Source organism: Sinorhizobium sp. 7-81, assembly GCF_030124405.1.
Lineage (GTDB): Bacteria > Pseudomonadota > Alphaproteobacteria > Rhizobiales > Rhizobiaceae > Sinorhizobium > Sinorhizobium psoraleae.
In genome coordinates this window covers 221,335-279,005 of sequence record NZ_JASKLT010000003.1, presented here as the reverse complement: position 1 = coordinate 279,005, position 57,671 = coordinate 221,335, and the positions used below count along the sequence as shown (strand labels likewise).

Genomic DNA, 57,671 nt, shown 5'->3' with positions numbered 1-57,671 from the left:
CTCGACATGCACAACCGAATGAAGGAGGCGCTTGTCGTCCTCGGCCGTTGGGACGAAGCCTATGTCCGTCCTCCGCTGGTCAAGCCGACCGCGGCCGAAATCGAGAAGATCGGACGTTGCATCGCGCAGGCGGGTCTGACATCTGAAACGGTCTACAAGAAGGTGGCCTGACCCATGACCGCACTCGTGCTGAGAGACAGTCCGTCGCCAGGTGTGATGCACCTGACGCTTAATCGTCCGGAGAAGCTCAACGCATTGTCGAAGGAGCTCCTCGCGGAACTTGTCGACCTGCTGCGCGAAGCCGCTGCGGACGACAGTGTCGGATGCGTGATCCTGACCGGGAGCGGACGGGCCTTTTCTGCGGGTGCGGACATCTCCGACATGCTGGAGCGCGGGGTCGCGTCTTACGCCGACTCCGACAGGCTCGCGCGCTGGCGTGGGATCGAGAATTTCCCTAAGCCGATCATCGCGGCCGTCAACGGCTTCGCATTGGGAGGAGGCCTGGAGTTGGCTCTGGTCTGCGACATCATCCTCGCTTCGGAGACCGCCAAGTTCGCCGCGCCGGAGATCAAGATCGGTTCGTTCCCCGGCGACGGGGGCACCCAGCGCCTTCCGAGGCTCGTCGGACGCTCGTTCGCCATGCAGATGGTGTTGACCGGGGACATGGTCGATGCCGGGCTGGCCGAACGCAAGGGCCTTGTCAGCGAGGTCCTGCCAGCTGACAGGTTACAGGAGCGAGCCGTCGAACTCGCCACCAACATCGCTCGGAAATCGGTCGCGATAACGCCATATGCCAAAAGGGCCGTCAAGGCGGCCGACGAGCATCCGCTAGAGACAGGCCTCGAAGTCGAGCGCCAGCTGACGATCGAAGCATTCGCAACTGAAGACAGGATGGAAGGTCTCCGGGCCTTTGCCGAAAAACGCGAGCCCATGTTCAAGGGGCGATAGGCGCTTCGGCGACCCGGTGACTGGGAGGATAGGATCATGGAAAACTACGACTACATCGTAACGGGCGCAGGTTCTGCTGGATGCGTGATCGCCAATCGCTTGACGGAGGACCCGTCCGTCAAAGTCTTGCTGCTGGAGGCCGGGTCGCGCGATTGGAACCCGATGATCCACATTCCCGGCGGCCTCGGTAAACTGTTCGGACCCGGCGTTAACTGGCGATTTTACACAGTCCCGCAGAAGAATCTCGACAACCGTTCTATTTGGTATCCGCAGGGCAAAACCCTGGGCGGCTCCAGCTCCATCAACGCCATGATCTACATCCGCGGCCAAAAGGAGGACTATGACAACTGGGCTGCGCTTGGGAACGAAGGGTGGTCGTACGAGGACGTCTTGCCGTATTTCCGGATGTCCGAAGACAACGAGCGGATCGCAAACCGATACCATGGACAGGGAGGCCCCCTCTGGGTTTCCGACCAGGTCAGTCCCCACAAACTCTCAAAGGCATTCGTTCGCGCCTGTCAGTCATGGGGACTTCCCTACAATCCGGACTTCAATGGCGAAACCCAGTATGGAGCGGGGCTTTATCAGGTGACCTGCCGCGATGGTCGACGCCGTAGCTCGGCGGTGTCCTACCTACGACCGATCAAATCCAGGCAGAACCTGACCGTCCTCACTGGATCGCGGGCGATCCGCATCGTGCTGGAAGGTGATCGGGCCGTTGGGGTCGAGGTCGCCGAAGGTAAAAACCTGAGAACTATCCGGTGTAGCAGGGAAGTCGTCGTGACGAGCGGTGCGATCAACTCGCCGCGGCTGTTGATGCTCTCAGGCATTGGCGATGCTGACGAACTCAAGAAGGTCGGCATCGCTCCGAAGATCGACCTCAAGGGGGTTGGCAAGAACCTCCAGGACCACCTTTGCTCGAACGTGCATGTCAGCTTGAAGGACCCGATCAGCTATGACGGTCAGGATCGCTTCCCTCATTCGCTCAAGCACGGGCTCCATTGGCTGCTCTATCGCGGTGGTCCTGCGGCATCCGTCATCGTCGAGGGCGGCGGCTTCGCGTCAAGCGAAGGTAATGGCCGTCCCGACATGCAAATCCACATCGCGCCCGCGATGGTCGTCCGCGGCGGCCAGACGCGGTTGGACGGTCACGGCTTTACCGTCAACACAACCTTCCTGCGGCCGCGCAGCATTGGCTCCGTTTCCCTCAAGTCGTCCGATCCTGCAGACATGCCGCTCATAGACCCGAATTACCACGGTGAACAATACGACCGCGACATGTCGTTAAAGTCGATCCAGGCCACGCGCGAAATTCTTGCTCAGCCTGAGATCGCGAAGTACATCAAGGTGGAGCGCCTACCGGGCCCGGACGCCAAAACCAAAGAGGACATCATGGCTTACGTGCGCCAGTATGCCTGCTGCGATTATCACCCGGTTGGAACCTGCAAGATGGGTATCGACGAGGAGGCAGTCGTCGATCCGAAGCTTTCTGTGCGAGGCGTTCGAGGGCTCCGGGTCGCAGACTCTTCGATTATGCCCGTTCTCTTGAGCGGGAATACGAATGGTCCTTCGATGATGATCGGCGAGAAGGCAGCGGATTTGATAAAGGCTGCGTGAATGCGGCCAAGGCAAAATCACTTCTAGGCAACGATGTCTCCTATTGGCGCACAGTTGCCATTGCTTTCATGGCCGCTGGTCTTTGAAATTGAACCCGGCACTTGCGCCAAGGTGTGATCGAAACACCGCTTACAGGCATTCATACCCACGTATAAATGAGTCCACGAGGCGAGGGCGCTAAAGTCCGGAGCATGGTCACTTCCCCGGAGGGTTTCATGCTCGGGCAATCGCTTGCATCTACGTTCGGAATGCGCGCTTGGGGACGGTACACAAGAGAGCGCGTCGTTCACAGCACCCTCACGGAGGAGGGTCATTCTGTTGCGGCCATTCACCAGGCTGTGAGGGACGACGTAAAGGGTCCAACGCGACACCTGGAGCAGAGCGAGGATGCATATCTAATAACCAGCCATCTGGTCTCCAAACCCGCGTATCAACTTTGGGACGGGTGCCGTCTCGTGAAGCAGGAGCCGGTCAGAGAGGCCAGCATCGCCGTACTTGATCTCCGCGACTGCGAACGCGAATATCTCCCGACAGCGCCTGAGGGGGTTCATTTCTACCTGTCACGTCCCCGTCTCCGCGAATTGCTGGAGGTAGAAGGCGATAGCGGCGAATTTGATCTCGACGTATCGACAGGCAGGGACGATGCGGAACTCCATGGACTGGCGTTGCTGTTCCTTCCAATGCTGAACGGGCAGGTCCCAGCGGAGGCGATCTACCTCGGCCATCTTGCAATGGCAGTCTCCTGGCATGTGCTTACGAGATACGCCGGGAAGCAGACGGTGGCCCGCGTGAATGCGGAACGGCTCAGTCCGACGCGCACGAGAAGGGCGAAGGAACTGCTTTCGATGATGCCGGCGAACGGCTTTACCATTGAAGCCATCGCGGCGGAATGCGGCCTCCCGCCCGCCCGGTTTGCAAAAGCGTTCGAGCGGACAAGCGGCATGCATCCGATGAAGTGGGCTCGTTCACAGCGTATCGAGCTCTCCAAGAATCGCCTCTTCACGACGAAGCTGTCGCTCACGGAAGTCGCTTTCGAATGCGGCTTTGCAGATCAGAGTCATTTCACCCGATCTTTCGCGGCTGCAACAGGCGTAACGCCCGCCGCTTGGCGTCAGGCACGACGCGGGCTTTAACATCGATCACAGCACAGCTTGCCCCGTTGTCAAAACTCCGCCGTGTCGGGGCCGGGGCCAAGACGGCCCGCTGGATCGTCCAATGAGCGAATTCTGCGCATAGCGAGCTGCTCGAAGCCAAGGCGTCGCATGCTTGCATCGAATGCCGACAACGTCGTCGAGTAGCCATGGTTCGTGTTCCACACCTTGGTCGTCAGGAAGTACTCCTCCCGCCTGAGCCCGGACCGCCTGAGGGCGTTCCCGACCCCTTCCTCATTGAAATAAGCCTCGACGGTATCGAATGATATCCGGAGGAAATCGCGGCCGCTACGGCGCGTTCGGTCGCGTCGGGCTCGATTTGCCAAACACCGAAACCGAGCGCCGGGATCGATCTGCCATCCCGCAACGTGTGCACAGCTACTTCCTGCATGGTTCTTTCCCTTTGTCACTGCGACCCTCGATGTTCCTCGGGTAAAGAGAGCCACCGCACTTCACCGACACCCTCGCGGCTAAACCATGCAAAACATCGCGGCGAGGGCACATAGGAACAGTCCCAGTGACGCCCCGATGTGGTGCGCGGGTCGTTTTCTCAATTCGACTTGGCGTCTCACGTGCTGATCGTATTCGAGGGTGGAAGGCTGTCGGCAATCGAGTTTCATCATAGGCTCCATGTTGCCTACGATTTGGCTGTGGTCCGTCGCGGGCACAAGCAGCGTTGCCTTGAGCACATTGTTCATCTTGCGTGAACAGTCGCTCGCGGAAAACAGGCGCTTCGGAAGGCGTGGTGGATCACACGCCGCTACGACCGCTTTCGAACAGGAACCAGATTCGACCCTCCGTCTCGTCGAGCCAGTTTTCCAGAAGGCTCGCCGTCGCGAGGTCGCCATGCTCGTCGCACAAGGTGTGGAGTTGCTTCATGCGCTGTGCCAACTCGCCATTGTCCTCGCGGAGTTCGGCAAGCATGTCATCGGGCGTGACGAAATGGGCGTCATTATCCGTCACGCGCTGGAGGCGACTGATTTCACCGATCGAGTGAACGGTGATGCCGCCGAGTTTGCGGACGCGCTCTGCAATGACGTCGGTCATCCCGATAAGCTGCCCAGCCTGGTCATCCAGCATCAGGTGGAGATCGCGGAAGTTGGGGCCGAACAAATGCCAGTGGAAGTTCTTCGTCTTGAGGTAGATGGCGAAAACGTCCGCCAGGAGAGCGTTGAGCGCGGCGGACAGGTCGATCGTTGCATTCGAGAGCAGATGGGTGGGGGTGCGAAGCGGCGACGTGCGGCGGGTTTCCAGGTCGAGGCGATCCATTTTGTTTGTCTTTCCAATTGTGGTTAGTAGCTACATTGCAAACTCGCGCGATCGCGAGGGACTTTCTTGGAGAAAGCAGCGAAACGTTGAACGCTATTTAGTCGCCGCCTCCGCGGCGACGTCGGTCAGCAGATGACGCATCAGAGCGGCGGCACGGCGAGCTTCGACACCCAGGCCGTGTCGTTCGGCTATGACGACAGGATCGATGTACGTAATCCGAACCTCGCCGCGGCTGGTCTGATAGACGAGCATTTTCAGGGGCAGATCGAGTGCGGTGGTTTGGTCATCCTGCAAGAGGCGAGTGCCTATCGCCGGGTTCCCGAACATGATCATGGTGGTCGGCCGCAGTTCCATATCGGCACCCCAGGCATCGGCCGCGAAGTCGATCATGGCGAAAACCTTGAGATGACGCCTTCCGATCGCCTGACGGAGCCGTGCCAGGGTTTGCTCGAACGAAAGGTGGCTAATCTTCGAGTTTGCAGGCCTGGCCGGCAGCATTGGCATCCTCCGTCCTGTCAGAGCCTGCAGGTATGCCAACGGCGCGCATTTCCACGTCTGCCATGCTTAGCGCCAGGTCACTCGGTTGGAGAATGCCTTTAGCCAGCAGAACGTCTGAGACGCCAGATATGCAGCGCTCGTAAGGGCCAAGCTTTCCAAACCTCGCCGTGGCGACGCGCTCGGTTAGCTCTTCGGTCGTCACGATCCGATACCGGTCGAGGAGACCTATTAAAGCTCGGCATCGCGTTTCCCACGGCGTCAGAGTGAGAATCGTGTTGCTCCTACCATCAGCGACCGCTTCCGGTGCAGCTATCAGCGCAATCTCAGCCTTGGCTGCGACTGGGACGCTGACGACTTTGTTCGCCAGTAATTCGCGAACGGCTGTCTCCATCACCTCGTAGAAACATGGAAAGTGGATAGCTGACGCTGATGCGGTCGAACGATGCATTGGAAGTCCTTACGGGCCGACGGGCAATGTGGAGACAAGGCAACCCAAGAAGCTCGGAACTTCCCGAGCATCCCGTCGCGTGTCCCACACTACCTTCCGTTCCAAACTCGCTATTGAACGGCCGTCGCTCTCTTTGAACGGGCTGTCCTGCCATGTCCGGGTAGCGATTTACGTGGCAATCAACGGATGACTGCGGTGTGCAATCCCCCGCGGCTTCAACGGCGTAGATGAAGCTGGCGGCGGAATCCCTCCCGGACAAGCCGCGGCGACCGGCGGGAAAATCGACCATCCCAGTAATCACCGGTGCAGCCCACGTCTTCCGGGAGACCTTACGCCAACGACCGACGGATCGAGGAAGGACCTACTGATGCTCGACAAACTTGAGACAATCGCCGGAATCCGCATTCCGGACAGCCAAATGGCGCGCGACGCGACAGCTCTCGTGCGCGATACGGAGACTGACCTGCTTTATCATCACTCAAGGCGCGTGTTCCTGTTCGGAGCGTTGACCGGCGAACGACGAGGACTGAAGTACGATCCGGAACTGCTCTATATCGGCGCGATGTTCCATGACATGGGACTGATCGACTCCTATGCCAGCGAAAGCGAGCGTTTCGAGGTGGACGGCGCGAACGCCGCGAAGAACTTCCTGCATTCCTACGACGTATCCGAGCGGGACATCGACGATGTATGGGACTCCATTGCGTTGCATACCACCCCCGGCATCCCTCAACACAAACGGCCCGTCGTCGCCTTAGTCACGGCAGGCGTCGAGATGGACGTCCTTGGCATCGCCTACGACGATTTTACCGGCGAGCAGCGGCAGGAGGTGTGCGCCTGCCATCCGCGCGGGCTGAAGTTCAAACACGGCATTCTCTCCGCGTTCTGCTACGGCACGATCCGCAAGCCGCATACCACCGCCGGAAACGTGAAGGCTGACGTCCTCGAAGCGATGGACCCGACGTTCGAGCGTTGGAATTTCGTCGATACGATCCTCAATTCGAAATGGGAAAGTTGATCGGTTCGATAAGCTGGCCCGGCCAGGTGATCTGTTCGGGCTCGAACCTGCGCGCGTAAGCGCTTGGCATGCGAATTGCATCGATCGAGCTGCAGGGCTCATTTGCCTCGACGTCGCAAACGTTGGTGGAGAAAACGATGCAATTGCCAATCGTGCTGGAGCGAGGGTGTTCTACGTCACTGCAGACGCAGCTAATAAATCAACTTCGCGAATTTATAACACTCGATCGACTGAAACCAGGCTCCAAACTTCCGGGTACTCGAGCGCTCAGCGACCAATTGCGAATATCCCGAAACACAGTTCTCATAGCGTATGACAGCCTTGAAGTTGAAGGATACCTGAAAACCTTAGAGAATATCGGAACCTTCGTTGTGGGGAAGGGGCCTGATCTTGCGCTGAAGGTGCCAGACGTTTCCAACTTTGAAAGACCTCTCCCCTCAGCAGTACGAGACGCAGCCGGCAGGTCTATTCTCAACACAACGCTCACTAATCGACCGGAGATTTGCTATGATTTTGAGCTGGAAAGCTCTGATCCGGACCTTTTCCCCGCTGCGGCCTGGCGTCGCCTGATGAACCGTCATATGCGTGCCTCGCGGTTCAGTCTAACGGCTGACGCAAGCCCGTTGGGTTATGGGCCGCTGCGCTCGGTGATCTGTGACTTTCTCGCCGCATCCCGAGCGATGAGGATTTCGCCCGAGCAGGTGATCGTCGTTACCGGCATTCAGCAGGCGCTCAGCATCATTGGACACGTCTTCGTAAGCGAGCAAACGCCTGTCGTTATAGAAGCACCTGGCTGTGCGGCCACGGGGAGCCTGTTCAGGGGGTACGGCGCGAAGACATTCTCGGTACCAATCGATCGAGATGGACTACTCGTGCGTTCCATGCCGGATGTGCGTAACGCAGTCGTGTTTACTACGCCTGCCCGACAGTTTCCGCTTGGCGCTTCGTTGAAGGAACACCGGCGTACGGAGCTTCTAACGTGGGCGGAAGAAACATCGTCGTTAATCATCGAAGCGGACTACGATAGCGATTTCTCCTACGATGGATCGCCGGCTCCCGCGCTCCACGCCTTAGATCAATCTGAGGCGGTCATTCATGCTGGCTCTTTCGCTACATCCTTGGGTTCCGGCCTCCGTGTCGGGTATATGGTCGTCCCAACGAGACTGATCGATGCCGTTGGGAAAGCAGCAACGTTGTTCAACCACGGCTTTCCCTGTCACGGGGCGGCATGGATCGAGCAGTCTATCTTGGCCGAGTTCATCGCGTCGGGTGCCTTCGATAAACACCTGAGGATGGTGAGGAAAGCGTATTTGGAGCGTCGAGACACCTTAATCTCTGAGCTTGCGCGTCACTTCGGCGTGCTGGACTTGGCAGGCATTTCATCAGGAACCCACGTTGTGTGGCGCGTTCCGCATGCGTTGGGCAACGCAGAAGCAATAAGGCGGGCAGGGCTTTCCGGCGGAGTCGCTGTCCACACCCTTGACGATGAGACAATCGCCGGGGCGGAAACGTTGCCTGACTGGCAGCGATATCTCCTCCTCGGGTATGCGGCAATAAAACCGCCAAAGATTACGGCTGCCGTAGAATTACTGGCCGCTCGGCTTCTTGCGCCGGCACCATCACAATCTGCGGTGCCGGCACTCTAAGTCTCCTGCATAGAGGTCTAGCCTTCTGGACGTGTCCGCATGGCATGAGCTTGTGCGGACGGCTTCGTACCTAGAGGAGAGAATCGTGACTGCACTGAACATCGGCGACTACGACGCGATTATTTCAACGATCGGGCATTACCTTGAGGGCGCTCGAACCGGAAGGGGGGAGCTCATGCGTCCGGCCTTTCACGACGACGCGACAATCTTCGGCTATGTTGGGGCCGACTTCTGGGCGGGTCCGATACAGTCCCTCTATGACTGGAATGACAAAAACGGCCCTGCTGCGGAGATAGTCTCGAAGGTCGTCTCCGTGGATATCGCCGAGACGATCGCAGTTGCAAGAGTAGAGTCGGACAATTGGACGGGTCTTCGCTTCAGCGACTTTTTTACGCTGATGAAGGTGGGCGGCCAATGGAAGATCATGAACAAGGTCTTCCATCTACATGCATAGTGCCTAAAGGCCTGCCCACAGGCAGGCCTAATTTCCAGGGAGGGTCGTGGCTGGCGGAGCTAGGGCCTGTCGATCGCAGCTAGCATTTCATGGATGCGAGTAAATTTCTGCCGCGGCTTCCCGAGCTTGCGGCCAGCCATCTGCTCCAAGTGATCCAATGTGTTCCAATCGGCGTAGCTCGAAGGACGAGCCGAACGCCTCTCGAGGATTTCTGCAACCCCAGCCGAACCGCGACTGTTACGTCGCGGCATGGTTTTCATGTCGTTGAGGAGCCGCTCAACCGTAGCCAGGCTACATGCCCTGTTGGTGCCGATGATTCCGGTAGGCCCTCGTTTGATCCAGCCCGCTACATACAAAGGTGCTGAGATGCCGATGACGCGCCCCTGTTCGTTGGGTATGGTTCCAGTAGCGTCGTCGAAAGGCAAGCCGTCTACGACCTCACCTCGATACCCAACGCTTCGTATGACCAGGCCAGCTTCGATCTTAATAGGTTTGCAGTTGTCCCTGCTGGCAAACGTCATCCCCGTGAGGCGTTGTCGTCCATCAAATCCCTCCGGTGTCGAATGAAACCTAAAGCTACAGGTCTTCTCGGCGGCCCCGTTTGAATGGGGAATTCTACGCAGGATTTCGATGTTCTTTGCGGAAACCGATCCCGGAACAACCGATTCTACATCATCGAAATCACGCAAATTCACATGGGTGACGATGCCGGGCAACTCCGTGATCTCGCGTAACTCCTTCGGCGAGAACTTCGCGTCCGCAGGTCCGCCTCGCCCGACGAGAACGACCTCCTTGATCTTGCTTTCCGCCAGCGCGTCGAGCGCATGCTCAGCGATGTCTGTGCAACGCAACTCGCCGACGGATTTCAGCAAGATGCGGCAGACATCGAGGGCCACGTTTCCGAGGCCGACCACGACTGCGCGGTTGTGGCTGAAATCGAACGAAATATCACGGTAGTCGGGGTGACCGTTGTACCATCCGACGAACTCGCTCGCTGAGTGGACGCCTTTTAGTTCCTCGCCGCGAATACCGAGCTTGCGGTCGGCAGAAGCTCCGATCGCGATTAAGACCGCGTCGTAGTGCTCGGCCAGCTCGTTGACGTGAATGTCCCGGCCAAGCTGGATATTCCCAAAAAACGTCAATTTTGGCGTCTGCGCGATCTTCTCAAACACATCAGAAACCGATTTGAGTCGTGGGTGATCTGGCGCAACACCATGACGCACGAGACCAAAGGGAACGGGAAGCCGCTCGTAGAGGTCGACTTCAATGTCCTGACCGGCAGACAGCAAAGCCTCAACAGCGTAGAACCCGCTGGGGCCACTTCCGACGACTGCGACTTTCATCGTGATGCCTTTCGCTATTGGTCAAAATCCCAACTGGACTCTGCGCTCTACGGCGGTTGCCAGTGGCAACTGCTTTCCGACGATCAAAGGTGTAACTTCAGCTCTCTCGGCGTTGATAGACACCCAGATTTGCTGATCTTCGGTCAACTCGCCTGCTTCCGAGATGGCGGACACCGGACATGCGGGCACACACGCGCCGCAATCGACGCACGCGTCCGGGTCGATATAGATTCTTGTGTCATCGCCGTGAAAGCAGGAGACGGGGCAGACGGTAACGCAGTCAGTAAAACGACAGGCGTCGCAGTTTTCCGTGACGACATGCGGCATGCTCAAACCCCCTTTTGAATTATCCTCCGGTCGCCGCCATTATGCGATCGAGGGCCGTCGGTCTTGTGTTGAATTCGTGTCTCTCCGGTTTCAGCTCCATGGCCAGGTCAAGGGCTTTTTCGAGCTCTGCGTCGGAGCAACCGGCTCGAAGGTGAGGGCGAAAATCGACTTTGTCGTTTTGGCCGAGGCAAAGGTACATGGTACCGTCCACCGCCAACCTCACGCGATTGCAGGTCGAGCAGAAATGATTGGATATAGGTGTAATGAACCCGACCGTGGTCGAGCCGTCGGCAGAGGTCAGATATCGGGCCGGACCAGCACCCGTCGGGGAGCGAGTTTCACTCAGCTGCCTTGAGCGCTTCAACGTGTCTCTAACCACGCTGAGGTCGACTTTTCCCGCCGAACGTCCGGTTGTGCCCATGGGCATAGCCTCGATGAGACGAAGAACGAACCCGTGGTCGACGCAGAAGTCGACCATTTCTTCTATCGCCGCCATGTCGGTGTCGGCCAGGACAACCATGTTTATCTTGATTAACTCGAAGCCAGCGGCTTTGGCCGCCGCAAGGCCCCTCAGCACTTCTTCGAGCACGTTCCGACCAGTGATATCCGCTGCCCTGTCCCCGTTGAGAGAATCGAGGCTTACATTCAGCCGTGTAAGGCCGGCCAGGCGGAGCTCCCGTGCATAGGCGGCAAGTCGCGTGCCGTTGGTGCTCATCGAAATGTCGTCGAGACCCAGTGCACTGAGCTTTTTGACGAGAGCAGGAAGGTCTTTTCGGGTAAGGGGTTCTCCGCCAGTAAGACGAAGATGCCTCAGCCCCCTTCGTTGCATCACCGTGACCAAACGCGTGATTTCGTCGAAGGTCAGCCAGGTCGGCGGCTCGGAAAAACCGCGAAAGCCCTTGGGAATGCAATAGCTGCATCGAAGGTCGCACCTGTCGGTAACCGAAAGCCGGAGATAGTCTATCCGTCGTCCGAACCGATCGATCATTACCTTGTCACGAGCTGCGGCAATGTCCTTATTCAAAGGCTGCATGGTGGCGGAACCCGATCAACTTTGAGCTACAGTCAGGCAACCTTTTCATAGATGCGAAAGCGATGAAGTGCCGCTTGGCGAAAAAACGATGGAACCGGTCCAGTCCGGTACCAGCAAATAGACATTGACCGGTACTCGACTTTGCAGGCTCCTGGGCACTTCCTTCCAAGCTCACGCGAGAAAGGAAGCGCCATGACTTTGCAGGACGGGGAAAAGAGAGTCTTGTTCGGCGGTTGCCCGCACGACTGCCCGGATACGTGCGCCATGCTGTACACGGTCGACGGGGATAAGCTCACAAATGTTCGCGGCAATCCAGCCCATCCCATAACCCGCGGCGGGCTTTGCGTTAAACTGAATGACTTCGCGGAACACCATTACAATCCCGATCGCGTACTGTATCCGCTAAAACGGATCGGCCGTAAGGGCTCGGGTTCATTTGAGCGGATCAGTTGGGATGATGCCCTCAGTGAAATCAGGGAACACTGGGAGGGGATCATCAATGACTACGGTCCCGAGGCGATCATGCCCGTAAGCTACCTCGGCAACGAGGGTCTGGTGCAGGGACTGAATGTCGGAGACGCGTTTTTCAATCGTATGGGCGCGACGGTCTGTGAGCGCACCTACTGCGCGTCGGGCTCGCTCACCGCGTGGTTCCTCACAGTCGGTCCTACCAATGGACTTGATCCCGAGAGCTTCGCCCAGTCCGGATACATCATCATCTGGGGCTGCAACACCCTCAGCACAAATTTGCATCACTGGCCTTTCGTTACTAAGGCCAGGCAGAACGGCGCTAAGCTGGTCGTTATTGACCCCTATAAATCGCGGACCGCAAAACAGGCGGACTGGCATATCGCGCCGAAACCGGGAACGGATGGAGCGCTCGCGATGGCGATGATCCATACCATTATCAATTCCGGTTTGGTCGATCAGGACTATGTCGACAACTACGTCCTCGGCTACCCTGAGCTTCGCGCGCATGCCGAGAGTTGCACGTCGGAGTGGGCAGAGGCAATCACCGGGGTGCCTGCGCAGGATATCGAAAAACTTGCCCGCGAATACGCGAGCGCCCGTAACGCGTCGATCCGCATCGGGGTTGCCCTGGAAAGGACGGCGGGAGGTGCGCAGGCCATCAGGGCGATCATTGCGATCCCCGCACTGACCGGTGCATGGCGGGAAGTTGCAGGCGGGATTTATCAAGCACCCCTATGGGAATTCCCGGTGAATTTTCCCGCAATCTGCCGACCGGACTGGATTCCAGAAGGTACGCGCGTCGTAAATATCCTCAAGTTGGGCGAGGCGCTTACCGGCGAAATCGGTCTTACGCCGCCTCTAAAATCGATAATGGTCTACAACACAAATCCAGTTACCCAGGCGATGGATGTCGACAGGATCGTTGAGGGGCTGAAACGCGAGGACCTTTTTACGGTGGTAGCCGATCACTTTATCAGCGATACCGCTGCCTACGCAGACATCATCCTTCCCGCGACGATGGCAGCCGAGCATGACGACCTCATGTTTTCCTGGGGCCACTACTACCTAACCCTCAACCAGAAGGCCATCGAACCGCCGGGAGAGGCGTGCTCAAACGCGGAGATATTCCGGCGATTGGCTGCTGTCATGGGATACACCGAGCCCGAATTCTTGCGAAGCGATCTGGAACTTGTCGAAAATGCGATCGATTGGTCAGCTCCCGAAGTTGCCGGCATTTCCGTTCGCCGGCTTCGAGAAGAGGGTTTTGCAAAACTCAATCTTGGCCCGGCTGAGAGCCGCACCCCGCACGCTGAAGGGAATTTCAAGACCCCGTCCGGCAAATGTGAAATCCTGCTGGAGGACGTTACGAACTTTGTCGCCCCGCCATTCCGCCAGCTTTATGAAGCTATGCAGGGAAACGAACCCATCGAGCGCCTCCCTGGCTATGCCCCTCCTTATGAAAGCCCAGCCTCAACACCCGAACTCGCGCAGAAATATCCCCTCAACATCGTCGCGCCGAAAAGCCACGCATTCTTAAACACCAACTATGCAAACGAGGCGAAAAAGCAAAGGATGCAAGGCGATCAGTTCGTGCTGATCAATCCCGGTGATGCGGCATCTCGCGGCATTTCGAATGGCCAGCAAGTCAAGGTATACAACGCCACCGGGGCGTTCCTTGGAGTGGCGAACGTCACGGATGATGTGCCTGCGGGAGTGGTCGTCGCGACCGTCGGTTATTGGCGATCCGCGAACCCGGAAGGTACGGTCAACAGCGTTGCAGCAGCCCGGTTCGGAGGCATGGGACATTGCCCGACGTTTTCGGACAACCTCGTAGAGGTTTTGCCCTATGCTGCCCGCGAAGACTTGGTCGCGGCCGAATGATCGATGATCGAATCGAGGCATTGGCGGATAAACCCCCAAATCAGATGATCGGCGGGCAATTCCGCAAATGCACGTTCGGTTCCTGACGGTTTCAGAATGGATAGCGGGGCCATCGGCCCCGTTTCACTTTCCAACGCTTAGATCGGCGCAACCTGGTCACTCAGTTCCTGTTCTGGCTAGCCGACGCACTAACGCCCGTCTTTTCCCAGTAATCAAGAACCGGAAGCCCGCCGACGCCCCAATCCTCGAATTCGACCTCGTCGATAACCACCCAGGTGGCAGCCGGCGCTTTGTCGATGACATCTCGCAGGACGTTGGTCATTCCTTCGATGATTTTTGCCTTTTGCTCAGGGGTCGCGCTGCCCTTGGTGAATTTGACGTTGATGTACGGCATCGACGTTCCCCCTCACCAGTGCCCGGCATGTTGACCGCCGTCGACATGAAGGGTCTCGCCGGTTACGAACGAGGCATCCTCGAGGTAAAGGACTGCCTGAACGATTTCCTCGATTTCGCCCATCCGACCGACCGGATGCAGCCCAGCCAGCATCTCGTGGGTCTCCGGCGCGTGGAGTGGCGTCTTGATGATGCCAGGGGAGACGGCGTTCACGCGGATGCCGGCGGACGCGTATTCGATCGCGAGGCCCCGGGTCGCGGAATCGATGCCGCCTTTCGTCAGGGAGGCGAGAACAGCCGGCACCCCGTTGATCGGCTGATCGACGATCGTCGTCGTGATGCTGACGACGTGACCCTTCGCGTTCAGCTTCTTGAGCTGGGCGATAAACGCTTGTGTGATGAAGAAGAAGCCCGCGACGTTGACCGCGATCTTCCGTGTGAAGTCTTCGGCGGTGTAGTCGGTGAATGGCTTGGCGATGAAAATGCCGGCGTTGTTGACCAGCGTGTCAACCCGACCGAACCGATCGATTGCCGTTTCGACAAGACGCGTTGCTGTCTGCGGATCGGCAACGTCGCCGGCGACGGCGACTACGCCGCTATCCGCACCGTAGATATCCGGCGAAATGTTTCTCGAGTTGGCGACGACATTCCATCCCCGCTTGCGGTATCCGGCGACGATGCCGGCTCCGATCCCCTGGGATGCGCCCGTGACGACGGCGACTTTTGCTTCGGTGCTCATGTTTTCTCCATGGTGAAGGACGCGACCCACTTGGAGGCCGCGTTTCAGAGCTGAATAGGGCTGGTTTTGATCAGTAGACGCGGCTCAGGAAGTCGCGCATCAGCCGGACGATTTCGTCGGCCTTGTCTTCGAATGCGAAATGGCCGCTGTCGAGTAGATGTAGTTCGGCGCTCGGATTGTCGCGCAAGAAGGCCCTCGCGCCTTCGGCCGGAAAGATGCTGTCGTTCGCGCCCCATACGAGAAGCGTCGGCGGGCGATGCTCACGGAAGAACTTCTGAAACGCCGGATAAAGTTCGACGTTCTTCCGGTAGTCATAGAAGAGGTCCAGTTGGATTTCGACGTTGCCGGGTCGATCGAGGAAGTGCTGGTCGACGATCCAATTGGACGGGTCGATCCGGCTGACGTCCTTGACGCCGTCGACGTACTGGAACTTAGTGATCTCCAGCGTCATAAACGGACGAAGCGCGTCTCGGTTTTCCGTCGAGTTGTCCTTCCAGAGAGCCTTGATCGGGTCCCAGAACTTCTGGAGACCGTCCTCGTATGCGTTTCCGTTCTGCGAGACGATACCGGCCACCCGGTCAGGATGCATCAACGCGAGACGGAACCCGGTCGGCGCGCCGTAGTCCATGACGTAGAGAACGTAACGATTTACTTGCAGTTGTTCGAGCAAGCCATTGACGATGTTGGCGAAGGCCGCGAAGCCGTAGGCGAATTCCTCGCGCGACGGCATCGCCGAAAGGCCAAAGCCCGGAAGGTCCGGAGCGATCACATGATACTGGTCAGCCAGAGCCGGGATCAGGTTGCGGTACATGTGGGACGAGCTTGGAAAACCGTGCAACAGGACGACTGCGGGAGCGTCCGCCGAACCGGCTTCGCGGTAGAAAATCTCGAGACCGTCCACGGTAGCTGTGCGGTGGTGAGTAACAGGGATGGCCTTAGAAGCATTCATCAGCATTTGACACTCCGCTGGGTTGGGAGCCGACAGAGATTTCTCGGTCGGCTCCGGGGGCATTTAATTGAGGAGGGCGAGAACCTGGCGCGCGGTCTCGGCAGAAGACGCAGGATTCTGGCCGGTCACGAGATGGCCGTCCGTGATCGCGAGAACCTGCCAGTCATCGACCTTCTCGTACTTCCCGCCCAACCGTTTCAGTTCGTCCTCGACGAGGAACGGAACCACGTTGGTGAGGTGAACGGCTTCTTCCTCGGTGTTGGTGAAGCCCGAGACACGCTTGCCGCTGACGAGCGGCTTGCCACCGATTTCAACGCGGTGCAGGACTGCGGGCGCATGACATACCGCGCCGACCGGCTTGCCCTCGTTGTAGAATTCGCCGATCAGCTTGATGGACGTCTCGTCTTCGGCGAGGTCCCACATCGGCCCGTGACCGCCGGGGTAGAAGATCGCGTCGAAGTCGCGGGAACTGACTTCGGAAAGAGGCGAGGTGTTTGCGAGTACTTTCTGGGTCGCCGGATCGGCCTTGAAGCGCTCCGTCAGTTCGGTCTGGCCTTCCGGCGTGTCGCTCTTGGGATCGATCGGCGGCTGGCCCCCCTTAGGCGACGCCAGGGTGACCTCCGCGCCGGCGTCGAGGAAGGTGTAGTACGGAGCTGCGAACTCCTCGAGCCAGAACCCGGTCTTCTTGCCAGTGTTGCCGAGCGTGTCGTGCGACGTGAGAACCATCAGAATTTTCATAGCTTTATCCTTTGTCTGATTGTTGTTTGATGGACGTAGCCGAAGCCCCCGCCGTCAGGCGGCCGTGACTTCGAGGACGACGTCCGTGTTCAAAACCTTTGAGACCGGGCATCCGGCCTTTGCCTCGTGGGCGATCGCCGTCAGCCCATCAATATCGAGGCCGGTGACCTGCCCTTTCAGTTTGAGGCGGCTGGAAGTGATGGCGAAGCCGTCACCTGCGCTCTCAAGCGAGACGCGAGCTTCGGTCTCGAGCTTCACCACGGTGTGGTTGGCTTTCGCCAGCATCATCGCGAGCGCCATCGTGAAGCAGCTCGCGTGGGCCGCTGCGATCAGCTCCTCGGGGTTGGTGCCCTGAACGCCTTCGAAACGGCTGCCGAACCCGTATGGGTATCCGTCGAGCGCACCGCTATCAGTCGATACGGCTCCCACGCCGTCCTTCATACCGCCTGTCCAGGTTACGGACGCGGACCGAACTATACGCACTGTCGTCTCCTTCATTTGCAGCGTCACAGGATTTGGACGCGTACAGATGGTGCGACAGCCTTCGTTGCCGTTATTGAACGGACCACCGATTTCTTGAACCGCCGAAAAAGCATGGAAACCGACCGTTCAACGGAATTCCGGTTCGTCCAATACATCGCCCGCAAGCAGTCAGATCGTCGCGAGTGAGCCGACGTCCGGCCCGAGAGATGTTTAGGAGTTCACGATGAAGACCGTGGCAGCTGTCGCCCGCACCGAAAAGGAACCGTTCTCGCTGGAGGAGGTCGTCCTCCCCGAACCGGAGGGGGCCGATGTCCTTGTCCGGATTGCGGGGGTGGGCATCTGCCATACAGACCTGGCGAGCCGGGACGGTAGCCTCGGCGCACCGTTCCCGTCGATTTTCGGCCATGAGGGAGCGGGCGTGGTGGAGAAGGTGGGACCACTGGTCACCAAGCTGAAGCCGGGTGATCACGTAGTTCTCGCGCCCGCCTCGGACGGCACCTGCCGTCATTGCCAGACAGGCAACCCGATGTACTGCGAGCACTTCACCGAACTCAATTTCCAGACGGAGCCGCGCGCAGAAGGCGCGTCGCTCTCGGACGGCAAGACCGCGGCCTTGCGCTACTTCGGGCAGTCTTCGTTCGGGCATCACGCCCTGGCGTCCGAGCGCAACGCGGTCAAGGTTCCCACCGACATTCCGCTGCATCTTCTCGGTCCTCTGGGGTGTGGAATCCAGACCGGGGCAGGGACGGTGATGAACGGTCTGCGACCAGAGGCGGGCCAGAGCATCGTCATACTTGGGACCGGCGCGGTCGGTCTCGCCGCGATTATCGGCGCGGCCGTATGCGGGTGCGGCGATATCATCGCCGTTGATAGAGTCGACAGTCGCCTGGAGGTGGCGCGCGAGCTAGGCGCGACGCATACGGTCAACACGTCGAACGTAACGGACCTCGGGACAGCGATCATGGAAATCGTGCCTCATGGCGTCGATTTCATCGTCGATTGCGCGGGCGCTGCCGGGTTGCTTGCTGCCGCAATACTCGGCCTGGGCAAGCTTGGCACCGTTGCGCTGGTCGCAGTTCCGCCGACAACCGATCGCAAGCTCGAACTCGCATGGTTTCCGACGCTTCTTCAGGGGCAGTCGGTTCGCGGCTTCGTGGAGGGCAATTCAGTCCCCGACATCTTCATTCCACGCATGATCGAGCTCTATGTCCAGGGACGCTTCCCATTCGACAAGATCATCAAGACCTATCCATTTGACCAGATCAACAAGGCGGTGGAGGATCAGTTGTCGGGCGCGACGATCAAGGCCGTCCTCAAGGTAGGGGTCTAGCGATGGCAGCATGGGAAACTCAGGGCCTCGATGCCCTCCAGTTGGGCCATATCAGGCATTACGACAATCTGTCGCGTCAGCTCCCCAATGACTGGTCCCTGATGAAGGGAAGGGGCGTCGGGCAGGACGATTTCGGCGGTTACCGCTTCCAGCTGGCGTACATGGCCTATGCTCTGGCCCTGGTGCATCGTCACAGATTGCCGGCGGCACCTGCGGTCTTTCAGCCGATCATGAAGCGTTTGATCGACAAGCTGTTGCTTCCGGAAGTCTGGATGTACTGGCACAACGTCAGCCGGGGCGGCAGCGTCTTCAACGCTCATCTTGCCCAGAATTACAAGGAAGAGTGGAACCCGGTTGGCCGCGACAACATCATGTACAGCGCGTACGTGCAGTCTCTGACGCTGCTCTACCACTATCTTTTTGATGACCCCGTTTATGAGCGGGAAGGCTCCATCACCTTCCGGTTCTGGTCGTATTTCTGGGGCGGGGAAGCCAAGGAATTCAAGTACGACCAAAAATCGCTGAATGACCACCTCTACTGGATGATGGTAAAAAGCGGCTACATCGGCGTCGCTTGCGAACCCAATTGCGTATTCCAGATTTGCAATCAGCCCGCGATCCTTGGCTTTCGCATGCACGATCTGGTCTACGGCGGCTCGATCGCTGAGGAGGTGACCCGCGAATACGCCGCCGCCTGGAAAGAATTCGGCAGGGTCGGCGAGAACGGCCATTACCACATCATGTTGGCGGAGGACACGCGGGTCCCAAGGGCCAATGCGGCCGCCTATCCCTGGGTCGATGCGTGGCTCGGGACTCTTATGAACATGTGGAACCGCGAGTTCGTCAGGGAGAATTATCCACGCCAAGCGCGGGACTACCTCATCGAGTCCGCGGACGGCCTGTTATCCGTACGTTCCACCCCCCGCCCTTCGATCAAGGGCGAAACGGTCGTGAATGACGACTGCGATTTGGGCTGGGTCGCGGCGTGGGCTTCGGAGATGGGCGATGAAGAAACGCTTTCGGGCCTCCTCAGGTATGCGGATCGCTACCTCTCTCCCAACTGGCGGGAGGGTGGCCTGTATTACCCGCGAAACGACGTGGAGGCCGATGACTTCGGCAACCGTCTCCTGGTCGAACCGCAGACCGGGAACGTACTGCTAGGATACTCCCGCCTGAACGTGGCCGACGGTCTCTGGAAGCTCTACAACGAGCCGTGGTCTAAAGAACGCTTCCAGCAGCCGGCACTCAGGGAAGCCGCGGACGATGTCGATGTCAGCGTGGCTTTCTACGATGCTACAGATCGCACACTGCACGTGGCGATGGGACGCAGCCGCGATCGCAAAGGCACGGGCAGGGTCGGAATAGGTCCCGTTCCTTCCGACGCACGGTGGGCGCTGGGATGCGACGGCGTCGAGGTGGCCTTAGGTCGGGGCAATCAAATCCTCTCCAGCGCGTTCGACACGCTGTCGGCGTCCGACGGAATGATTCGCTTCGATTGCACCGGCGGGCCGAGCCGCGGTTTCAGGCTCGCTCTATTGTAGGAACCGCACATGCAGACCGATTTGCCGATCACCTTTGCTTTGACAGATCATTTCGAGACACGGGTCGACCAGTCGAGCTATGCCGGCAAATGGATGCTGGTGTTCTTCGGCTTTACAAACTGCAGAGCGGTTTGCCCGAGAAATCTCGGCAAGCTCAGCGAGGCTCTCGCCCTTTTCCCGGAGCTCGCAGACGAAATTCAGCCGCTTTACGTCACTGTCGATCCGGCGAGAGACACGCCGGCGGTGATGCGAGAGTTTCTCGAGGATCGTTTTCCCCGTTTTACTGGCCTGACCGGGAACGAGGCCGAGATCGGCCGCGCGAAGGAGGACTTCGGCGTTTTCGCGCGGCGGGTCGACGAGGGAGAGGGGCAGTATCAGATGCCTCACACTGCCCTCACGTATCTTTTGGACCGCCGCGGTCGATACCGTGGTCACTGGCCGTCCGTCCTCGAAGTGGAAGAAATCGGCGACCGAATCCGAAGAACTTTTGAAAGCGAGCGAGACGGGGAGGACTAGATCACCCGCGAGCCAGTGGCTCCCTTGCGGACAGCGCCCGGCGTGTTGCCCGTGAGCGCAACGAAAAGGCGCGTCATGTGCGCCTGGTCGGAGAAGCCGCAGGCATAGGCAATTTCGGAGATGCTTAGCTTCGTATCCCGCAACATGGAGGTGGCCTTCTTTACTTTGTACTCTCGCAACCAGCGATGAGGAGGAAGGCCGGTACTCCTCTTGAACGCCCGGAGGAAGCGCTCGACCGGAAGCTCGCATGCCGCTGCAAGCGCCTGGATGCTGACGCCGTCCTCGACCGACGACGCAAGTAGTTCGGTGGCGCGGCGAAGCTGCCAATCCGCCAATGTCCCGGCTTGGGGAAGAGGTCGGTCGAGCCCGCCGTAGGTTCGCGCGAGATGCAGGTAGGCCGCGATCGCGACGTGGTCGAAGAAGAGAGAGCCGTCATGAATGGGCTTCCCGAACAAGGGAGCGAGAACCTTCGCAAAGGTGTGCATGGCGGGATCGGTGACGGTGGGCAGGTATCGCAAGTCGCGTATCTGCGGCATCTCGTTTGACTGTGCGAGTTCCGAAATGATTATCTCCGGGATGTAGAATTTGACGCAGTCGTAAAACGTCGGCAGATGCAACTGCGGCTCATCTTGCAGATTCATAATGCTCATGGTGCCCGCCTCGCAGCTGCCCTTCCAAGTCAGCTTGCCGGCGCGGAAGGATTCAAACTTGGCGATCCCTTGGAGCCTTACCGTTACGATGTAGGCCTTCTCGACCGGAATGTAGTCGGTCAGGCCGGAGCCGCGGCTGCCGGTCGTGACGCGGGTCGCCGCCAGCTGTTCGGATTTCAATGTCGAGGTTCGCATGAAGGGTGCGTCGTCGATGTTGAAGCGCCGGGCGAGTTCTACTCCATAGGCTCCGTATTGCATGTGCCGCTCCTTTCGCCCGCTTATTTGCGGGCCAAGGCGGCTCGTTGTCCATTATACCGGGGTACATCCTCATGCGCTGGCTAGGAGCTATGACAAGTCTCGGTCATTCAACCAAAGTCTGGCATGTACAAGACACATCGACGGATCGGCCTATCGTCACAGGGCTAATTGGAGAACAATCATGTCATCTCAACAGCAAGCGCCGACCGAGCCATTATCGCCTGGTATCCGGAACGACGATGAGAACGAGAAGACTCGCAACATACCCGTCAAGGAGATGGAGCGGCTCCTCGACGAAGCGCTCGACGAGACCTTTCCGGCAAGCGACGCGATTTCGTCGATGCGGTTTACGCCGGGCAACTGAAAGATGTCCTACGCAGCAATCTACATATCCATCATGTCGGCGCTGCTCGCAGCTGCGATTAGCCCTGGCCCTAGCTTTCTCACCGTTAGTCGCATTTCTGCCTCGCGGTCTCGGAACGACGGGCTCGCGGCCGCCGCAGCTATGGGGCTGGGTGGATGCCTGTTTTCTGTCCTGGCATTGGCCGGGTTGACATCGCTGTTATCGCGTTTCCAGTGGCTCGATCTGGTGCTGAAGCTACTAGGTGGCGGGTATCTCGTATACATCGGGATTCAATCGTGGAGGCATGCCGACTCGCCGCTCCCGTCAACAATCGTGAGATCAGGGCGAAGGTCGATCTGGGATAGCTTCCGTTCGGCATTCCTGGTCCAGGTGAGCAACCCCAAAACCATCGTGGTCTACGCGAGCGTATTCGCGAGCCTTCTTCCTGTCGGTACACCGACCGAACTCATCGCAGCGATTCCCTTTGGCGTCTTCGCAGTCGAAGCCAGTTGGTATGCCCTAGTCGCTCTTGGTTTTTCTTCGCACCGTGTCCGAAGTGCATATGCTTCCGCGAAGAGACTCATCGACCGATCGGTCGGCATACTGATGGCGGGTCTCGGGGTGCGTCTCATCGGTCTTGCGCATCCCTGACATGCGGGCCGGAATCGTGAAATCGCGAACACAGTGAGCCACGATGGTTGAGAAGGTGGGAAAGCTCGCAGCGACGTCCTCTTCGAGGCCGACGCAAATAAGTGAGAGCACCTCGGTAGCCTCAGAACCCGATGGGGTCTGGATCGCGCACCGACAGTCCGCGATAACGGCAGGCCTCAATGAAAGAGCGCACGACAACCGCGTGACGCGGGAGGGCGAGCTAGACGAGTGTGGCGGCGATAGCGATAGGCGGCACCGTGACGATGGGAGGCCGCACGGACATGCGGAGGATAAGCATCCTCCCGCAGAGCTGCTCTCAGGCGAAAGCGAGCGGATCGGGACTGGGAACTGGGACGAAGACGTCCCGTTTGGCGAGCACGTCGGTTATCTTTGAACTGCCGGATGTAAAGAGGCCCCACAGTGGGTCTCGCGCAGAGTTGGCACCCAGACGCTAAATCCAAAACCTCACTGGAGGTCACCATCGTCCCTTCAACAATCGTGCCTGACGTTCAATAGGCGACGCGAAGCGCTGAATATGTTCGCCCGGAAACTGGCGCGGATCGGTGAGCTGGGCGACCCCGAGCGAGACGGCCTGCGGCGGTTTCTCTTGTTCCTCTTCGAAAGGGTTCTTCATGTCCGCCACCCCGGGTTTCATCCGCAAGGAAGACGCTGTCGTTCTGATGCTTGATCACCAGACCGGCCTCTTTTCGCTTGTCAGAGACTTCCAGCCCGACGAATTCCGCAACAACGTCCTCGCTCTTGCGGCCACTGCAAAGTATTTCGACCTTCCCACGATCCTCGCCACGAGCATGGATCAGGGGCCCAACGGCGTGCTCCTCCCACAGCTCAGGGAAATTCTCCCGGACGCGCCGGTGATCAAACGCCCCGGTGAAATCAACGCCTGGGACAACCCGGAATTCCTCAAGGCACTCAAGGCCACGGGCAAAAAGCAGATTATCGTCGCGGGCATCGTCACCGATGTTTGCGTCGCGATGCCGACGCTCTCGGCGTTGGCCGAAGGTTACGAGGTCTTCGTGGTCGTGGACGCGTCGGGGACCTTCAGCAGCGTCGCCCGCGACGCCGCTCACATTCGTATGGCGCACGCCGGCGCACAGCTAATCAACTGGTTCGCCGTCGCATGCGAACTTCAGCGCGATTGGCGAAATGGGCTCGAAGGCCTCGCGGCTCTCTTCGAGAAGCACATCCCGGATTACGGCAACCTCATCAGCGGCCTGAAGCGGTAGCTCAGGACACTCTCCGGCAAACTCGCCCTGGGCCCCTTTAGTGGGGAGATGCGGGGGGCGGTTTACCGCCCTCCCGACCATCCGACACGACCCGAGCATGAGGGACATGGATCACCATCCGCATCACGGTCTCACCCAAAGCCCACGGCTCAAGCATCGTTCGGGCCAAATCGTCGCCATAGCCGGAGCACTGTCTCTTGCCGTTGCGATGGGCATCGGACGGTTTGCTTTCACACCGCTCATGCCGATCATGGCCCAAGAAGAGCTCTTGGACATTACCGCTGGGAGCAATCTCGCCAGCGCCAACTATCTCGGCTACCTGACCGGCGCGATGCTACTGATGGGCGCGCCGAGGGTGATGCCGAACGGGGTGCTCGTACGCTTGAGCTTGATCGCGACTGCGCTGCTCACGGCGGCGATGGCGATCAACTGGCCCGTAGGATGGCTTTTCTTCCGCTTCCTCGCCGGCGTATTCAGCGCGTTCGCCTTTGTGGGCACCTCGGCTTGGGCGTTCGCTCATCTAACGCGGTTGGACGCCAGCCATTTCGGCGGCATTGTCTTCACTGGACCAGGTCTGGGTATTGCGTTCTCGGGCATCTTGGCGTGGGAGCTCTTCGCAGTTGATCTGACGACCGCGACCGCGTGGCTGGCGTTCGCGGCAGTTTCCTTTGTCGCGACGTTCATATTGTGGCCGGTGCTGGGGGATCGTGACCGTCCGCCTCGGAAGGACGCATACGCCCGGGGAGAACCTGCTGCGGGCAGGATCGACCGGGTGGAGATAGTCGTATTCGCACTCGCTTACGGTTTCGCCGGGTTTGGCTACATCGTTACGGCCACCTTCCTCCCAGCAATGGCTCACGCCGAGCTTCCCCCCTCGATATGGCTGGACGCGTTCTGGCCTCTCTTCGGCGTGGCCGCCGCCGTCGGGTGCCTTCTGGCTGTCAACGTTGCGAAGCGATTCGATCCAAGGATGCTTCTGTTTGTCGCCTACGTGGCGCAGGCGATCGGCGCGCTGATAATCCTCCCCCTGCCGACCCTTGTCGGCTTTACCACGAGCAGCTTCTTGGTGGGACTTCCCTTCACCGCGATCAACTTCTTCGCGCTCAAGGAAGTGCAACGGCTCCGTCCGCATGCGGCGGCGAGGTACATGGGAATGCTGACGGCACTCTACGGCATCGGCCAGATTGCCGGTCCGCCCGTCGTCGCCGCCTTGCTGTCGAGCGCGGCATCCGTGGAAGCCGGATACAACGCCGCGCTTGGGGTGGCGGCAGCCTCCCTCGCCTTGGGAAGTGTCATCTATCTGTACATGTATTTCCGCTGGCCGCTGAGCGAACCTGCGAAGGGAAACCGTGGTCCGGCGCATCGGACGACTTGTCACGATAAACCTGGTGCCAATCTATGACTTCTTCCGAACAAGCGACGTTGGAGGGACTGGAACGTAGGCGAGGTCCTCGCGTACCGTTGGTCCCGGCTTCGGCGTTCGGCATAGTCCTTGGAACCGCCGGGCTTGCGAACGCCTGGCGTGCGGGGGCCTCGTACTGGGGGCTAGCTGAGGAAATCGGGACCGGTCTAGCTATCGCAGCTGTCATCGTCTGGATCGTGCTGACAGCGCTTTTCTCTCTGAAATGGCTGGTCTTCCGCAAGGAGGCCCTCGAGGAAGTCTACCATCCCGTGCAGTGCTGTTTCGTCGGTCTGGTCGGTGTCTCGACGATGTTGGCGGCAGGGGCGATGACCGGCTTATGGCCGGAGCCCGCAAAGACGCTGTTCTGGGTGGGCTTCGTCTACACGGTTGCGTTTGCGGTCTGGCGCACCGGCGATCTTTGGCACGGCGGCCGCGATCCGTCGACGACGACTGCGGTGTTATATCTCCCTACTGTCGCCGGTTCGTTTGTAACGGCTATCGTTGGCACCCATTTCGCCGGCGCGGTTTTCGGACAAATGGCTTTCGGGGCAGGTCTGTTTTCCTGGTTGGCCATCGAGTCCGTATTGCTGCATCGGTTATTGACAGCCGTCGAGCTGCCTGAAGCGCTTCGACCGACCATCGGCATCCAACTGGCACCTCCAGCGGTTGGGTCGGCTGCCTATCTCAGCACAACCTCGGGACCTCCAGATATCCTGATTATGACGATGTTCGGTTACGCCGTATTGCAGACGTTGCTAATGCTCCGGATATTGCCTTGGGTGATGAAACAGGGCTTTTCGGCGTCATATTGGGCATTCACGTTCGGAGCGACATCTTTGGCAACCTCCGCGATCAAGCTTGCGCAACGCGACGCGGGAGAACCCATGTTTCAGCTGGCAAAGGTCGCCTTTGCGCTTGCCAACATAACCGTTGGCGTCATCGCAGTGATGAGCCTGGTCCTTCTCTTTCGGGGCGCTTTGTTTGGCGTGAAGCGAGCAGAATAGCGGTGGCGGTCGGACCTGATCGCATCTTCTGGATTTGTGGCGGCGCTGCCGGTTGCGGAACTCGAGAAACGATCATGCCGAGTGTGTTCCTCGTCAATACGGACTGGCGGCCGATGCCACTGCGATCCCTCGCTCCTTTTCGATGAAGACCTTGGCCGGAAACCGTTGGACGTAGGCCCGCACGGCAAGCTGATCGCGCTTGGATTGCACTAAGTTCCTGACAACAGTTGGTTAGCGCCGCCGTGCCCCATCACCATAGCCGCCAACGTACCTCGGTATGTGCGCCGTTCCTGTTCGTATCCTTCACTTCAACCCGTCGGGCGGGCCGTCAGCTCACAACGGGTGACCGCAAGCCTCTGACGCTCTCGCATCGGATGCAATCGCGTGTGATTCGCGACGAGAACATGATGCCCGTCGGCTCGCGTCAGCATTTGAGCTCAGCTCCGTTGTGCCGTTCCTCGTAAACATGAATTGCGGTTGTCGCGGACATGGATATTCTCCTGATACGAGAAGGCGTCGGGGATGGAATATGCGTAGCGGGGTTGTCCTCTGGTTTTTGTTTGCTGGGTTGTTGCTGGTGTTGTCGCAGGCGCATGCAGCGGTTTCAATCGAGAGGCTGCAGATTAACGGCGGACAGACGATACTGGTCGTTCGGGGAGAATTCGAATTCACCGACAATCCGGACAAGTTGATAGCGGAAGCTGCGGCATCGGGCGCGCGCGTTGTCACGTTCGACAGCAATGGCGGAAATGTGCGTGCGGCAATGGCCTTCGGGCGAGCGATCCGGTCTCTGGGGACTGAGACGGTCCAACTGCGTGCAGCCGAGTGCGCCTCCGCTTGCGCGCTGGCGTTCGTCGGTGGCGTGAGGCGAACAGCCGATCCCGGATCGATCGGGGTACATCAATCGTCTTTCTCAGGCGATGCTGCAATTAATGGCCATGAGGCCGTTGCGGCCGTTCAGTCCCTGACGGCGGAGATCATGTCGTATCTCATGGAGATGGGAGTCGATCCGAAGCTAATGCAGCTGAGTCTTTCAATTCCCAGTTCGGACATAAGGTATCTGACGGCAGGCGAGATGACGCAGTTTGGAGTGACGACCTCTACACCATCTACGAGCCAGCTCGTGGGCGCGACTGCGGAGAGCACCCCGTCCGTGAAGCCAGTGGTCATCTCCACTGCGCCTGCCGACGCCGACCGCGTCCTGCGGTTCGTTGCCGAGTATCACGACGCCTGGTCGCGTCCAAACGCTCAGGCGCTTGCCTTCATGAGCACGGCTTATGCCGACACTGTGACCTTCTACGGGAAGGCGATATCTCGAGACGAGGTTCTGCGGGAAAAGGCGGTTTTCGCGGATCGTTGGCCGAAGCGGGTCTACAGCGTGAAGCACGGTTCGGAGCGCGTTACATGCGATTCGACGTGTACCGTCACTGGCACCGTCGAATGGTTCGCACATAGTCCCAGGCGCGCGAGATCATCTTCGGGCATGGCGGACTTCTCCCTGATCTGGGACCCGGCAACAAACAGGATCATGTCGGAAACGGGAAAGGTTTTGGCAACAGATAGAAAGCCGCGCGAACCAACCAGGATAATTTCTCAATGGCAGCAGCAGAACGGTGATTGCCGAGGCGGTAGGGGCGACTCCGACGAGACTTGGAAAGCCTGCGATCGACGTGAGGCCATTGGCGCGAAACTCGAGGCAGTGGGTTGGTGCTACGGCCGCGAGGGGGAATATGGCTATCAGATGCAATGGCATGTTTGCGGAAGGTAATCGGCGTGATCGCCGTCCCTAACCAAGCCTGTGCTCCCTCCGCAAGTGGGGACCGCTGACCCCCAGTCAAAAGCCGGTACTGACCGGCCGAATCGGAAGTATTGCTATGCGCTCAGCGCCTCGCCACTGTCACCGGGGCTGGGCTGCTTATCTCGTGCAGCGGCCAGAGGTTTGTAACTTTTCGGCTTTCCGTGCGTTCTGTCGGGCAACCTAAGGAACGGAGGCAGTGATGTCGAAGCGCGAACTCATCGATACCGGGACCGACAAGCGCTACGTGCGGCGCGACGAAAGCGGGAAGTTCAAACAATCGGTGGATGTCGGCCGTTCCCTGTCGTCGGACAGGAAACAGAAGGCGAAGCACGATGCCAAGCCCGGCCAGGGCGACAAGGGCGATCGCAAGAACTAGCTCCGTGAAGATCGCCACCTATAACGTCAACGGGGTGAATGGCCGTCTGGATGTCCTGCTGCGGTGGCTGGAGGAGGCGTCACCGGACGTCGTCTGCCTTCAGGAACTGAAGGCACCAGACCCAAAGTTCCCCGTCAAGGCTATCGAGGCTGCAGGATACGGGGCGATTTGGCACGGCCAGAAGAGTTGGAACGGCGTGGCGATCCTCGCCAGAGACAGGGAGCCAACACAGACGCGCAAGGGCCTGCCCGGCGATCCGGACGATACCCACAGCCGTTATATCGAGGCAGCGATCGATGGCATGGTGATCGGCTGCCTCTATCTGCCCAACGGAAATCCCTATCCGGGACCGAAGTTCGAATACAAGCTGGCATGGTTCCACAGGCTGACATCTTATGCGGGAGAGCTGCTGGAACTCGACGTCCCGGTGATCCTCGCTGGCGACTACAACGTCATGCCGACGGAACTCGATGTGTACAAACCGGAGCGTTGGGTGAACGACGCGCTGTTCCGCGTCGAGGTCAGAGACTGTTATCATCGCCTGCTTGGACAGGGCTGGACGGATGCTCTCCGGCATCTTCATCCCGGCGAACGCATCTACACCTTTTGGGACTACTTCCGAAACGCCTTCGCGAGGGATGCCGGCCTTCGTATCGACCACTTCTTGCTCAGCCCGGATGTCACCAAGAGGCTTTCTGATTCAGGTGTCGACAAGCATGTCCGGGGATGGGAGCGCACAAGCGATCACGCGCCGATTTGGATCGAGCTTTCAGATCGACCTAAGAGACGGAGGAAGACGAATGACGATGAATGACTGGCGCGCCGACGTGCATCTCGGATTGGAAAGACTGGTCGATGCCGCTGTCGTTGCCGGCGCGCGTCAACAGGATGTCTACGACGCAATTCTTGACGAGATTGGAAAGCTTCGACTCGCCTACGAACGAGACCCTGATCCCGCCGACGACGTCAGCGAACAGGTCGTCGAAGAACCGTCCAACAATTGGCCTGCCGCCGACAAGGGCTGAGCCGCACTGGCGGAGGCCTCGGCAGGGAAGACGGTGGCCTTAGCCCATGGCGCTTGGTCGGGAAGAGCAATTCTCCCGAGTTTCGGGACCATCCGCTGTCCGCCTGCTGCGCCTCCGCAGGCGATCCGTCTCCAGCGTATGACACCTGATGACTCTTGAGGAATTCACTGCGCAACTAAAGGACTTTGCGGCGCTTTGGTGGACGTTCGATCGTGTATGCATCCGATCCAATTCCGCGCTCGATTTCGCGCCAGGTAACCGGAGCCGCGACAGGATACCCTGATCGCGCCCGCGGGGAGTAGGTACCGACGGCTGTAGTACCGCGGCCGTTCCTCAGATAATCGAGAAAAAGCTTTCCGGGTCGCTGCGAAAGCTGTGCCGACGTGACGTAGTGGTCGGGATCGGTGCTGGCAAACTGCTGCGCCAAGCGTTTGGCATAGGCGCGCGCCGTGTTATGCGACATCTTTGCCGGCAGAGGGGCCATGATGTGAACGCCCTTGCCCCCGGTGAGCTTTGGCCATGTCTTGAAGCCCTCCGCCTCAAGGAATCCCCCTAGCCGCAAAGCGGTTTCGACGACGAACGCCCACGACACGCCTTCGCCGGGATCGAGATCGAAGATTAGCGCGTCGGCGTGTTCGATATCGTCCACGGTCGCCGCCCAGGGATGCAGTTCCACCGCGCCCATTTCGACAAGTCCCAGCAATCCAGCGAGATCGTCGACCCACAGACGAACCCCTTCGCCGCCCTCGCGCTTCTCTATGCGAAGCTGGTGGACCTCTGGCGGGATCGGCGGCAGCGGTCCCTTGTGATAGAAGGTGGTGCCGTGGATGTGTCTTACGAGCTTCAACGGGCGACCGCCGAGGAAATGCAAGGCGCGATCGGCAACGCGCGTCCAGTAGTCCGCAAGCTCCTCCTTCAATGGCGCGACGGCGTCTGGCAGCAACTGCAGTATGTTCTGCTGCGGCACCCGGACCGAGGCGAGACCAGCGGTCGGTCGCTGTTTAGCGGCATCTCGCGAGGCTTCGCGCAAGCCTTTGAACACGGGCTCCCGCAGCAGGCCGTCATCCGTCACCCCGCCATAGTCGATCTCAGCGTAAACCTGCGGCTCCACCCAGGTCGCCTTGGGCTTGTTGATCGGGTGGGAGAGGGGGCTCTTGCCGATAATCAAGGGGTCGAGCCGCTCCCGCACCTCGCGCGCCGCCGCCAGGGTATACCCGGTTTGGGCCTTGCCCGCATAAACGATGCGATCGCCATCCCTGCGCCCGAGATAGAGCGAGGCAATCCTGCGCGGGTGCGCGCCGAGCTTTTCGATGAAGGCGACGATCGGGAAGGCCTCGCGCTTCTTGCATTTCGTCTTTGTCCAGAATTCCTGCCGCCCGGATCGGTATGGCGCGTCCTTGCGTTTCGAGACAATCCCCTCCAGACCCATCTCGCAGGCGTGCCGATATATCGCTTCTCCTTCATCAAGCTCGAGATAGTCGACATAGGCGATGGTGCCGGCCCCGTCTTCCAGTACCTCGCGCAGCGCTCGTTTGCGCTCGATCAGCGGTACCCGTCGGAGGTCGTAGCCGTCCAGGTAGAGCAGGTCAAACGCTTGAAACGTAAGATGTTGCGACGAGCGTTTCGCGAGCTCTCGCCGAAGTGCTTGAAAATCGGGAAGCCCCGTCTTGCCGAAGACCGTAACCTCTCCATCCATCACCGCCTCGTGTCCGGGTAGGTCCATCGCGGCCGCTGCGATTGACTTGAATTCCTTCGTCCAATCCAGCCCGGTCCGTGTGTAGATTGTGATCTTGCCGCGCTCGATATGCAGCTGCGCACGGTAGCCATCAAGCTTGATTTCGTGAAGCCACACCCCACCATCCGGTGGCCTTTTCTTCAGCGTCGGGTGGCAGGGTTCAATGAACTTTGGAAAGGCGGATTTGGTTGCGCCGAGATTTGCGAGACGGGCGACAGGGGACACCGCGGCATTTCGTCCCTTAGCACTATTCGAGATGCCTTCACGGGAAAGCAGGGGTTTGGCAGGCTGCCTCAAGACATGCCTCCATCTTCGGGTCAAGATTCAACCCCGCAGAACCGTATTTCGTTCCGGGGTCGCCTCACGTAGGCAGCGGTCTGCTCACTCGCGGTTCCGCGCCTCCGATTTCCGCCCTTGCTTGGCTTGGATCATCGCCACCGTCGATTCGGTGCTCGCGTTCTCGAGAGCCGCTGGTCGGCGCTGCGGTCAGTCTTCTAAGCAACCCGAAACGATCCCAGCCCCCGCTAGTTCGCTGGTGACGCTTTCATGTGCTATGAGGTCAATCGCCGACCGGAGAGGGCCTATATGAGCGACGACAACATTGTTAAGTTTGAACGGCGGAAGCCAAAACAAGCGTCAAAGAGGGGCAATCCAAGGCAGCGTAAGGCCTTTATCTGGCTCTTGCCGATCGTCGGAGTGGTCGTGGTGTGGGCTTATTACTAGTTCATCGCGCCTCCTAACCTGCCGTGAGAGATCGTCTTACCGCAGTGATACCAGCCGCGGATGTTCCTCGTCCTAACCGGTCAATCTCTCCCTCCCTCATGGGCGTCCCAAAGGCTCCATCGCCTTGTAAAAGAAAACCGTAGAAAACATTCCGGGTGACCGCGACGCAGCACGGTCTTGAATTCGTCTTTTGTTCGCCACTTGCCGCCGACCGAGGTCGTTCGGCCTTTTTGCCGTACGCGCAGCCGTTCGCGGAAGAGCGACCCTGCAGCCTATCTTGGCTGCAGGGTGGCTTCTTCTAAGACAGACCTCGTAACAGGGTAGGGATCAGCTCCGACACGGTCGGGTGGACCGGAACCGCCCATTGAAGGTCAGTGAAAGGGGTCCTGGCGGTCATTGCGTCGATGAAACCGTGGATCGCCTCATCACCTTCGACGCCGAGGATCGTCGCTCCCAGGATTTCCTTCGTATCGGCGTCCGCCATAACCTTCATGAAGCCTAGTGTCTCACCGCGTTCCATTGCGCGAGCCACCCTGGACATAGGACGAGTAGAAACCAGTATCTTACGCCCTGAGGCGCGCGCTTCCCTTTCGGTCATCCCGACACGCCCAAGCGGTGGATCGATGTATAGCGCGTACGCGGGAACCCTGCTCGAGACCTTGCGGTCCTCGGCATCTAGGAGATTTGCCGCAACGATCTCAAAGTCGTTGTAAGACGTGTGTGTGAATGCACCACGGCCATTGCAGTCGCCGAGAGCCCAGATGCCGGGCACGTTCGTTTCGAGGCGGTCGTTGACCGGGATGTAGCCCCGCGCGTCTAATTCGACACCAGCCGCCTCCAGACCTAGATCGTCGGTGTTTGGACGACGGCCGGTCGCCATGAGAACATGGCTCACATCATGAGACACGCCATCGGCATTGAGGAGGATATGTTCGCCCTTCGACGAGCAGGTGATCTCACTCACATCGGTGTGGACGGCAACGCCTTCACCAGCAAGGATATCTCGTATTGCGATCGAAACATCGTCGTCCTCGCGGGGCGCGAGCCGGGGTCCGCGTTCGATGAGGGTGACCTCGGAACCGAAGCGCCGGTACATCTGGGCGAACTCCAGACCGATGTAGCTGCCGCCGATTATCGCCAGGTGCCGGGGCAAGGTGTCTAAGTCAAGGATCGAAGTACTCGTCAGATAACCGATTTCCTTGATCCCCGGGAATGTCGGAATGATCGGACGCGCGCCAACGTTGACGAATATGCGGGGCGCGGCGAGCGCTTCGCCGTTCACCACGACGGTGTCAGCAGCGGTGAACTTCGCATGGCCATAGATGATCGTGAGGCCCTTTAGGTTGCCGAGCCACTCGATAAGCCCGTTGCGGACCTTCATAGTCACAGCGTGAGCGCGGTCCCTCACGACTGTCATATCGACGGTCAGCTCTTTACCGATCTTCACCCCGAATTCATCTGCCCGGCGGGCGACGTGAGCGGTCCGTGCGCTCGCTACGAGGGTCTTGGTCGGAATGCATCCCGTGTTGACGCAGGTCCCACCAAGGAATTCGCGTTCTATCAATGCCACGTTCAGCCCGCTTTCCGCCATTCTGGCGGCAAGAAAGGGACCAGCCTGACCCGCGCCGATGAATATCGCGTCGTAGCGCTGCATCAGACCGCTCCGACAATGAGGATCGCGCCGATGATCGCGACGGCGTCTTCGATGAACGCAGCCGGCATGTCCTTACCGAAAGTTGCTGCCATCTTGCCGCGGGCCGCCGCGCCGCCGTAAGTTCCGATGATCGATCCGATCACGCCCGCAATGAGTCCTGCGACCAAGGCGTCGCCGGATGCGCCGACGGTCGCGCCGGTCAGGGCTCCAACCACGATTCTTGTGCCGAACTGCAATGGCACCTTGCGGCTCGGCGTCGTCGGAAGCTGGTCGCTGATCAGTTCCCCGATCGCGGCGACCGTGAATATCCAGGGCGTCCAGCGATAGCCCATGAAGGCCAGGGAGGACGAAGACACGTCAAACCATCCAAGCCATGCGGCCCAGGCGACGGCGGCAGGTGCGGTCATGGCGCGCAGTCCCGCGATGACCCCGATGAGAAGAGCTAGAATGAGAAGCATTGAAGTTTCCTTTTATGGCTGGATGGCTTCCTTGACCGCCTCGGCGGTTATTGGGATGTGCCGGAGACGTGCACCGGAAGCGGCGAAAATGGCATTTGCGATGGCTGGTCCAACGACCGTCGTTGGGGGTTCGCCAAGCCCTGTGGGTGCTTCGCGGCTGTCGACAAAACTGATGTCGAGGGGCGGGGTGTCGGCGATCCTGAGAGGGGTGTAGGTGTCGAGGTTTCGATCGACCACCTGGCCGTTTTCGAACCGGGTGCCCTCGAACAATGCGAGGCTCGCGCCCCAGAGCGTGGCTCCTTCAGCCTGCGCCAGTGCCCCGCCGGGGTCGACGATGGTTCCCGCGTCGATGACCGATGTCAGTCGCTCGACCTTCACGTTGCCGGTGGCCCGGTCGACGGAGACATGGGCGACGCAGGCAACCCAGGTCGGCATTTCGCGCTCCTGACCGAAGCTCGTCGCTACTCCGAGGCCGTGTCCGTCGGGGAGCGGGTTGCCCCATCCCGCGCGCTCGGCGACTGTTCGCAGTACATGTGCCTGGCGGAGCGCGCCGCCGACACTGTTGGGCGCGGAACCAGCGTTTCGGCCGATACCCTTGAGCAGGCCAAGGCGGAAATCGACCGGATCAGCTCCGACCTCGTGTGCGGCCTCGTCCATGAAGCTCTCGAGCGCCCAGTTCGTCCATCCGGGACCGACGGACCTAAGCCAACCAGGACGAAACGTCGCTCGGGCGAGATCGTTGGAGATCGCCCTGACCTTCTGTGCCCCCACCTCGTACCAGTGGTCGGCACCGTTGATGGAGAACGGATCGAACGGGATGCCATTGGCACCTTTTGGCATGAAAAATGGAGCGAGCACCTCTGTTGGCCAGCCAGCGGCAGCGTGATGCTCCATCGCAACCACTTTCTTGTTCGGATCGAACGCCATTCGAAGCGTCTGGACGGCCGGCGAGCGCACAGAGTCGAACCTGCAGTCGTCCTCTCTGGTGAGGATCATCTTGACCGGAGCGTTGAGGGCCTTCGCCGTCAGAGCGGCAGGAACTGCGTAGTCGCCGTTAAGCCGCCGACCAAACCCGCCGCCAAGCATGTAGGTCTTGAGGACGACCGAATCCTCGGGACGACCGAGCGCCTTCGCAAGCGTCGGCAAAATCAGGCTCTGCCACTGGTTCCCCGTGTGAATTTCGAAGATGCCATCCTTCTCGAACGCCAACGCGTTCGTCGGCTCCAGCTGGAAATGGAGAGCGGTGGCGTTCGTATAGGTCCGTTCGATGGTATGCTCGGCGGGGCCGAACACCGCTTCGGTGTTCGTATCCCCTGTGTCGAGGATCGAGCCGACCTTGCCTTCGGCGATCAACGCCGCGCCATGATCCTGCAGGTCCTTCTCTGACACCTCGTTAGTGGGGCCAGCGTTCCAGGTCACACGCAACTGATCGGCGGCGCGCATCGCGGCGACATAGGTCTCCCCGATCGCCATGACCCAGCCGGGCACCGTTTCCGTTGGATCGTCGAGGACTATCGAACGGATATATCCCTTCACACCTCGTGCGTCGCTGTCATCGACTGCCACGACCTTCGATCCGTACCTTGTCGGTGGGAGTACCGGACGAGCGTAGACCATTCCCTCGATGCGAGCGTCTATGCCATAGCGCGCACTGCCATTCAGTTTCGGCGGGATATCAAGTGCAGCCACGGCGCGGCCGATCAGCCTGCGCTCTTCCACCGGCTTGGTCGGCATCGCTGCGAGTTGATCTGACGTGTACGTTCGGACGATCCCGCTTTTGACGATCGTTCCGTAGTCGATGCTCCGGTCCCCGCTCACGACATTGCCCTCTCGGGCATGGCATTCGGCTTCCGGAACGCCGAGCAATTCCGCTCCGCGCTGGAGCAGTGCCTGCCGCCCGGCAGCTCCCGCTTTGCTGAAGATCGGCCAGGTCTGGGAAACCGACCAGCTGCCGCCGGTGACCATGAGGCCCCATTTGGCGGCGGAGTCGACATGCGTGATGTGGACCTGGTCCCAGGAGACTTCGAGTTCGTCCGCGATGATCCTTGCGAGCGACGTTCCTACGTGCTGGCCCATCTCCGCGCGGATGATATTGACTTCCACAACGCCGTTGCCGTCGATGGAATACCAGATGGTTGGCTCGAAGGTCTGCTCCGGCACGATTTCATCGCCTGACGGCAGCGCCATCGAACCACTGGCGTAGTTCGCGAAACCAAATGCCGCCACTGCGCCCGAGGCGGCAATCAGGAAGCTGCGCCTCGTCAGGTTTCCCGCCGAGTGTCGAACGTCACCGATCCTAGCCATGGGTCTGAGCCTCCTTAGCGATCGCGGCGGCGCGCTTGACTGCGGCCCGAATGCGCGGATAGGTCATGCAGCGGCACAGGTTGCCCGCCATGACAGCGTCAATGATTTCGTCCGTCGGATCGGGAAAATCCGAGAGAAGCGTGACCGCCTGCATTATTTGTCCGGACTGACAGTAGCCGCATTGCGGAACCTGCATTTCGCTCCACGCCTTCTGTACTGGATGGGAGGCGTTCGAGGACAAGCCCTCGATCGTAGTCACTTCGCCTCCGTCCACCGCCGAAATAGGCGTGACGCAGGATCGGAGCGCACGGCCGCCGACGTGGACAGTGCACGCGCCACACATGCCGATGCCGCAGCCGAACTTGGTGCCCGTAAGGCCGACGTTGTCGCGGATGAACCAGAGCAGAGGCGTGTCTGCCGCTTCTCCGGTCGATACGGGTTTACCGTTCACCGAAAACGATATGGGGTTCTGGCCGTCAGTCATGGGCTGCTCCTGCGCTGCGGGTTCTTGCGACCCTTTCCTCGAGGTCCGTCCACGTAGGGAGGTCCGTTCGGGTCGATCTCAGGTACTTGGCGATCTCCGCGAGGTCTCGGTCTGTCATCGCCCTGAACGCTGGCATGACGACACCAGGTTTCCCGTCCTCGGCGCTTACCCCCTCAAGGACGGCGTGAAGCAGGTTGTTGGGCTTCTCCAAGAACAGCGCGGAGTTCAGGCCGAGCTCCGGGCGAGCGTCCGCGACCTTTTCTCCGGCGTTGAAGTGGCAGGTGGCGCAAGCCGTGACGTAGAGTCGTTCACCTGGTGTCGCCAGCGAGGAGGAGCTCTTGGCGGCGTCTTGCTCCAGCGATCTCGTTTCGGCTGCCTCTTGTAGGGCAGAGCTGCCGCCGCCGAGGGTGACCAGATACTGCGAGATCGCCTGGATATCGTCGTCCGGGAGCTTCGCCAGCCCCTGGTGGACGACTGGAGACATCGTACCCGCGGCGGTACCGTGCAAGCGGCTCGAGCCGGTCCTCAGGTAGTCGTAGAAGTCCGAGGCACGCCACCCGGTCGGGGAAGGGGTGTTCCCATTCAGTGCGGGTGCGGTCCAGCCGTCGATGTCCGCTCCGTCCATCGCGCGCCCGGCAATCTCGGCTCCAAGGGCGTTCCTCGGGGTGTGGCAGGCCCCGCAATGCGCGATCCCGTCGACCAGATAGTGCCCGCGGGCTTCCGCCGTTTGCGAGATCGCGTTCTGAGGTTCAGGGGGGCGGAAAAAGAGCAGCTTCCATCCGGCCTGAAGGAAACGGATGTTCAGAGGAAAGGGGAGGGTGTTGTCCCGGTTCACCTGCCGCACGGGAGTGCGGGTCATGAAGAAGGCGTAAAGCGCGTCGATGTCGCGGTCGCTCAGCAAGGCGAAATGATCGTACGGAAACGCCGGAAACAAGTGCGACCCGTCCCGGGACACGCCTTCCCGCATCGCCCTCGCGAATGCGGATCGAGACCATGACCCGATGCCAGTGGCCGGGTCAGGAGTTATGTTGGTCGGGTAGATCGTCCCGAATTGGGTAACAAGCCCCCGTCCACCCGCAAAGGGTTTCGTCGGATCGGAGGTGTGACAGACGCCACAGTAGCCCGCGCCCGCCAGAACTTCTCCGCCAGCTACGAGTTCCGGTGTGAACGTGCTGGCTGGAGACGGGGCGTCGTCTATTTCCGGTTGCCAGCTATATACGACGAACCCGGCCGCGGCGGTTGCACCCACAGCGGCCAAAGTGACAAACGCATTTCTAAGTTTTCGAAGACTTCCCCGCATATCCCGCCTCGTGGTTTTGGGACGAGGATAGGAGAGGCGGGGTCTTGGCTATTGAACGTGGCGGCCATCTGTTTAACAGCGCCACAGGTGCCTCTTCGCTGATGCCGTTGGCCTAATTCGATGTAACCCGCGAAGCCCTCGATCCACCCGCGATCGCGTTGTCATCCCCATTTAAGTGAGGTGGAACGCATTGGCACCTGTGCGCCATTTTAGAAGATGAGCGCAGCCTGATCGGATGAGTTTTTGCCGGATAGCTCCGTCTCCAACACTCGCGCGAAAATTCTCACGTTCGACGCGACGTTCTTCGAGGTATTCCGCACGTTTGGCCAGACCGAAGGGTGGTTCAAGTCCCGGGCTTGCTGCCAGTTTCGCCATGGGACGGAACAACTAGGCTCTTGGGATCGGGCAGGTCCTTCTGTACCGCCGCCGAAATCCAGTCGTTTCCTACCCCAATTAATAGCGTGAGATAGGCAGTCCAACAACCTATAGAAAACCACCGCAAAAACCTTACGGCGCGATGTCCCGCAATATCCTCCTGTCGGCCAGCAAACCAGTAAAAAGGTAACATCAACAAAGCCGAAATGGTTGCGCCAACGAATAGCCTCATCCACCAAAAGTTGCCAGGGATCAACTCGGGAAAATGCCACAGGGCAAGAGCCGTCCCTGCGGTAGCTAATACCACTAGACCAAACGCCGCTGCGACCTTGATGCCTTGGATGAAGCGTCGTCTTCGATTTACTTGGGTCTTTTCCCGATCCTCTAATTCTTGGACCCTGCTTCTGAGAGCGGCCTCGCTCTTTTCGCGTTCAGTGACGCTTTCCTGGGCGTTTGCGAGGAGCCTTTCAGCTTCCGCTTTGTCGCGCATTGTCGCGATCAAACTCTTCTCATTGGCGAGCCGGTCTTCCTCGTGACGTTTGTTTGCTTCGGCGAGTTCAGCGGCGGCTCGGTCGGCCTCCTTTTTCAGCTCTGCCGCATGTTCAATCAATGCATCTTTGATAAGTGAAAGCTCGTCGTCCTTATCATGCACACGCTCAATCTTTTTCCTCAATGCCTGGCTTCCCAGGATGCTAAGTACGGTGTCCTTGTCCAAGTCCCCGACATTTTCAAATCGGGAGATAGTCCCTAAGATGCGCTGGGTAATTTTCTCATCATCGACATCAAAGGGCTCCACCAAAAACGGCATTTGCATCAGTGCTAGAATTGTCTTTTCGAGGTCTTCATCTGTTGGAATGAGAAACTGAAGAACTTGGACAAGAGCAGCAGGGTCAACCATGCAGGGTATGCCCTTCGAATGCCGCTTGCGATTGTCAAACGCCAAAAGACCACGGTCGATCGTAACTCCCAGCCATTCCGCGTCGAAGACCGTATCACAGATTGCCCGACGCCGATCCGAGACGTAATGCAATAGCACCATGTCGTGAAATACCTGTTCCCAGGTCTTCTGTTTCTTGGGTTCATTGGCGAACCTGCGCTTGTAGAAGCTGAATTGATCGGTAGCGTCGTCAATAGTTGACTGATCTGTAGCGTAAAAATCATCCTCGCCGTGAAGTATTTTTACGTTCTTTGTTGCCAATAGCGCGTTTATGTTTTCGAAGAACGGCCCGAAGTAGTCGGCAGCTCTGAGCTTATATCCCGCTTCTTGAAGCCTCTTGAAATAAGTAGTAAGGACACCAGACATCTTATATTGAAGTCCCGCGGAGACAACCGCACTCGTGGGACTAATGGAGCGAATTTGACCTTCATAAAGGCTGAGAGATCGATGAAACTCCAAGATGGTTGCAGGAAGTACGTACATCCCAATATTAAAACTTCGCGGCAGCTTTCCAATCGTGGCGACGAGAAGCCCCACAGCCTCATTTGCAGGATTGTCGTGTAGGTCAAAAAGAGAAAATAGGAAATTTGTATCCAGCACGAAGCGCAAAGACCTGCTTTGCTTTTTTCCCGAGAACGCCTTTTCTATTGTTCCATTTGGCAGCTTAATTGCAGAGTGGAAAAAATAGCTATTCATCATCCTGAGAACGTAGACTCTGCACTCACTACTGTTCTTATCAAGCAACGCCAAGATCATGGGTTCAAGGACCACTTTCTGGCTTTCCGGAAAGCGCCCAAGAAACTCGGTTATGAATTGTGTTTTCTTGGCGTCGGGTGTTACGCCCGTTACCAGCTCATATGCCCGCGCACCAAATTCACTGATGAAGGGAGCAATGAACTCCTTGTGGAAACTATCCCAGATTTTAGAATGGTCGCTCTCCGGAAAATCGGCACCCGCTGCCGCCGCTGCTGCAAACACTTTCGCGCGAACTTGTTGTTCTACCTTCTGCGCCCGGTCTACCGCTTCACGGTGCATGGACGCCTCGTGCTCGGTTAATTTAAAGCGGCCATCCCCCGTAGGAAGTAGCATTCCTCCAGCAACCATTGCCTCTATAGCCATGGTGATTTCGGGAAGACCCAAGGTATCTAGGCCCACGCCACCTCGTTCGGCATAAATGTCGTCTGCTGAACATGGATTACCGATCATCCAGAAAAGAAATCGGATTGCCTTTTTGACCGCGGCGTCAAACCAGCCGCTTCCATTCAGCTCAACATGTTGAGCCATTGCCACTACGTCAGAACTTATCACCCGATATTCTTTCATCGAACGAATCCTACTCGGCGGGGAGTTTGAAACGAGCGGCAACGATAAGGAAGCACAAATGTTATTTAGGGTTGTAAATCCACAGGTGCATCAGTCGGAGCATCATAGCGATCAACCCCAACTGCCACGCAGGTAATGGTGGATGTTGGTCTTCAAAATGTGAATTTTCTATCTGATGTAGTGCGCTCTAATAAACGCTTGCCGCGTCGAACGCGCCGCGGATTGAAGAACGTGCGCTGGGCTGCACGAACGAATAGGATCGAGAGCGATCCATCTTTGTCGGGTGCAACTTAGTGCCGTGACGCTTCGGGTCGGTAGCGTTCTTCGACGGCAGGTCTCAGTTGAGACACGATTTAAGCCCACGCGAGTGCCTTTTGCGCAGCCCTTGCGAGCGAAACTGTAAGTTCTCCCGCGGGCAGATGCTCTGCCAGCTTGGCGGCCTGTCCGGACCAGAGGTTCGTAAAGTCGTCTACGCCCGCCGGCTCCCGGTTGCTCCGGAGCGGGGCCAGAGCCGACCCAGCGGTCGGGAACTCGGGAGCCAAGTCGCTTAAAGGCCCGACCTCCCTCATCACGCGGTTCATCACCCCGCGAGCGGGTCGGCCGGTGAACACGTTCGTTATCGCCGTGTTGTCGTCCCGTGCGTTCAACAGAGCGGCGCGATGCACCGCCGGTATTTTCGCCTCGGGGCTGAAGAGGTAGGCGGTTCCGCATTGAACAGCTGCGGCACCAAGGATCAGGGCAGCGGCCATGCCCCGGCCATCGGATATGCCGCCCGCGGCGATGACCGGAATTCTAACCGCGTCGACGACCTGGGGGACCAGCGCCATCGTGCCGACCTGGGTGGCCATGTCCATGTCGAGGAAGTTGCCGCGATGGCCGCCCGCTTCGAAGCCCATAGCGATGACAGCGTCCACACCATGTTCTTCAAGCCAAACGGCCTCGGCGACAGTGGTGGCGGAGGACACGATCTTCGCTCCCGTCGCCTTCACGCGGTCCAGCAGGTCGGCAGGCGGCAATCCAAAATGAAAGCTGACCACTTCTGGCCGATATGCTTCTACGACCTCGCAGAATGCCTCGTCGAAGGGCTTTCGCCCTGTGACGGGTAGGGGGCAAGCCGGATCAAGTCCCATCTCCACGTAATAGGGTGCGAGTTTGGCTCGCCACCTCATGTCGCGTGCCGGATCGGGGTCGGGCATCGTATGCGCGAAGAAGTTGACATTGATCGGTCGTCTGGTTCGATCGCGTATGGACGCCATGATCTCGAGAAGTTGCTCGGCGGAATATTGAGCGCTCGGGATCGAGCCGAGGCCGCCGGCTTCCGAAACGGCAACGGCCATCTCCGGAGTTGAGGCTCCCGCCATGGGAGCCTGCAGGATCGGGAGTTCGATATTGAACAGCTCAAGAACGCGATTGTCATTCCAGCGCATCAAGGAAAGGACCTTTCGGATAGGTGCGGGTCGGGACGGCGAAACCCCTTGATTGCTCGGTCGTCTTTCAATCCCGCGATGAGCGCTGCTGCGATCACGGCGACAACCATGGAGGCGAGCCACACGATCGTGTAGTTGCCCGTGGCGTCAAAGAGAATTCCGCCGGCCCAAGCCCCCGCTGCGCCGCCAAGAGCATGCCCCGCTGACAGAAGCCCCATCGACAGGCCCAGTATCCGCACGCCCATCCGGCTCGCGATGTAGCTGGCGGTGATCGGAACGGTCGAGTAGTCAAAGAGGCCGAAGATCACAGCGAAGACCAACAGCGCCGTGTAGTCATCTCCAATATAGATCAACAAGATGAAGCTGGCGGCGCGAACGGTGTAGATGACGGTCAGAAGCAGCGGCCGGTGCGTCCTGTCAGCCAGCCAACCGGCGAGGATCATCCCGCCGAGATTGACGCCCGAGAGAACCCCGTAGGCCGTAGCACTGGGGAGCGGGCCGAAGCCGCAGTATGCGGCGTAGGGCATCAGATGCGTCTCGATCACGCCACTCGTCGTGAAACCGCAAATCGCGTAGCTCCAGAAGACGGCGTGGAAAAGCGGGCTTCTAAGCAGCGTTTTCAGATTGGCCGCGAGCGTGTCGGAATGCGCTCCCTCCGCGACGTCGTACTGCTTCGTGTTCGGTTCAGCCGGCGATCCTCCCAGTAGCAGTAGGGATACTGGGATGAGCAGAATGCAGCCGACGGTCAACACCATGAATGCCGAACGCCAGTCGCCGCCCTGCATCATCGCGGCGATAAGCGGCATCATCAGCAACTGCCCGCCTGTTGATCCAGCCGTCCCGATCCCCGTGGCTAGTCCGCGGTTGCGGTCGAAACGCTGTGCGATAGCGGCCGCAACGACATGCTGCGCGATCGCGCCAAAACCGACGGCCGCGACGCCTGCAAAGCCGAGGGGTAGAAGCCATCCTGACGCGCCAGGAGAGGCGGCCATGACCAATCCAAGCCCGATGGCGATCGCTAACAGCCCTCCGGCCAAGAGCATGCGGGGACCCTTGTTGTCAGCAACCCCTCCGGCAAAGGGAGCGACAAGCGCCATCACGATCATCGCGCAGGCGGCAATCGAGGAGATCGCGCCCCGCGACCACCCAAACTCCGCCTGCCAGAGGGGCATGGCAAGCGACAGCGATCCGCGGACAGTGAACGCGAACGCCAGGGTGGCGAAACCCAACCCGACGATCATCCATCGTCCCGCCCCGCCTTTGTCGACCCCGGTGTAAGATGCTGCTCTCATGCTTTATCTCCTTACGAGGCCAAATCGAACACGGGCGCTCCGACCCTTCTGCTGGAACTAGATGCTCCGCATGGCGTCTGCCAAATCGGAGAAAGCGGTCTCTACGCGCTTGAAATAGGTGTACTTGCCAATCCTCAGCGGTTGGACGAAGCCCGCCGCGGTAAGAATCTTGAGATGCACGGAAGCGGTCGCCGGCGTCACTCCCAGCTTCTCCGCAATGTACAAGCCGCACACACCCTCGGCCTCGTCGACCGGATGTTCCGGGCCGAAGTAGGCGGATGGATTTTTCAGCCACTCGAGAATCTGGAGGCGGTTTCCGTTCGCGAGGGCACTGACCTTATCTACAAAATCTTCTTCCATGATTTAACGATTAGCATATCGACTAATTGTTGTCGATTGTTGTATTAGGCTCTTCCAAACTTTGGTCGAGCGCGATCGGCGCGTCTTGAACAATTCGAGAGCCTGTTGAATGCGGCAACCGTTTGCGAAGCCGAGCATCCCCACCCGGTCCGCGAGGTTCAAATGCGTGTTTCCAGATACAAGACGCAAGGCCCACGCCGGCTAATCTTGGACGTGACTCTCGCCGACAGTTGCGAGCCCGAGCGCGCGACAACGAAAGAGCCGCGTGTTCGGTGGAAGATGCACTTGAGGATACAATGTTCTCGATCTTTTCAGATGAGGCCGAGCCGCCTGCCGAACGAAGAAAGGCCGTCATCAGCTTGGCGGCAATCACATTCGGCGTTCTGGCACAGTCGATCGAGGCACCCTCTGGTCTTCATAGCGTCGCGCCCCTTTTTTACATCGCCGCAATGCTGCCGGCAGCGGGAACGAACGGCGGAGAAAGGCTGTCAGCTAGCTCCGTCCTTTGTGCGATGTTGGCATTCGCAAGCATCAGCGTGCGAAACTTCACGGACGGCGTCGAACTCCTGGCAGCGTGGGGAACGATCGTGATCGCGGCCGGCCTCATCTCCGCGCATCAGAGAGCGTGCGTCCGCCTGGAAACCGCGGTCGCTGAACTGGAGCATCAAACTCGTCGATTCAAGCAGACATTCGACCTTAGTCCCGTCGCCCTTTGGGAGCAGGATTTCACTGAAATCGTGGAACACTTGCGTGCCATAAAGGCAAGCGGGGTAATCGACCTCGCCAAGTATGCTCGAGACAACCCTTCATTCGGCCCGGAATGCGCAAGGCTCATTTCGACGAGAGCGGTCAATCAGGCGGCGGTGGAGATGTTAGGGGCGGCATCCCAAAACGAGCTCCTCGGTGGGCTGCATCGGTTTATTCCGGAAGACGCTTCACTGTTTATCGAGGCGCTTCAAGCCTTGATGGACGGCCGCGAACGCTATGAGGGGCTGGCACGACTTCGAGGGCCGCGAGGACACCTCTCTACGGCCTACGTAGCGATCAGGTTCCCAAACAATCGGGGCGGCTTCGCCCGGATCATTGTCGGAATGATCGACGTTACCGAACGCCAGCGCATGCTTTCCGAACTGCGTGAAGCACAGGCTGCCCTTACTGCGGCAAAGCGCTTTTCGGAGATGGGCGTGCTGTCGGCGACGATCACGCATGAACTGAGCCAGCCCATCGCCGGAATGATGATGAACGCGCAGACGTCGTTGAGATGGCTGCGGGATAAAGGCGACATCCGAAGCGCAGTAGACTCCCTTGAAAGACTCGTTCGCGACGCTCGACGGGCCGGAGAGATACTCGAGTTCACACGGTCCCGACTGTCAGGCGAGGACGAAACACAGGCGGACGACGTTGAGGTTGAAAGCTTGATCGGGGAAGTCGTACAGATAGTGGAGGATGAGCTCCGCGCCGAAAATGTGCGCTTGGAAGTCACCATGGAACACCGCGCATGCCAGATTGCCGGCCCGCGCGTTGAACTCCAGCAGGTCCTGGTGAACCTTGTTTCAAACGCGCTGCATGCGGTCAAGGATGCCGATGCCGCCCGTCGACGAATTCAACTGAAAGCGTCTTCGGACGGCCGCGGCACCGTTACCTTTATGGTCGCTGATTGTGGACCTGGTATTCCAGACACCGTGGCCGACCGACTTTTTGCCCCGCTGTTTACGACCAGACCGGACGGGATGGGGATGGGGCTGTCGATTGCCAAGAAGGCCATTGAGTCTCGTGGAGGTCGAATAAGCGCCTACAACCGCGTCGATGGTGCGGTTTTCGAGTTCACACTCCCCGCCGTCGTTGCCATCCCTGAACGGGCTTCCCAAAAGGCGACGTCATGACCGGAGAAGCCCCCCTTGTCCTGATTGTCGACGACGATGCGAGCGTCCGGGAGGCTCTCGCCGACCTTCTGCGCAGCGCCAGCGTCGACAGCGTCAGCTTTGGAAGCACTGGGGAACTGCTGAACTTCCAGCATCCGGATCGCCCGGGGTGCATCGTGCTCGATGTGCAACTGCCTGATCTCAATGGCCTTACCCTGCAAGAGCAACTCAATGCCAACAGGCGATCGCTTCCAATCATATTCATAACCGGGTTTGGCGACGTCCCGACTTCAGTTCGAGCCATGAAGGCGGGAGCGATCGATTTCCTCTCGAAGCCAGTGGATGCCGACGAATTGCTGGCCGCGGTCGACCGGGCAATCGAACAGGACAGGTCCAGCAGGGCGGATGCGCGCCGGCTGACCGAGGTCAGCGCGCTAGTCGAGGGATTATCGACACGCGAGAGAGACGTACTACGCGGCGTATCGTCCGGTTTGATGAGCAAACAAATCGCCTACGAACTCGGTCTCACCGAAATCACGATCAAAGTACATCGCGCCAGCATGATGAAGAAAATGCGGGTCGGCTCGATCATCGAGCTTATCAGACTGATCGAGCCAGTGAGAGACCGCTTATAGCGGCATTCCACGCAGGAATTGCGAAATCACGGTATCGTCGACGACGTCGGTCTCCGGGCGTTCGCTGCCCTTAACGTATTCGGAGCGCCAGACCCCATCGTCTCCCTGGTAGATGATCTTAGCGTTCGCTCCGCCGATCCTCTGTCGCATCGCAGCGAATTTGGCAGCCATTACCGCGTCGTGATGGGTCGGGTAAGGCTCGGACCAAACTGTTCCTACGCGATACGCGAACCCGCCATCGTGTATTCCTATATGATAGGTCACGTGCATGTCGTTCACTCCGAACGCGGATCGCGCGGCGCTACACCCCGCTTGTTGGAGGGCTGCTCCTTCATAATGTCGAAGTACACTTTTGCGTGCTGCGGAGTGTCGAGGTAATTTGTGCCGATAAACAGGTAACAAACGATACATGCCATGAGGGCAACGATGACTGTTATTGGGAAGACCGTGTAAAACTCTTCCTGCGCTTGTCGGTTTCGACGCTCCAGCATCCTCTTCTCCTGTCCGTATTGCATGAGATGAGAGTATGTGCGGCTCAAACTCCGCTCTTGAACGTTCCTTGCTTCACTAGAATGTTCCGGCGACAAACCTAAGCCACCAATTTGCTTTGCCGGCGCGATCAGTTGGGAAACTTCGTAAGTTCACTTTTCTTGAACAACGAGTTGCGGTGTCAGTGGCTTCTGCCGTCTGGGCGAACGGTCCATCTATGTCGCCAAAACCAAGCTCCGGCTTCAATGCCGTTTCTTGACACGAAACCCGTTCAAAAGATGAGATTGAGATGTATCCCACGCGCCGTTCATTCCTCGCCGGCATCTCCGCAGCCACGGTAGCCGCCGTCGCCACAGAAACCCCGATCTTGAATTCCGAAGTCCGAGCCTCGGTGAAGAGGCCAAATGCAAAGAAACGTCCCATCCTGATCAAGGGCGGCACAATCCTCAGCATGGACGCGAAGACCGGCGGCCACGCAAAGGGTGACGTCCTCGTAGAAGGCAGCCTTATTCGAGCAATCGCCCCCGAAATCGAAGCGGCAGATGCCGATATTATCGACGCGGCCGGCAAGATCGTCATTCCGGGCTTTGTCGACACCCACCGGCACGCCTGGGAGGGCCAGTTGCGCCGCGTGAACTCCAACTCTGCGGACCTGCACGACTACCTCGAGGGGACACACCTTTCGTTCGCAACGAAATATCGACCGGAAGATATGTACGTCGGTAACTACCTAACGAGCCTTGGGTGCATCGACGCAGGGATCACAACAATCATCGACAATTCGCACAACAGCCGCTCGATCGACCACGCCCGGGCTGCGATCGAAGCATTGCGGACATCAGGCATCCGCGCTGTTCACGCGCCGGGAGCACCGCTTGCCGGCACCTGGCAGGAGGACAGCTGGTACAAGGACCTCGAGGCGCTGCAGAAGGAGCAATTTGGGGATGAAGATGCGCTGGTAACAATGGCCATGATGACCGCGCCCGATCCAGAGCAGTGGGCGGTCGGCCGAAAACTCGGACTTGATCTCGTGACGGAGTTCTTCGGCAAGGAGATGTCCGATCTTCTACCTGGCTTCCATAAAGGTGGAGCAGTCGGAAAGGACAACATATTCAATCACTGCACAGGACTGAATGACGAAGCATGGCGCATTATCGCTGGGTCCGGAGTACGCGTAAATGTCTGCCCGCGCTCGGATGCGCACTGGGCGCTCGAGGGCGGGTTCTTCGGCTACCAGGACGCAATCGACCACGGAGTTCGTCCCGGCTTTAGCGTTGACAACGAGAGCGCCTACAGCGGCGATATGTTCATGGAAATGCGGATGGCGCTGTATCTCCAGCGAAGCGCCGCGCAGCGCCGCAAGTTCTCGGGCGACAAGGCTGCGCCAAACCCGATCGGAATGCGCGACGTCCTCAGGGCGGCGACGATCGATGGTGCGCGGGTCGCTGGGCTTGCTGACAGGACAGGTAGCTTGGCCGAAGGCAAGGAAGCCGACATCGTCGTCATCAATGCCAACGACGTAAACCTTTATCCCTCCTCGAATGCCCTCGGAACTGTCGCCGGGGCCGCCGAGCGAAGCAATGTAGAGACCGTCATCATCGGCGGCACGATCCGCAAACGTGAAGGGAAACTCGCGGGCGTCGACATGGCGAAGGTGCGGGAGGCAACCGAGAGGTCGCGCGAATATCTCTTTGACGCTGTCGGCTTCAAGCAAGACATGTTCGCCGAAGAGTTCGCTCTGGAGAAGTGAAAGGAACCAAGTAGATGCTACCTCTGTTCTTCGTACTGGCGTTCGCCGCGGGTTGTGCCATATCCGTCCAAGCAGCGGTGAACGCCCAACTCGCGGCAGGGTTTGGAGGGAACGTGTTTGCCGCCGCGTTTTACTCCTTCGCCACCGGAGCCGTTGCTTTGGGCATCATCGCACTGGGGCGGGGCGGTCTGCCGACGGCGCTTACCGTCCTCCCGTCTCAGCCGGCCTGGAAGCTCATTGGAGGACTGCTCGGGGCAGGGGCCATTTTCTCGACGGTCCTGCTTACCCCCCAAATCGGCTTGGCAAACCTTCTGATCCTTGTGATCGCGGGACAACTGATCGCATCGCTGACGATCGATAACTTCGGCCTGTTGCAGTCTGCGGTTAAGCCCGTGACAACGGTCAAACTTATCGGAGCGTTTTGCGTCATATGTGGCGCGCTCATCACCCTGTTCGCCGACCGCTTGGCCGCATGGGCTGACCACTTAACCTGAGCTGGCACGTCCTGACCTGCCCGGCATGACAACGAATTGCATAGACCTTCAAAACAATCCGATCGGACGGCGCTAGCGTCCAACCTTCCATAGGCCGCTTCGACGGCCACACCCGCGCGATAAGAGACAGCAACTTCGGATGTTGACTGGAATATTCGATATGAATGTCAATGTAACGCTTCCCATTCCGGTCAGAGCATCGCTGACGGACGATCCCGCGGAAATCCTGGCATTTGCGGCGGACACGATGGAGAGCGGTGAGCACGTGGCGCTGGCGACCCTGATTGAGGTAAGGGGAGGCGCGGCTCGGGCACTGGGTTCTCACGTTGCCGTGGCGTCGGATGGCAGGTTCTGCGGATATGTGTCAGGTGGGTGTGTGGAGGCTGCGGTCGCGTCCGAAGCCCTGCATGCGATGGCAGCACGGGAGGACCGGACCGTCAAGTTCGGGACGGATTCTCCATTTTTCGATATCGTTCTGCCCTGCGGCGGCGGTATCACGGTCGCCATTCATCTACTGAGAGACGCATTTCCAATTCGCCAGGTCCTCTTGTTTCTGAAAATGCGGCAGGCGGGTGGACTGCGATATTCCCCCGATCAGCAGGCTCTGGAGTACTTTCGGCCGAGGGGGCCAAGTCGCTGGATGGAACGTGATTTCGTGACGGTCTACCCTCCAAGCCCGCGGGTTCTGATATCCGGCGATTCAATCGAGGCAAGGGCTGTCGCATCGATAGGCAAAGCTGCCGGTTATGAAGTTTTCCAGCGGGGCCGCGACCTGAAAGGAGTCGTCCCCGCAGTCGACGCGTTCACTGCGGTTGTTCTGCTCCATCACGACCTGGACGCCGAAGAGCCGGTCCTAAATGAGGCCCTCAACTCCCCGGCGTTTTACATCGGTGCTCTGGGTAGCGCCCGCACGCACGCAAAGAGAACGGAACGACTTCGGGCAACCGGTTGGTCGATCGAACAGATTGATCGTATCAAAGCTCCCATAGGGCTGTTCGGACCAACCCGGGACTCCAACTCGCTTGCGTTGTCCGTGATGGCCGATGTTGCGGCTTCCCGGCTTTCCATGCTCAAGAAGGCATCCGGTATCGCTTGGTTGTCCTCTTAGAGACGCTATCCGCTCGGCGGTGGTCAGAACCTTCTTCTTCTAAACGCCTTCCTCCGCAGGTGGCTCTCCGAACACTTGCCCCTCTCCTGCACCTCTTCCGTGCGAGTGCTTGGACCAGGTTCCACATGGCGGGCCTGAAGCCCCCGAACGCACTCCATTTCTGAGGTTTGAGAAAATCGTCTAGGTCCAAAAGGGGGAATGGAGCGATACGCAACATTTACCAGTAAACTCGATTGCCACTGCCAGAGCCTGACTGCTAACCGCCGGTTTATAATCGCCCTTTATATCTCGCCCAGCGAATTGCGCAGAGGGTGTTAAATGGCCGAGACACAGGTTGAAACTTATCATTTCTGTTACGATTTCAGCGGCGTAGAGCTATCAGCCGAGCAGTTATGGGAAGTCGAGAAATTAATTGAGGTCTTCCGTCAGGAGCTCCTTAATGATGACGAAAGCGACCCCATTGTCTTCTTCCAATTCGGATGCAATCACGATCGTATCGAATGGGATGACCAAGACTTTTCCCACATGGAAATCATCCCTCGCGTTACAATTTCTCTCGATTTTGAGGAGCTAGGGGCAGGTCGCTTCAATGCGTTGACGCCCGAAGGCGTCGCGGGATTGCTGTTCAAAGGTAGGAACCATAAGCAGTTTACGGAAGAACTGCTGAGCGCGTTGGTGTTAGAAAGAGATCGTGTGGCGCACGGAAAAGACTCGGACCTTCATATGCCAGATATACAAAAGCATATGAACAAAGCTCGAGGGGCAATTTTAACAAGCTTTAGGGCAGCGATGAAGAACTTGAAGTGATTTTCACTAGGGTCGCATGTGATGACGGCGATCCAAACCCCTTCGCCATCGGTTACTCCCAAATAACCGTTATCGCCAAGGTGAACGGCTGGCTGGCAGAGATCAAGTTCTGCTCGGTAATCCTGCCTCACTACCCAAGCCAGGAAGGCCTCAAGCCGGCGAGTTCCTCCAAGATAGTTAGATTCCACCCCGTCGCACTTCCGAGTGGGTCTGTTACGGACTTCCTGAAACAACGGCTGCGGTTGTGGAAATTGGTCGATGATCGAGACCAGGCAGACACCTCTTCCACGCTTTTGAGATTGTTATTAGCTGTCCAGTAATTGGACTGCTGTGATTTCGTTTCGCATTTGCAATACGTGAGGGTTAATGAAGTGCTTGCGGTTCATAACGCGTCAGATGCTATGGCCTTGGTCGCGAACTACCGGCAACCTGGGCAACGATGGCAGGCAAACCGCCTGTGCGGAGGATCAGCGACAGCGGCTTTCGCCGGAACAAATGCAAGAGGCCGTTGAACTTATCGTGGCTCGACTTTCTACGGGAATCGGACAGCTGAGAAGCGATATCGAACAAGGCCTCACCGGCCGGTTCAAGGTGACCGTCCATGGTCTGGTCTACGCGAAGCTATCTATTAATTTTGCGGGAAGACTGGTTGCGATCGAAAAACTCTCTGTGATGGAGGGAGACCGAAGGCAGGGATACTGCCGACGGTTCATTCAGAACCTTTACCGCGCCCTTGAGGCGCATGGGTTCGAAAGGATCGAGCTGACTGCATCGTTTGCCGGTCTCTTTGTCTGGGCACGGCTGGGTTTTCATCCGGTGTGGGCGAGCTGGAAAAAACAGCGAGCACGCCTCACGGAGTTACACAATCGCCACCAGGAGGAGCTTTCCCCGGTTAATCGGGACATTATAGGAGGGATCATTTCGGCAGATCATCCCGCGGGCATCTGTATTCTTGCAAACTCTAGCGGTACAGTTGACAATATACTATCACTCAGGGGGGCATCTTATTGCGTATTAACGTCGGCTGCGACTTGGGATGGGGAGCTTAAAGTAGGGAGTTACGCACATGAGCAATTTCTTTTCGGTCAGAAATAGCCAGAGGATGGTGCCGGCATACATCGATATACAGTATGACCTCGATAGCTCACCTCGAAATTTCGATTTCGAAAAATTGAGGAAAGGGTTTGCCGAATTCGGATATCCTCCAGAGTTGATCGAGGCAATACTATCGACCTATCCTAAGGTCGCTGATAGTGATGAGCAGGAAGCCATCGTTGATCATTCCAAGCCTAAAACAGAGGCCGCCTCGCAGACAGCGTGAAAGCGGGTTTGCCCCTACTGTGCGATCGAAACATACGGACAGATGAATTTCCTCGGCCAGGAATTGGAGTTTCCGCCTCGCAGCGGTCCTGTTTTAGGAGCGCCGAAGAGAGACGATGTTACATTCCTTCCCGCATCCGATCTCTCATGGGCTATCCGCCCGAACCGAACGATATACCTGATCGAGTAGGACCGCTCCATCGGGTCGCGAGACAGCGCGAATATGTGATCTCAACTTCTTTTCCTTCGCTTGAATCCACTTTGCGCCGCGAGTGAACGAAGGAGAGGAAGAGTAGGGATATTTTTCAGTTCAGGATATGAGCCGGAATCTACGGCCACAACACGTCCCTTGCTCACGAGGCTGAACCAACAATAGAGATGTCCCGCAACGCCATGCCACTGGCCGCCGTACAGGCCTCGCAACGGACGAACGCGACCCTCTATTTCGTCAGAGCCAGACACCATTATCGGAAGGTCTCTGACACTGCGGACGAACAAACGCCGCCCAAGTTTATCAGGGCGGCGTCTTTTTTTGGTTGTGCGAGCCAAGTCCTCACCTCAGAGCTGAGGTGTCTGAGGTGATTCGGCCTGCCTTGTCCCCCTCAAACGCATTTCTAAGGGCCTCTCAGACGCAAATCAGGGGTTACGGCGCATTTCTAAGGGCGCGGAGCAGTGGTGCTACTCGCCTCAGCTGCAGCCGCTCGTTGCACCGCATGTGTCGCACTTCTCGCAGGTGCCGTTACGGACCATCGTGAAGTTCTGGCATTCGGAGCACATGTTTCCGGTGTAGCCTTGCATGATCGAGCGGGCGCGGCGTTCGGCTTCGACCTTTTTCGCGTCGGACTTGGCGGAAGCGGCTTCGGCGGCTGCCTTGTCGGAGAAGAGGGCGGTTACCTCCTGTACGACTTCTTCAGCGATCTCCTCGGCGAGTTCGGCGGCGCGCTCTTCATAGTCGCGCTTGAAGGCCAGGACTTCCGATGTAGCGGCCGCTACCGCCGGTTCCAGCTTGCGGGCGGCGTTGCCGGCGATCGAGGTGACCGTGGCGCCTCCGGAGGCGCGAGCCGGTGCAGCGGTTGAGGCACCCTTAGGCTCGGAGAGCTGGCGATCGGCCGTGCCGCCGACGATGGTCGGCTTGTAGCCGCGGGTCCAGCCGGTCGAGACTAGGTTGGTCTTGCCTTCCTGGATGCCGCGGCCGAGCGCGGTATTGCCGAAGTCGGAAGTATCGACATGGGCAAGATCGTGGCGGCCGAGATAGGAGACGGCGAGTTCGCGGAACACGTAGTCGAGGATCGACGTCGCGTTCTTGATCGCGTCATTGCCCTGAACCATGCCGGCCGGCTCGAACTTGGTGAAGGTGAAGGCCTCCACATATTCTTCGAGCGGCACGCCATACTGCAGGCCGAGCGAGATGGCGATGGCGAAGTTGTTCATCATCGCGCGGAAGGCGGCACCTTCCTTATGCATGTCGATGAAGATCTCGCCCAGGCGGCCGTCGCCGAATTCGCCGGTGCGCAGGTAGACCTTGTGGCCGCCGACGATCGCCTTCTGGGTATAACCCTGGCGGCGGTTCGGCAGTTTTTCACGGGCGCGGATGACCTTCTCGATGACGCGCTCGACGATTTTCTCGGTGACGGCGACTGCCTGGGCAGCGGCCGGCGCCTGCATCAGTTCTTCGATCGCTTCCTCTTCCTCGTCGTCCTCGATCAGCGAGGCGTTCAGCGGCTGCGACAGCTTGGAACCGTCGCGGTAAAGCGCGTTCGCCTTCAGCGCGAGCTTCCAGGAGAGCATGTAGGCGTTCTTGCAATCCTCGACGGTCGCTTCGTTCGGCATGTTGATCGTCTTGGAGATCGCACCCGAGATGAAGGGCTGGGCGGCCGCCATCATGCGGATATGGCTTTCGACCGAAAGATAGCGCTTGCCGATCTTGCCGCACGGGTTGGCGCAATCGAACACCGGCAGGTGCTCGGCCTTGAGGAACGGCGCGCCTTCCAGTGTCATCGCGCCGCAGACATGGATATTGGCGGCTTCGATATCCTTCCTGGAGAAACCCAGGTGCTCGAGCAGGTTGAACTCGATCGAGGCAAGTTGCTCGTCGGTGACTTTCAGCGTGCCCTTGAGGAAATCGGCGCCGAGCGTCCACTGGTTGAAGACGAACTTGATGTCGAAGGCGGCCTTCAGCGCAGCGTTGACGGCCTCGATTTTCTCATCGGTGAAACCCTTGGCCTTGAGAGTCGTCGGGTTGATTGCCGGCGCCTGGTTGAGGTTGCCATGACCGACGGCATAAGCCTCGATCTCGGCGATCTGGCTTTCCGAGTAGCCGAGCGTGCGCAGCGCTTCCGGCACGGCGCGGTTGATGATCTTGAAGTAGCCGCCGCCGGCGAGCTTCTTGAACTTGACCAGGGCGAAATCGGGCTCGATGCCGGTGGTGTCACAATCCATGACGAGGCCGATCGTACCGGTCGGCGCGATCACGGTTGCCTGGGCATTGCGGTAGCCGTGCTTCTCGCCGAGCTCGACGGCCTTGTCCCAGGCGCTCTTGGCGTGTGCGATCAACTCCTGGTCAGGGCAATCACTGTGGACGAGCGCAACCGGGTTAACCGACAGGCTCTCATAACCCTTGATCTCGCCATAGGCCGCGCGGCGGTGATTGCGCATGACGCGCAGCATGTTGTCGCGGTTCGGCGCAAAGCCCGGGAAGGGGCCGAGCTTGGCCGAGATCTCGGCCGAGGTGGCATAAGCGATGCCGGTCATGATGGCGGTCAGCGCGCCGGCGATGGCGCGGCCTTCGGCCGAGTCATAGGGAATGCCTGATGACATCAGGAGGCCGCCGATATTGGCGTAGCCGAGGCCGAGCGTACGGTATTCGTAGGAGAGTTCGGCGATCTCGCGGGACGGGAACTGCGCCATCATCACCGAGACTTCGAGCACGATCGTCCAGAGGCGGACGGCATGTTCGTAATCGCCGATGTTGATCCGCTTGGTGGCGGCGTCCTTGAACTGCATCAGGTTCAGCGAGGCGAGGTTGCAGGCCGTGTCGTCGAGGAACATGTATTCCGAGCACGGGTTCGAGGCGCGGATCGGGCCGGCGGCCGGGCAGGTGTGCCAGTCGTTCATCGTCGTATTGAAGTGCAGGCCCGGATCGGCCGACGCCCAGGCGGCGTAGGAGATCGATTCCCAGAGGTCACGGGCCTTCAGCGTCTTCAGCACGCGGCCGTCCTTGCGGGCGGTGAGATTCCATTCGCCATCGGCCTCGACGGCGCGCAGGAAGTCGTCCTTGATCGAGACGGAGTTGTTGGAGTTCTGGCCGGAGACGGTCAGATAGGCCTCCGAATCCCAGTCCGTGTCATAGGTCTTGAACTCGATGTCCTTGTAGCCCTGACGCGCGAACTGGATGACGCGCTTGACGTAGTTTTCCGGAACCAGCGCCTGCTTGGCGGCGCGGATCTCGCGCTTCAGCGCGGGGTTCTGCTTAGGATCGAAGCAGGCGTCGTCGCTGCCGTCGCAGTTGACGCAAGCCTTCATGATCGCCTTGAGATGCTTGGCCACGATCTTGGAGCCGGTGACGAGAGCAGCGACCTTCTGCTCCTCCTTGACCTTCCAGTTGATATATTCCTCGATATCCGGATGGTCGATGTCGACGACGACCATCTTGGCGGCGCGCCGCGTCGTACCGCCCGACTTGATGGCGCCAGCCGCACGGTCGCCGATCTTCAGGAAGCTCATGAGGCCGGAGGACTTGCCGCCGCCCGAAAGCCTTTCACCTTCACCGCGCAGATGAGAGAAGTTGGAACCGGTGCCGGAGCCGTATTTGAACAGGCGGGCCTCACGCACCCAAAGGTCCATGATGCCGCCCTCGTTGACGAGGTCGTCGGCAACGGACTGGATGAAGCAGGCATGCGGCTGCGGATGCTCGTAAGCGGATTTCGACTTCGTCAGCTTGCCGGTGAAGGGATCGACATAGAAGTGGCCCTGGCCGGGGCCGTCGATGCCGTAGGCCCAGTGCAGGCCGGTGTTGAACCATTGCGGCGAGTTCGGTGCGACGCGCTGCGTGGCGAGCATATAGGCAAGCTCGTCGCGGAAAGCGGCTGCGTCCTCTTCCGTGTCGAAATAGCCGCCCTTCCAGCCCCAATAGGTCCAGGTGCCGGCCAGGCGATCGAAAACCTGGCGCGCATCGGTTTCGGAGCCGTACTGCTCATCCTTCGGCAGCGCCTTCAGCGCATCCGTGTCGGGCACCGAGCGCCACAGGAAGGAAGGCACGTCATTTTCCTCGATCCGCTTCAGCTTGGCCGGCACGCCCGCCTTGCGGAAGTACTTCTGCGCCAGGATGTCGGCGGCGACCTGGGAGAACTGCGCGGGAACGTCGATGTTCTCAAGACGGAAGACGATCGACCCATCCGGGTTCTTGATCTCACTCGTCGCCTTGCGGAAATCGATCTCGGCATAGGCGGATTGCCCGGCCTTCGTGAAACGACGTTCGATCTGCATTGTCCCGTGTCCTTTGTTGCCATGCGCCAAGGCGCAATTAACCCGCCTGGCCGCGAGGTGTCCGCAGCCAGCTCCAGCTTCCGTCTTTGAAGGAAACCCATGCCCTGGGTCACCCTGTATCTTGTGATGATGCTGGCTGCAAACACTAAATATAGTATTAACAAGTCATTTATGCCAGCCTGAATATTGCAGCGGCGGCCCGAAAATCGCGCAAAAATTCCCTGCCGCGATCACACGGGGTCACGCCCGCGGGTCGCATGCCAGAACCGACGATTTGGGGGGATGAACCGGCCGCTTAACTTCCCGGTCCGCCGCCGTCGCAACGTGAAATCCATTAACCGTGAATCGGCTCAGGGCGTCAAGGGGTGGTTTGTGACGGAAGTTTGAGCGCTATATGTTGTGTGGATCGACTGTGGAAAACGGGGACATCGATCAAGCCGTTGAAAATCAGGGACTTCCGCTGGTTGCCTGCGACAATGCCGTAGCGGCAGGCGGAAAATCAAAATTTTCAAGGATGAAAAAGCAGATGAGGGACATACCGTAGCGCTACCCGCGATTGCAAAAGCGGCGTGGATGTGACGCGTCCCGTCTGATTCGGTCTCGCAATGACTTTGAAGGCGGCGGCGCCATTCCGTTTGGGGAGCCGGCACAACATATAGTGTTGCCCTGCAACGCTGAGCCGCCTTTCAGAGGAATGATCGTTGCAGCAGCAATCACGGCCGCAACGAATCAACCAACGCTGCTGCTCCCTTCGGCGCCGCCCCCTTGAAACTACGCAGTTCCGGATGGAAAACCGTTGCACACT

53 protein-coding genes (1 of these 53 running past the window's edge) are annotated in these 57,671 nt (G+C 58.9%); 27 read left to right on the top strand and 26 right to left on the bottom strand.

Annotation, left to right across the window (positions count from 1 at the left end; genetic code table 11):
* From QN224_RS13960 to QN224_RS33885, 4 genes are all read left to right on the top strand, one after another.
* Positions 1–171 carry the end of a dihydrodipicolinate synthase family protein gene (locus QN224_RS13960; RefSeq protein ID WP_283977180.1) on the top strand. The gene continues 795 nt to the left of window position 1, outside the view, so the window shows 171 of its 966 coding nt (coding positions 796–966); its start codon lies beyond the left edge, outside the window; its stop codon occupies positions 169–171.
* 3 nt (positions 172–174) lie between these two features.
* Entirely contained in the window at positions 175–948 is a 774-nt protein-coding gene (locus QN224_RS13955; protein ID WP_283977179.1) for an enoyl-CoA hydratase/isomerase family protein, read from the top strand.
* Between the two features lie 36 nt (positions 949–984).
* A complete protein-coding gene (locus tag QN224_RS13950; RefSeq protein WP_283977178.1) occupies positions 985–2,565 on the top strand; it encodes a GMC family oxidoreductase in 1,581 nt (526 codons plus the stop codon).
* Between the two features lie 455 nt (positions 2,566–3,020).
* Positions 3,021–3,698, top strand: a complete 678-nt coding sequence (locus tag QN224_RS33885) for an AraC family transcriptional regulator (RefSeq protein ID WP_283977177.1) — start codon at positions 3,021–3,023, stop codon at positions 3,696–3,698.
* Positions 3,699–4,466: 768 nt separating this feature from the next.
* Here the strand turns inward: QN224_RS33885 and QN224_RS13940 are convergent.
* From QN224_RS13940 to QN224_RS13930, 3 genes are all read right to left on the bottom strand, one after another.
* A complete protein-coding gene (locus QN224_RS13940) occupies positions 4,467–4,985 on the bottom strand; it encodes a DNA starvation/stationary phase protection protein (protein WP_283977176.1) in 519 nt (172 codons plus the stop codon).
* Positions 4,986–5,078: 93 nt separating this feature from the next.
* Entirely contained in the window at positions 5,079–5,483 is a 405-nt protein-coding gene (locus tag QN224_RS13935) for a DUF302 domain-containing protein (protein WP_283977175.1), read from the bottom strand.
* Positions 5,449–5,874 (bottom strand): hypothetical protein, encoded by a 426-nt coding sequence (locus QN224_RS13930; protein ID WP_283977174.1) that lies wholly within the window; start codon positions 5,872–5,874, stop codon positions 5,449–5,451. Before QN224_RS13930 ends, QN224_RS13935 begins: the two co-directional genes overlap by 35 nt.
* 424 nt (positions 5,875–6,298) lie before the next feature.
* On the opposite strand from QN224_RS13930, the gene QN224_RS13925 reads away from it, so the two are divergent.
* The 3 genes from QN224_RS13925 to QN224_RS13915 all read left to right on the top strand — a co-directional run bounded on the left by QN224_RS13925 (position 6,299) and on the right by QN224_RS13915 (position 9,049).
* Entirely contained in the window at positions 6,299–6,949 is a 651-nt protein-coding gene (locus QN224_RS13925) for an HD domain-containing protein (protein WP_283977173.1), read from the top strand.
* A 137-nt stretch (positions 6,950–7,086) separates the two neighbouring features.
* Positions 7,087–8,595, top strand: a complete 1,509-nt coding sequence (locus tag QN224_RS13920) for a PLP-dependent aminotransferase family protein (protein ID WP_283977172.1) — start codon at positions 7,087–7,089, stop codon at positions 8,593–8,595.
* Between the two features lie 85 nt (positions 8,596–8,680).
* Positions 8,681–9,049, top strand: a complete 369-nt coding sequence (locus QN224_RS13915; RefSeq protein ID WP_283977171.1) for a nuclear transport factor 2 family protein — start codon at positions 8,681–8,683, stop codon at positions 9,047–9,049.
* A 59-nt stretch (positions 9,050–9,108) separates the two neighbouring features.
* Here the strand turns inward: QN224_RS13915 and QN224_RS13910 are convergent, their stop codons facing one another.
* The 3 genes from QN224_RS13910 to moaA are packed head-to-tail and all read right to left on the bottom strand — an operon-like array spanning position 9,109 to position 11,707.
* Entirely contained in the window at positions 9,109–10,392 is a 1,284-nt protein-coding gene (locus QN224_RS13910; protein ID WP_283977170.1) for an FAD-dependent oxidoreductase, read from the bottom strand.
* A gap of 21 nt (positions 10,393–10,413) precedes the next feature.
* Positions 10,414–10,719: a ferredoxin family protein gene (locus QN224_RS13905; protein WP_283977169.1), complete on the bottom strand. Its 306-nt coding sequence runs from the start codon at positions 10,717–10,719 to the stop codon at positions 10,414–10,416.
* A gap of 19 nt (positions 10,720–10,738) precedes the next feature.
* A complete protein-coding gene (moaA, locus tag QN224_RS13900) occupies positions 10,739–11,707 on the bottom strand; it encodes a GTP 3',8-cyclase MoaA (RefSeq protein ID WP_283977484.1) in 969 nt (322 codons plus the stop codon).
* A gap of 237 nt (positions 11,708–11,944) precedes the next feature.
* On the opposite strand from moaA, the gene QN224_RS13895 reads away from it, so the two are divergent.
* Entirely contained in the window at positions 11,945–14,104 is a 2,160-nt protein-coding gene (locus QN224_RS13895) for a molybdopterin-dependent oxidoreductase (RefSeq protein ID WP_283977168.1), read from the top strand.
* A gap of 160 nt (positions 14,105–14,264) precedes the next feature.
* Here the strand turns inward: QN224_RS13895 and QN224_RS13890 are convergent, their stop codons facing one another.
* The 5 genes from QN224_RS13890 to QN224_RS13870 all read right to left on the bottom strand — a co-directional run bounded on the left by QN224_RS13890 (position 14,265) and on the right by QN224_RS13870 (position 17,406).
* Positions 14,265–14,498, bottom strand: a complete 234-nt coding sequence (locus QN224_RS13890) for a 4-oxalocrotonate tautomerase family protein (RefSeq protein WP_283977167.1) — start codon at positions 14,496–14,498, stop codon at positions 14,265–14,267.
* Between the two features lie 12 nt (positions 14,499–14,510).
* Positions 14,511–15,236 carry an SDR family oxidoreductase gene (locus tag QN224_RS13885; protein ID WP_283977166.1) on the bottom strand — a complete coding sequence of 242 codons (726 nt, stop codon included), beginning with the start codon at positions 15,234–15,236 and terminating at the stop codon, positions 14,511–14,513.
* Positions 15,237–15,306: 70 nt separating this feature from the next.
* Positions 15,307–16,191, bottom strand: coding sequence for an alpha/beta hydrolase (locus tag QN224_RS13880; protein WP_283977165.1), 885 nt, complete (start codon positions 16,189–16,191; stop codon positions 15,307–15,309).
* A 57-nt stretch (positions 16,192–16,248) separates the two neighbouring features.
* The gene (locus QN224_RS13875) at positions 16,249–16,923 is read right to left on the bottom strand and encodes a type 1 glutamine amidotransferase domain-containing protein (protein WP_283977164.1); all 675 of its coding nucleotides are present in this window, start codon (positions 16,921–16,923) and stop codon (positions 16,249–16,251) included.
* A gap of 54 nt (positions 16,924–16,977) precedes the next feature.
* Positions 16,978–17,406 (bottom strand): OsmC family protein, encoded by a 429-nt coding sequence (locus QN224_RS13870; protein ID WP_283977163.1) that lies wholly within the window; start codon positions 17,404–17,406, stop codon positions 16,978–16,980.
* A 223-nt stretch (positions 17,407–17,629) separates the two neighbouring features.
* Between QN224_RS13870 and QN224_RS13865 the strand changes: the two genes are divergently transcribed.
* Genes QN224_RS13865 through QN224_RS13855 form a run of 3 tightly spaced genes read left to right on the top strand, consistent with a single transcriptional unit; the run spans position 17,630 to position 20,793 of the window.
* A complete protein-coding gene (locus tag QN224_RS13865; protein ID WP_283977162.1) occupies positions 17,630–18,736 on the top strand; it encodes an NAD(P)-dependent alcohol dehydrogenase in 1,107 nt (368 codons plus the stop codon).
* Positions 18,737–18,738: 2 nt separating this feature from the next.
* Positions 18,739–20,277 (top strand): hypothetical protein, encoded by a 1,539-nt coding sequence (locus QN224_RS13860; protein WP_283977161.1) that lies wholly within the window; start codon positions 18,739–18,741, stop codon positions 20,275–20,277.
* A gap of 9 nt (positions 20,278–20,286) precedes the next feature.
* Positions 20,287–20,793 carry an SCO family protein gene (locus QN224_RS13855; protein WP_283977160.1) on the top strand — a complete coding sequence of 169 codons (507 nt, stop codon included), beginning with the start codon at positions 20,287–20,289 and terminating at the stop codon, positions 20,791–20,793.
* Here the strand turns inward: QN224_RS13855 and QN224_RS13850 are convergent.
* Complete coding sequence (locus QN224_RS13850) at positions 20,790–21,701, bottom strand: AraC family transcriptional regulator (RefSeq protein ID WP_283977159.1); 912 nt, start codon at positions 21,699–21,701, stop codon at positions 20,790–20,792. The genes QN224_RS13855 and QN224_RS13850 overlap by 4 nt on opposite strands.
* A gap of 181 nt (positions 21,702–21,882) precedes the next feature.
* Here QN224_RS13850 and QN224_RS13845 point away from each other — a divergent pair, with 181 nt between their 5' ends.
* Both QN224_RS13845 and QN224_RS13840 read left to right on the top strand, forming a co-directional pair.
* On the top strand, positions 21,883–22,065 hold the full coding sequence (locus QN224_RS13845) for a hypothetical protein (RefSeq protein ID WP_283977158.1): 183 nt from the start codon (positions 21,883–21,885) through the stop codon (positions 22,063–22,065).
* Positions 22,066–22,068: 3 nt separating this feature from the next.
* Positions 22,069–22,695 carry a LysE family transporter gene (locus QN224_RS13840; RefSeq protein ID WP_283977157.1) on the top strand — a complete coding sequence of 209 codons (627 nt, stop codon included), beginning with the start codon at positions 22,069–22,071 and terminating at the stop codon, positions 22,693–22,695.
* 475 nt (positions 22,696–23,170) lie between these two features.
* Here QN224_RS13840 and QN224_RS13835 read toward each other — a convergent pair whose 3' ends face one another.
* On the bottom strand, positions 23,171–23,329 hold the full coding sequence (locus QN224_RS13835) for a hypothetical protein (protein WP_283977156.1): 159 nt from the start codon (positions 23,327–23,329) through the stop codon (positions 23,171–23,173).
* Here QN224_RS13835 and ycaC point away from each other — a divergent pair.
* From ycaC to QN224_RS13800, 7 genes are all read left to right on the top strand, one after another.
* Complete coding sequence (ycaC, locus tag QN224_RS13830) at positions 23,328–23,939, top strand: isochorismate family cysteine hydrolase YcaC (protein ID WP_283977155.1); 612 nt, start codon at positions 23,328–23,330, stop codon at positions 23,937–23,939. The two genes, QN224_RS13835 and ycaC, sit on opposite strands and share 2 nt — an antisense overlap.
* 97 nt (positions 23,940–24,036) lie before the next feature.
* Positions 24,037–25,341 carry a YbfB/YjiJ family MFS transporter gene (locus QN224_RS13825; RefSeq protein WP_336621111.1) on the top strand — a complete coding sequence of 435 codons (1,305 nt, stop codon included), beginning with the start codon at positions 24,037–24,039 and terminating at the stop codon, positions 25,339–25,341.
* Between the two features lie 20 nt (positions 25,342–25,361).
* Positions 25,362–26,345, top strand: coding sequence for a dicarboxylate transporter/tellurite-resistance protein TehA (gene tehA, locus QN224_RS13820; RefSeq protein WP_283977153.1), 984 nt, complete (start codon positions 25,362–25,364; stop codon positions 26,343–26,345).
* A 529-nt stretch (positions 26,346–26,874) separates the two neighbouring features.
* A complete protein-coding gene (locus QN224_RS13815) occupies positions 26,875–28,113 on the top strand; it encodes a hypothetical protein (RefSeq protein ID WP_283977152.1) in 1,239 nt (412 codons plus the stop codon).
* Positions 28,114–28,342: 229 nt separating this feature from the next.
* Positions 28,343–28,519, top strand: a complete 177-nt coding sequence (locus tag QN224_RS13810) for a hypothetical protein (RefSeq protein ID WP_018094971.1) — start codon at positions 28,343–28,345, stop codon at positions 28,517–28,519.
* A gap of 4 nt (positions 28,520–28,523) precedes the next feature.
* The gene (gene xth / locus QN224_RS13805) at positions 28,524–29,333 is read left to right on the top strand and encodes an exodeoxyribonuclease III (protein ID WP_283977151.1); all 810 of its coding nucleotides are present in this window, start codon (positions 28,524–28,526) and stop codon (positions 29,331–29,333) included.
* Positions 29,320–29,544 (top strand): hypothetical protein, encoded by a 225-nt coding sequence (locus QN224_RS13800; protein WP_283977150.1) that lies wholly within the window; start codon positions 29,320–29,322, stop codon positions 29,542–29,544. Before xth ends, QN224_RS13800 begins: the two co-directional genes overlap by 14 nt.
* 175 nt (positions 29,545–29,719) lie before the next feature.
* Here the strand turns inward: QN224_RS13800 and ligD are convergent, their stop codons facing one another.
* The 10 genes from ligD to QN224_RS13750 form a co-directional block, all read right to left on the bottom strand.
* Positions 29,720–31,576, bottom strand: coding sequence for a DNA ligase D (ligD, locus tag QN224_RS13795; RefSeq protein WP_283977149.1), 1,857 nt, complete (start codon positions 31,574–31,576; stop codon positions 29,720–29,722).
* A 724-nt stretch (positions 31,577–32,300) separates the two neighbouring features.
* Complete coding sequence (locus QN224_RS13790) at positions 32,301–33,656, bottom strand: FAD-containing oxidoreductase (RefSeq protein WP_283977148.1); 1,356 nt, start codon at positions 33,654–33,656, stop codon at positions 32,301–32,303.
* Entirely contained in the window at positions 33,656–34,114 is a 459-nt protein-coding gene (locus QN224_RS13785; RefSeq protein WP_283977147.1) for a DUF4126 domain-containing protein, read from the bottom strand. The genes QN224_RS13790 and QN224_RS13785 overlap by 1 nt, the downstream gene beginning before the upstream one ends.
* Positions 34,115–34,126: 12 nt before the next feature.
* Complete coding sequence (locus QN224_RS13780; RefSeq protein WP_283977146.1) at positions 34,127–36,418, bottom strand: xanthine dehydrogenase family protein molybdopterin-binding subunit; 2,292 nt, start codon at positions 36,416–36,418, stop codon at positions 34,127–34,129.
* Positions 36,411–36,902: a (2Fe-2S)-binding protein gene (locus QN224_RS13775; protein ID WP_283977145.1), complete on the bottom strand. Its 492-nt coding sequence runs from the start codon at positions 36,900–36,902 to the stop codon at positions 36,411–36,413. Before QN224_RS13775 ends, QN224_RS13780 begins: the two co-directional genes overlap by 8 nt.
* The gene (locus QN224_RS13770; RefSeq protein ID WP_283977144.1) at positions 36,895–37,836 is read right to left on the bottom strand and encodes a cytochrome c; all 942 of its coding nucleotides are present in this window, start codon (positions 37,834–37,836) and stop codon (positions 36,895–36,897) included. Before QN224_RS13770 ends, QN224_RS13775 begins: the two co-directional genes overlap by 8 nt.
* A gap of 709 nt (positions 37,837–38,545) precedes the next feature.
* Positions 38,546–40,837, bottom strand: coding sequence for a hypothetical protein (locus QN224_RS13765; protein WP_283977143.1), 2,292 nt, complete (start codon positions 40,835–40,837; stop codon positions 38,546–38,548).
* Positions 40,838–41,190: 353 nt separating this feature from the next.
* A complete protein-coding gene (locus tag QN224_RS13760; RefSeq protein WP_283977142.1) occupies positions 41,191–42,267 on the bottom strand; it encodes a nitronate monooxygenase family protein in 1,077 nt (358 codons plus the stop codon).
* A complete protein-coding gene (locus QN224_RS13755; RefSeq protein WP_283977141.1) occupies positions 42,264–43,556 on the bottom strand; it encodes an MFS transporter in 1,293 nt (430 codons plus the stop codon). Before QN224_RS13755 ends, QN224_RS13760 begins: the two co-directional genes overlap by 4 nt.
* Positions 43,557–43,613: 57 nt before the next feature.
* Positions 43,614–43,916: a winged helix-turn-helix domain-containing protein gene (locus QN224_RS13750; RefSeq protein WP_225169286.1), complete on the bottom strand. Its 303-nt coding sequence runs from the start codon at positions 43,914–43,916 to the stop codon at positions 43,614–43,616.
* A gap of 296 nt (positions 43,917–44,212) precedes the next feature.
* On the opposite strand from QN224_RS13750, the gene QN224_RS13745 reads away from it, so the two are divergent.
* Both QN224_RS13745 and QN224_RS13740 read left to right on the top strand, forming a co-directional pair.
* Positions 44,213–45,799, top strand: a complete 1,587-nt coding sequence (locus QN224_RS13745) for an ATP-binding protein (RefSeq protein ID WP_283977140.1) — start codon at positions 44,213–44,215, stop codon at positions 45,797–45,799.
* Complete coding sequence (locus QN224_RS13740) at positions 45,796–46,413, top strand: response regulator transcription factor (RefSeq protein WP_283977139.1); 618 nt, start codon at positions 45,796–45,798, stop codon at positions 46,411–46,413. Before QN224_RS13745 ends, QN224_RS13740 begins: the two co-directional genes overlap by 4 nt.
* Here the strand turns inward: QN224_RS13740 and QN224_RS13735 are convergent.
* Positions 46,408–46,683, bottom strand: coding sequence for a hypothetical protein (locus QN224_RS13735; protein ID WP_283977138.1), 276 nt, complete (start codon positions 46,681–46,683; stop codon positions 46,408–46,410). The two genes, QN224_RS13740 and QN224_RS13735, sit on opposite strands and share 6 nt — an antisense overlap.
* A 5-nt stretch (positions 46,684–46,688) precedes the next feature.
* The gene (locus QN224_RS13730; protein ID WP_283977137.1) at positions 46,689–46,904 is read right to left on the bottom strand and encodes a hypothetical protein; all 216 of its coding nucleotides are present in this window, start codon (positions 46,902–46,904) and stop codon (positions 46,689–46,691) included.
* Positions 46,905–47,191: 287 nt separating this feature from the next.
* On the opposite strand from QN224_RS13730, the gene QN224_RS13725 reads away from it, so the two are divergent.
* The 5 genes from QN224_RS13725 (at position 47,192) to QN224_RS13705 (ending at position 52,382) form a co-directional block, all read left to right on the top strand.
* Positions 47,192–48,652, top strand: a complete 1,461-nt coding sequence (locus tag QN224_RS13725; RefSeq protein ID WP_283977136.1) for an amidohydrolase family protein — start codon at positions 47,192–47,194, stop codon at positions 48,650–48,652.
* 14 nt (positions 48,653–48,666) lie between these two features.
* On the top strand, positions 48,667–49,146 hold the full coding sequence (locus QN224_RS13720) for a DMT family transporter (RefSeq protein WP_283977135.1): 480 nt from the start codon (positions 48,667–48,669) through the stop codon (positions 49,144–49,146).
* 160 nt (positions 49,147–49,306) lie between these two features.
* Positions 49,307–50,254 (top strand): XdhC family protein, encoded by a 948-nt coding sequence (locus QN224_RS13715; protein WP_283977134.1) that lies wholly within the window; start codon positions 49,307–49,309, stop codon positions 50,252–50,254.
* A gap of 318 nt (positions 50,255–50,572) precedes the next feature.
* A complete protein-coding gene (locus QN224_RS13710; RefSeq protein ID WP_283977133.1) occupies positions 50,573–51,061 on the top strand; it encodes a hypothetical protein in 489 nt (162 codons plus the stop codon).
* 1,066 nt (positions 51,062–52,127) lie between these two features.
* On the top strand, positions 52,128–52,382 hold the full coding sequence (locus QN224_RS13705) for a hypothetical protein (RefSeq protein ID WP_283977132.1): 255 nt from the start codon (positions 52,128–52,130) through the stop codon (positions 52,380–52,382).
* 686 nt (positions 52,383–53,068) lie between these two features.
* Here QN224_RS13705 and QN224_RS13700 read toward each other — a convergent pair.
* Positions 53,069–56,866 (bottom strand): vitamin B12-dependent ribonucleotide reductase, encoded by a 3,798-nt coding sequence (locus QN224_RS13700; protein ID WP_283977131.1) that lies wholly within the window; start codon positions 56,864–56,866, stop codon positions 53,069–53,071.
* Positions 56,867–57,671 lie beyond the last annotated feature (805 nt).

Bases quoted from the DNA above. Each gene is read 5' to 3' on its own strand.
- QN224_RS13905 (WP_283977169.1), bottom strand. From the start codon at position 10,719: ATGCCGCATGTCGTCACGGAAAACTGCGACGCCTGTCGTTTTACTGAC.
- QN224_RS13920 (WP_283977172.1), top strand. From the start codon at position 7,087: ATGCAATTGCCAATCGTGCTGGAGCGAGGGTGTTCTACGTCACTGCAG.
- QN224_RS13815 (WP_283977152.1), top strand. From the start codon at position 26,875: ATGCGTAGCGGGGTTGTCCTCTGGTTTTTGTTTGCTGGGTTGTTGCTG.
- QN224_RS13875 (WP_283977164.1), bottom strand. From the start codon at position 16,923: ATGAAAATTCTGATGGTTCTCACGTCGCACGACACGCTCGGCAACACT.
- QN224_RS13745 (WP_283977140.1), top strand. From the start codon at position 44,213: ATGTTCTCGATCTTTTCAGATGAGGCCGAGCCGCCTGCCGAACGAAGA.
- QN224_RS13880 (WP_283977165.1), bottom strand. From the start codon at position 16,191: ATGCTGATGAATGCTTCTAAGGCCATCCCTGTTACTCACCACCGCACA.
- QN224_RS13890 (WP_283977167.1), bottom strand. From the start codon at position 14,498: ATGCCGTACATCAACGTCAAATTCACCAAGGGCAGCGCGACCCCTGAG.
- QN224_RS13790 (WP_283977148.1), bottom strand. From the start codon at position 33,656: ATGCAGCGCTACGACGCGATATTCATCGGCGCGGGTCAGGCTGGTCCC.
- QN224_RS13840 (WP_283977157.1), top strand. From the start codon at position 22,069: ATGTCCTACGCAGCAATCTACATATCCATCATGTCGGCGCTGCTCGCA.
- QN224_RS13930 (WP_283977174.1), bottom strand. From the start codon at position 5,874: ATGGAGACAGCCGTTCGCGAATTACTGGCGAACAAAGTCGTCAGCGTC.
- QN224_RS13835 (WP_283977156.1), bottom strand. From the start codon at position 23,329: ATGAAGAACCCTTTCGAAGAGGAACAAGAGAAACCGCCGCAGGCCGTC.
- QN224_RS13855 (WP_283977160.1), top strand. From the start codon at position 20,287: ATGCAGACCGATTTGCCGATCACCTTTGCTTTGACAGATCATTTCGAG.
- QN224_RS13860 (WP_283977161.1), top strand. From the start codon at position 18,739: ATGGCAGCATGGGAAACTCAGGGCCTCGATGCCCTCCAGTTGGGCCAT.
- QN224_RS13810 (WP_018094971.1), top strand. From the start codon at position 28,343: ATGTCGAAGCGCGAACTCATCGATACCGGGACCGACAAGCGCTACGTG.
- QN224_RS13725 (WP_283977136.1), top strand. From the start codon at position 47,192: ATGTATCCCACGCGCCGTTCATTCCTCGCCGGCATCTCCGCAGCCACG.
- QN224_RS13720 (WP_283977135.1), top strand. From the start codon at position 48,667: ATGCTACCTCTGTTCTTCGTACTGGCGTTCGCCGCGGGTTGTGCCATA.
- QN224_RS13950 (WP_283977178.1), top strand. From the start codon at position 985: ATGGAAAACTACGACTACATCGTAACGGGCGCAGGTTCTGCTGGATGC.
- QN224_RS13785 (WP_283977147.1), bottom strand. From the start codon at position 34,114: ATGCTTCTCATTCTAGCTCTTCTCATCGGGGTCATCGCGGGACTGCGC.
- QN224_RS13730 (WP_283977137.1), bottom strand. From the start codon at position 46,904: ATGCTGGAGCGTCGAAACCGACAAGCGCAGGAAGAGTTTTACACGGTC.
- moaA (WP_283977484.1), bottom strand. From the start codon at position 11,707: ATGATCGATCGGTTCGGACGACGGATAGACTATCTCCGGCTTTCGGTT.
- QN224_RS13800 (WP_283977150.1), top strand. From the start codon at position 29,320: ATGACGATGAATGACTGGCGCGCCGACGTGCATCTCGGATTGGAAAGA.
- QN224_RS13850 (WP_283977159.1), bottom strand. From the start codon at position 21,701: ATGCAATACGGAGCCTATGGAGTAGAACTCGCCCGGCGCTTCAACATC.
- QN224_RS13910 (WP_283977170.1), bottom strand. From the start codon at position 10,392: ATGAAAGTCGCAGTCGTCGGAAGTGGCCCCAGCGGGTTCTACGCTGTT.
- QN224_RS13765 (WP_283977143.1), bottom strand. From the start codon at position 40,837: ATGAAAGAATATCGGGTGATAAGTTCTGACGTAGTGGCAATGGCTCAA.
- QN224_RS13755 (WP_283977141.1), bottom strand. From the start codon at position 43,556: ATGAGAGCAGCATCTTACACCGGGGTCGACAAAGGCGGGGCGGGACGA.
- QN224_RS13955 (WP_283977179.1), top strand. From the start codon at position 175: ATGACCGCACTCGTGCTGAGAGACAGTCCGTCGCCAGGTGTGATGCAC.
- QN224_RS13935 (WP_283977175.1), bottom strand. From the start codon at position 5,483: ATGCTGCCGGCCAGGCCTGCAAACTCGAAGATTAGCCACCTTTCGTTC.
- QN224_RS13925 (WP_283977173.1), top strand. From the start codon at position 6,299: ATGCTCGACAAACTTGAGACAATCGCCGGAATCCGCATTCCGGACAGC.
- QN224_RS13705 (WP_283977132.1), top strand. From the start codon at position 52,128: ATGAGCAATTTCTTTTCGGTCAGAAATAGCCAGAGGATGGTGCCGGCA.
- QN224_RS13715 (WP_283977134.1), top strand. From the start codon at position 49,307: ATGAATGTCAATGTAACGCTTCCCATTCCGGTCAGAGCATCGCTGACG.
- ycaC (WP_283977155.1), top strand. From the start codon at position 23,328: ATGTCCGCCACCCCGGGTTTCATCCGCAAGGAAGACGCTGTCGTTCTG.
- QN224_RS13825 (WP_336621111.1), top strand. From the start codon at position 24,037: ATGAGGGACATGGATCACCATCCGCATCACGGTCTCACCCAAAGCCCA.
- QN224_RS13895 (WP_283977168.1), top strand. From the start codon at position 11,945: ATGACTTTGCAGGACGGGGAAAAGAGAGTCTTGTTCGGCGGTTGCCCG.
- QN224_RS13740 (WP_283977139.1), top strand. From the start codon at position 45,796: ATGACCGGAGAAGCCCCCCTTGTCCTGATTGTCGACGACGATGCGAGC.
- QN224_RS13700 (WP_283977131.1), bottom strand. From the start codon at position 56,866: ATGCAGATCGAACGTCGTTTCACGAAGGCCGGGCAATCCGCCTATGCC.
- QN224_RS13845 (WP_283977158.1), top strand. From the start codon at position 21,883: ATGTCATCTCAACAGCAAGCGCCGACCGAGCCATTATCGCCTGGTATC.
- QN224_RS13710 (WP_283977133.1), top strand. From the start codon at position 50,573: ATGGCCGAGACACAGGTTGAAACTTATCATTTCTGTTACGATTTCAGC.
- QN224_RS13780 (WP_283977146.1), bottom strand. From the start codon at position 36,418: ATGGCTAGGATCGGTGACGTTCGACACTCGGCGGGAAACCTGACGAGG.
- QN224_RS13735 (WP_283977138.1), bottom strand. From the start codon at position 46,683: ATGCACGTGACCTATCATATAGGAATACACGATGGCGGGTTCGCGTAT.
- QN224_RS13775 (WP_283977145.1), bottom strand. From the start codon at position 36,902: ATGACTGACGGCCAGAACCCCATATCGTTTTCGGTGAACGGTAAACCC.
- QN224_RS13865 (WP_283977162.1), top strand. From the start codon at position 17,630: ATGAAGACCGTGGCAGCTGTCGCCCGCACCGAAAAGGAACCGTTCTCG.
- QN224_RS13940 (WP_283977176.1), bottom strand. From the start codon at position 4,985: ATGGATCGCCTCGACCTGGAAACCCGCCGCACGTCGCCGCTTCGCACC.
- QN224_RS13750 (WP_225169286.1), bottom strand. From the start codon at position 43,916: ATGGAAGAAGATTTTGTAGATAAGGTCAGTGCCCTCGCGAACGGAAAC.
- QN224_RS13885 (WP_283977166.1), bottom strand. From the start codon at position 15,236: ATGAGCACCGAAGCAAAAGTCGCCGTCGTCACGGGCGCATCCCAGGGG.